The sequence below is a fragment of the Coleofasciculus sp. F4-SAH-05 genome (assembly GCF_040222985.1).
Taxonomy (GTDB): Bacteria; Cyanobacteriota; Cyanobacteriia; order Cyanobacteriales; family Coleofasciculaceae; genus Coleofasciculus; species Coleofasciculus chthonoplastes.
This window is the reverse complement of the sequence record NZ_JAVKBY010000279.1, coordinates 1-47,463: the sequence shown is the minus strand read 5'-3', so window position 1 is coordinate 47,463 and position 47,463 is coordinate 1. Positions and strand designations below refer to the sequence as shown.

Annotated in this window: 49 protein-coding genes, 1 tRNA gene and 5 pseudogenes; 23 read left to right on the top strand and 32 right to left on the bottom strand. The window is 44.9% G+C overall.

Annotation, left to right across the window (positions count from 1 at the left end; all coding sequences use genetic code 11):
- Positions 1 to 240: 240 nt before the first annotated feature.
- From RIG27_RS34070 to RIG27_RS34055, 4 genes are all read right to left on the bottom strand, one after another.
- Positions 241 to 1,104: an Npun_R2479 family HD domain-containing metalloprotein gene (locus tag RIG27_RS34070; protein ID WP_446344811.1), complete on the bottom strand. Its 864-nt coding sequence runs from the start codon at positions 1,102 to 1,104 to the stop codon at positions 241 to 243.
- Positions 1,105 to 1,463: 359 nt separating this feature from the next.
- Positions 1,464 to 1,673: a hypothetical protein gene (locus tag RIG27_RS34065; RefSeq protein WP_006106475.1), complete on the bottom strand. Its 210-nt coding sequence runs from the start codon at positions 1,671 to 1,673 to the stop codon at positions 1,464 to 1,466.
- 116 nt (positions 1,674 to 1,789) lie between these two features.
- The gene (locus RIG27_RS34060) at positions 1,790 to 2,389 is read right to left on the bottom strand and encodes a superoxide dismutase (RefSeq protein ID WP_446351437.1); all 600 of its coding nucleotides are present in this window, start codon (positions 2,387 to 2,389) and stop codon (positions 1,790 to 1,792) included.
- Positions 2,390 to 2,640: 251 nt separating this feature from the next.
- Positions 2,641 to 3,138: a TIGR00725 family protein gene (locus tag RIG27_RS34055; RefSeq protein ID WP_446351436.1), complete on the bottom strand. Its 498-nt coding sequence runs from the start codon at positions 3,136 to 3,138 to the stop codon at positions 2,641 to 2,643.
- 75 nt (positions 3,139 to 3,213) lie between these two features.
- Between RIG27_RS34055 and RIG27_RS34050 the strand changes: the two genes are divergently transcribed.
- The gene (locus tag RIG27_RS34050; RefSeq protein WP_446351440.1) at positions 3,214 to 3,834 is read left to right on the top strand and encodes a DNA-3-methyladenine glycosylase family protein; all 621 of its coding nucleotides are present in this window, start codon (positions 3,214 to 3,216) and stop codon (positions 3,832 to 3,834) included.
- A gap of 163 nt (positions 3,835 to 3,997) precedes the next feature.
- Positions 3,998 to 4,621 carry a hypothetical protein gene (locus tag RIG27_RS34045; RefSeq protein WP_446351439.1) on the top strand — a complete coding sequence of 208 codons (624 nt, stop codon included), beginning with the start codon at positions 3,998 to 4,000 and terminating at the stop codon, positions 4,619 to 4,621.
- Positions 4,622 to 4,761: 140 nt separating this feature from the next.
- Here the strand turns inward: RIG27_RS34045 and RIG27_RS34040 are convergent, their stop codons facing one another.
- From RIG27_RS34040 to RIG27_RS34015, 6 genes are all read right to left on the bottom strand, one after another.
- Complete coding sequence (locus tag RIG27_RS34040; protein ID WP_446351435.1) at positions 4,762 to 5,535, bottom strand: methyltransferase domain-containing protein; 774 nt, start codon at positions 5,533 to 5,535, stop codon at positions 4,762 to 4,764.
- Positions 5,536 to 5,730: 195 nt separating this feature from the next.
- Positions 5,731 to 6,054 carry a XisI protein gene (locus RIG27_RS34035; RefSeq protein WP_446351434.1) on the bottom strand — a complete coding sequence of 108 codons (324 nt, stop codon included), beginning with the start codon at positions 6,052 to 6,054 and terminating at the stop codon, positions 5,731 to 5,733.
- Entirely contained in the window at positions 6,021 to 6,485 is a 465-nt protein-coding gene (locus RIG27_RS34030) for a XisH family protein (protein WP_446351433.1), read from the bottom strand. The genes RIG27_RS34035 and RIG27_RS34030 overlap by 34 nt, the downstream gene beginning before the upstream one ends.
- Before the next feature lie 80 nt (positions 6,486 to 6,565).
- Positions 6,566 to 7,192, bottom strand: a complete 627-nt coding sequence (locus tag RIG27_RS34025; protein ID WP_446351432.1) for a heme-binding protein — start codon at positions 7,190 to 7,192, stop codon at positions 6,566 to 6,568.
- 123 nt (positions 7,193 to 7,315) lie between these two features.
- Entirely contained in the window at positions 7,316 to 7,744 is a 429-nt protein-coding gene (locus tag RIG27_RS34020) for an HNH endonuclease (RefSeq protein ID WP_446344795.1), read from the bottom strand.
- Entirely contained in the window at positions 7,741 to 8,085 is a 345-nt protein-coding gene (locus tag RIG27_RS34015; RefSeq protein WP_446344793.1) for a hypothetical protein, read from the bottom strand. The genes RIG27_RS34020 and RIG27_RS34015 overlap by 4 nt, the downstream gene beginning before the upstream one ends.
- Here RIG27_RS34015 and RIG27_RS34010 point away from each other — a divergent pair.
- The 3 genes from RIG27_RS34010 (at position 8,084) to RIG27_RS34000 (ending at position 9,006) form a co-directional block, all read left to right on the top strand.
- The gene (locus tag RIG27_RS34010) at positions 8,084 to 8,245 is read left to right on the top strand and encodes a hypothetical protein (RefSeq protein ID WP_446351431.1); all 162 of its coding nucleotides are present in this window, start codon (positions 8,084 to 8,086) and stop codon (positions 8,243 to 8,245) included. The genes RIG27_RS34015 and RIG27_RS34010 overlap by 2 nt on opposite strands.
- A gap of 40 nt (positions 8,246 to 8,285) precedes the next feature.
- Positions 8,286 to 8,606 carry a type II toxin-antitoxin system HicB family antitoxin gene (locus RIG27_RS34005; RefSeq protein WP_446351430.1) on the top strand — a complete coding sequence of 107 codons (321 nt, stop codon included), beginning with the start codon at positions 8,286 to 8,288 and terminating at the stop codon, positions 8,604 to 8,606.
- Between the two features lie 73 nt (positions 8,607 to 8,679).
- Positions 8,680 to 9,006, top strand: coding sequence for a type II toxin-antitoxin system Phd/YefM family antitoxin (locus tag RIG27_RS34000; protein WP_446351429.1), 327 nt, complete (start codon positions 8,680 to 8,682; stop codon positions 9,004 to 9,006).
- A 7-nt stretch (positions 9,007 to 9,013) separates the two neighbouring features.
- On the opposite strand, the pseudogene RIG27_RS33995 reads toward RIG27_RS34000, so the two are convergent.
- From RIG27_RS33995 to RIG27_RS33985, 3 genes and pseudogenes are all read right to left on the bottom strand, one after another.
- Positions 9,014 to 9,058, bottom strand: a pseudogene (locus RIG27_RS33995) (hypothetical protein); the annotation flags it as partial.
- A 239-nt stretch (positions 9,059 to 9,297) separates the two neighbouring features.
- Entirely contained in the window at positions 9,298 to 9,624 is a 327-nt protein-coding gene (locus RIG27_RS33990; RefSeq protein ID WP_446351428.1) for a hypothetical protein, read from the bottom strand.
- A gap of 167 nt (positions 9,625 to 9,791) precedes the next feature.
- On the bottom strand, positions 9,792 to 10,676 hold the full coding sequence (locus tag RIG27_RS33985) for a 4-hydroxybenzoate solanesyltransferase (RefSeq protein ID WP_446351427.1): 885 nt from the start codon (positions 10,674 to 10,676) through the stop codon (positions 9,792 to 9,794).
- Positions 10,677 to 10,870: 194 nt separating this feature from the next.
- Between RIG27_RS33985 and RIG27_RS33980 the strand changes: the two genes are divergently transcribed.
- Positions 10,871 to 12,514 (top strand): Ppx/GppA phosphatase family protein, encoded by a 1,644-nt coding sequence (locus RIG27_RS33980; RefSeq protein WP_446351426.1) that lies wholly within the window; start codon positions 10,871 to 10,873, stop codon positions 12,512 to 12,514.
- A 268-nt stretch (positions 12,515 to 12,782) separates the two neighbouring features.
- Here the strand turns inward: RIG27_RS33980 and msrA are convergent, their stop codons facing one another.
- The 4 genes from msrA to RIG27_RS33960 form a co-directional block, all read right to left on the bottom strand.
- Positions 12,783 to 13,241, bottom strand: coding sequence for a peptide-methionine (S)-S-oxide reductase MsrA (gene msrA / locus RIG27_RS33975; RefSeq protein WP_446344775.1), 459 nt, complete (start codon positions 13,239 to 13,241; stop codon positions 12,783 to 12,785).
- Between the two features lie 288 nt (positions 13,242 to 13,529).
- Positions 13,530 to 13,790: a hypothetical protein gene (locus RIG27_RS33970; RefSeq protein WP_446344773.1), complete on the bottom strand. Its 261-nt coding sequence runs from the start codon at positions 13,788 to 13,790 to the stop codon at positions 13,530 to 13,532.
- Between the two features lie 167 nt (positions 13,791 to 13,957).
- Complete coding sequence (locus RIG27_RS33965) at positions 13,958 to 14,524, bottom strand: Uma2 family endonuclease (RefSeq protein WP_446344771.1); 567 nt, start codon at positions 14,522 to 14,524, stop codon at positions 13,958 to 13,960.
- Between the two features lie 152 nt (positions 14,525 to 14,676).
- Positions 14,677 to 15,030 (bottom strand): hypothetical protein, encoded by a 354-nt coding sequence (locus RIG27_RS33960; protein WP_446351425.1) that lies wholly within the window; start codon positions 15,028 to 15,030, stop codon positions 14,677 to 14,679.
- A 201-nt stretch (positions 15,031 to 15,231) separates the two neighbouring features.
- Here RIG27_RS33960 and RIG27_RS33955 point away from each other — a divergent pair, with 201 nt between their 5' ends.
- From RIG27_RS33955 to RIG27_RS33945, 3 genes are all read left to right on the top strand, one after another.
- Positions 15,232 to 15,693 carry an SRPBCC family protein gene (locus tag RIG27_RS33955; RefSeq protein ID WP_446344768.1) on the top strand — a complete coding sequence of 154 codons (462 nt, stop codon included), beginning with the start codon at positions 15,232 to 15,234 and terminating at the stop codon, positions 15,691 to 15,693.
- 204 nt (positions 15,694 to 15,897) lie between these two features.
- Complete coding sequence (locus RIG27_RS33950; RefSeq protein WP_446351424.1) at positions 15,898 to 17,829, top strand: ABC-F family ATP-binding cassette domain-containing protein; 1,932 nt, start codon at positions 15,898 to 15,900, stop codon at positions 17,827 to 17,829.
- A gap of 88 nt (positions 17,830 to 17,917) precedes the next feature.
- A complete protein-coding gene (locus RIG27_RS33945) occupies positions 17,918 to 19,753 on the top strand; it encodes a glycoside hydrolase family 15 protein (RefSeq protein WP_446351423.1) in 1,836 nt (611 codons plus the stop codon).
- A gap of 166 nt (positions 19,754 to 19,919) precedes the next feature.
- Here RIG27_RS33945 and RIG27_RS33940 read toward each other — a convergent pair whose 3' ends face one another.
- Positions 19,920 to 20,492 (bottom strand): cold shock domain-containing protein, encoded by a 573-nt coding sequence (locus RIG27_RS33940; protein WP_446351422.1) that lies wholly within the window; start codon positions 20,490 to 20,492, stop codon positions 19,920 to 19,922.
- A 138-nt stretch (positions 20,493 to 20,630) separates the two neighbouring features.
- On the opposite strand from RIG27_RS33940, the pseudogene RIG27_RS33935 reads away from it, so the two are divergent.
- Positions 20,631 to 21,017: pseudogene (locus RIG27_RS33935) on the top strand (hypothetical protein); the annotation flags it as partial.
- A gap of 180 nt (positions 21,018 to 21,197) precedes the next feature.
- Here the strand turns inward: RIG27_RS33935 and RIG27_RS33930 are convergent.
- The 3 genes from RIG27_RS33930 to RIG27_RS33920 form a co-directional block, all read right to left on the bottom strand.
- Positions 21,198 to 21,848, bottom strand: a complete 651-nt coding sequence (locus RIG27_RS33930) for a hypothetical protein (RefSeq protein WP_446351438.1) — start codon at positions 21,846 to 21,848, stop codon at positions 21,198 to 21,200.
- Between the two features lie 4 nt (positions 21,849 to 21,852).
- Positions 21,853 to 23,160, bottom strand: a complete 1,308-nt coding sequence (locus tag RIG27_RS33925; protein WP_446351421.1) for an AAA family ATPase — start codon at positions 23,158 to 23,160, stop codon at positions 21,853 to 21,855.
- 212 nt (positions 23,161 to 23,372) lie between these two features.
- Positions 23,373 to 23,445 (bottom strand) — tRNA-His (locus RIG27_RS33920).
- 118 nt (positions 23,446 to 23,563) lie between these two features.
- Here RIG27_RS33920 and RIG27_RS33915 point away from each other — a divergent pair.
- From RIG27_RS33915 to RIG27_RS33905, 3 genes are all read left to right on the top strand, one after another.
- Complete coding sequence (locus tag RIG27_RS33915; RefSeq protein ID WP_446344756.1) at positions 23,564 to 23,965, top strand: DUF4359 domain-containing protein; 402 nt, start codon at positions 23,564 to 23,566, stop codon at positions 23,963 to 23,965.
- 87 nt (positions 23,966 to 24,052) lie between these two features.
- Positions 24,053 to 25,510, top strand: coding sequence for an Asp-tRNA(Asn)/Glu-tRNA(Gln) amidotransferase subunit GatA (gene gatA, locus RIG27_RS33910; protein WP_446344754.1), 1,458 nt, complete (start codon positions 24,053 to 24,055; stop codon positions 25,508 to 25,510).
- Between the two features lie 202 nt (positions 25,511 to 25,712).
- A complete protein-coding gene (locus tag RIG27_RS33905) occupies positions 25,713 to 26,594 on the top strand; it encodes an alpha/beta hydrolase (protein WP_446351420.1) in 882 nt (293 codons plus the stop codon).
- Between the two features lie 290 nt (positions 26,595 to 26,884).
- Here the strand turns inward: RIG27_RS33905 and RIG27_RS33900 are convergent, their stop codons facing one another.
- Positions 26,885 to 28,969: a cation:proton antiporter domain-containing protein gene (locus tag RIG27_RS33900; protein ID WP_446351419.1), complete on the bottom strand. Its 2,085-nt coding sequence runs from the start codon at positions 28,967 to 28,969 to the stop codon at positions 26,885 to 26,887.
- 224 nt (positions 28,970 to 29,193) lie between these two features.
- On the opposite strand from RIG27_RS33900, the gene RIG27_RS33895 reads away from it, so the two are divergent.
- Complete coding sequence (locus RIG27_RS33895; RefSeq protein ID WP_446351418.1) at positions 29,194 to 30,681, top strand: anthranilate synthase component I; 1,488 nt, start codon at positions 29,194 to 29,196, stop codon at positions 30,679 to 30,681.
- Between the two features lie 251 nt (positions 30,682 to 30,932).
- Here RIG27_RS33895 and RIG27_RS33890 read toward each other — a convergent pair whose 3' ends face one another.
- The 4 genes from RIG27_RS33890 to RIG27_RS33875 form a co-directional block, all read right to left on the bottom strand.
- Positions 30,933 to 31,700: a DUF928 domain-containing protein gene (locus RIG27_RS33890; protein WP_446351417.1), complete on the bottom strand. Its 768-nt coding sequence runs from the start codon at positions 31,698 to 31,700 to the stop codon at positions 30,933 to 30,935.
- A 760-nt stretch (positions 31,701 to 32,460) separates the two neighbouring features.
- A complete protein-coding gene (locus tag RIG27_RS33885) occupies positions 32,461 to 35,271 on the bottom strand; it encodes a CHAT domain-containing protein (protein ID WP_446351416.1) in 2,811 nt (936 codons plus the stop codon).
- Between the two features lie 307 nt (positions 35,272 to 35,578).
- Positions 35,579 to 38,590, bottom strand: coding sequence for a two-partner secretion domain-containing protein (locus RIG27_RS33880; RefSeq protein WP_446351415.1), 3,012 nt, complete (start codon positions 38,588 to 38,590; stop codon positions 35,579 to 35,581).
- A gap of 390 nt (positions 38,591 to 38,980) precedes the next feature.
- A complete protein-coding gene (locus RIG27_RS33875) occupies positions 38,981 to 39,394 on the bottom strand; it encodes an ArsR/SmtB family transcription factor (protein WP_446344742.1) in 414 nt (137 codons plus the stop codon).
- Between the two features lie 267 nt (positions 39,395 to 39,661).
- On the opposite strand from RIG27_RS33875, the pseudogene RIG27_RS33870 reads away from it, so the two are divergent.
- Positions 39,662 to 40,030: pseudogene (locus RIG27_RS33870) on the top strand (heterodisulfide reductase-related iron-sulfur binding cluster); the annotation flags it as partial.
- A gap of 110 nt (positions 40,031 to 40,140) precedes the next feature.
- Here RIG27_RS33870 and RIG27_RS33865 read toward each other — a convergent pair.
- The 3 genes from RIG27_RS33865 to RIG27_RS33855 are packed head-to-tail and all read right to left on the bottom strand — an operon-like array spanning position 40,141 to position 41,485.
- On the bottom strand, positions 40,141 to 40,692 hold the full coding sequence (locus RIG27_RS33865) for a type II toxin-antitoxin system VapC family toxin (protein WP_446351414.1): 552 nt from the start codon (positions 40,690 to 40,692) through the stop codon (positions 40,141 to 40,143).
- Positions 40,689 to 41,213 (bottom strand): type II toxin-antitoxin system VapC family toxin, encoded by a 525-nt coding sequence (locus RIG27_RS33860; RefSeq protein ID WP_446351413.1) that lies wholly within the window; start codon positions 41,211 to 41,213, stop codon positions 40,689 to 40,691. The genes RIG27_RS33865 and RIG27_RS33860 overlap by 4 nt, the downstream gene beginning before the upstream one ends.
- A gap of 26 nt (positions 41,214 to 41,239) precedes the next feature.
- Positions 41,240 to 41,485, bottom strand: coding sequence for a hypothetical protein (locus RIG27_RS33855; RefSeq protein ID WP_446351412.1), 246 nt, complete (start codon positions 41,483 to 41,485; stop codon positions 41,240 to 41,242).
- 85 nt (positions 41,486 to 41,570) lie between these two features.
- Here RIG27_RS33855 and RIG27_RS33850 point away from each other — a divergent pair.
- Positions 41,571 to 41,987, top strand: a pseudogene (locus RIG27_RS33850) (XisH family protein).
- Positions 41,978 to 42,310 (top strand): element excision factor XisI family protein, encoded by a 333-nt coding sequence (locus RIG27_RS33845; RefSeq protein WP_446351411.1) that lies wholly within the window; start codon positions 41,978 to 41,980, stop codon positions 42,308 to 42,310. The pseudogene RIG27_RS33850 and the gene RIG27_RS33845 overlap by 10 nt, the downstream one beginning before the upstream one ends.
- A 130-nt stretch (positions 42,311 to 42,440) precedes the next feature.
- Here RIG27_RS33845 and RIG27_RS33840 read toward each other — a convergent pair whose 3' ends face one another.
- The gene (locus RIG27_RS33840) at positions 42,441 to 43,112 is read right to left on the bottom strand and encodes a hypothetical protein (RefSeq protein WP_446351410.1); all 672 of its coding nucleotides are present in this window, start codon (positions 43,110 to 43,112) and stop codon (positions 42,441 to 42,443) included.
- 201 nt (positions 43,113 to 43,313) lie between these two features.
- Between RIG27_RS33840 and RIG27_RS33835 the strand changes: the two genes are divergently transcribed.
- Positions 43,314 to 44,840 carry a dolichyl-phosphate-mannose--protein mannosyltransferase gene (locus RIG27_RS33835; protein WP_446351409.1) on the top strand — a complete coding sequence of 509 codons (1,527 nt, stop codon included), beginning with the start codon at positions 43,314 to 43,316 and terminating at the stop codon, positions 44,838 to 44,840.
- Between the two features lie 126 nt (positions 44,841 to 44,966).
- On the opposite strand, the gene RIG27_RS33830 is transcribed toward RIG27_RS33835, so the two are convergent.
- Both RIG27_RS33830 and RIG27_RS33825 read right to left on the bottom strand, forming a co-directional pair.
- Positions 44,967 to 45,158 carry a hypothetical protein gene (locus tag RIG27_RS33830; RefSeq protein WP_446351408.1) on the bottom strand — a complete coding sequence of 64 codons (192 nt, stop codon included), beginning with the start codon at positions 45,156 to 45,158 and terminating at the stop codon, positions 44,967 to 44,969.
- 2 nt (positions 45,159 to 45,160) lie between these two features.
- Positions 45,161 to 45,502, bottom strand: a pseudogene (locus RIG27_RS33825) (type II toxin-antitoxin system VapC family toxin); the annotation flags it as partial.
- On the opposite strand from RIG27_RS33825, the gene RIG27_RS33820 reads away from it, so the two are divergent.
- The 5 genes from RIG27_RS33820 (at position 45,445) to RIG27_RS33800 (ending at position 47,459) form a co-directional block, all read left to right on the top strand.
- Positions 45,445 to 45,774, top strand: coding sequence for a NifB/NifX family molybdenum-iron cluster-binding protein (locus tag RIG27_RS33820; RefSeq protein WP_446351407.1), 330 nt, complete (start codon positions 45,445 to 45,447; stop codon positions 45,772 to 45,774). The pseudogene RIG27_RS33825 and the gene RIG27_RS33820 sit on opposite strands and share 58 nt — an antisense overlap.
- 179 nt (positions 45,775 to 45,953) lie before the next feature.
- Positions 45,954 to 46,085, top strand: a complete 132-nt coding sequence (locus RIG27_RS33815) for a hypothetical protein (RefSeq protein WP_446351406.1) — start codon at positions 45,954 to 45,956, stop codon at positions 46,083 to 46,085.
- 120 nt (positions 46,086 to 46,205) lie between these two features.
- A complete protein-coding gene (locus RIG27_RS33810; RefSeq protein WP_446351405.1) occupies positions 46,206 to 46,439 on the top strand; it encodes a hypothetical protein in 234 nt (77 codons plus the stop codon).
- Positions 46,420 to 46,890 (top strand): sensor histidine kinase, encoded by a 471-nt coding sequence (locus tag RIG27_RS33805; protein WP_446351404.1) that lies wholly within the window; start codon positions 46,420 to 46,422, stop codon positions 46,888 to 46,890. Before RIG27_RS33810 ends, RIG27_RS33805 begins: the two co-directional genes overlap by 20 nt.
- A gap of 20 nt (positions 46,891 to 46,910) precedes the next feature.
- A complete protein-coding gene (locus RIG27_RS33800) occupies positions 46,911 to 47,459 on the top strand; it encodes an MBL fold metallo-hydrolase (RefSeq protein WP_446351403.1) in 549 nt (182 codons plus the stop codon).
- The last annotated feature ends 4 nt before the right edge of the window (positions 47,460 to 47,463 follow it).

Here is a 47,463-nt window from a genome sequence, read left to right as displayed (position 1 = left end):
TACAAGAGGGGGGAGGACAGAGGATGCTTCGCTTTTGTTGCATGGGGGAGGACAGAGGATGCTTCGCTTTTGTTGCATGGGGGAGGACAGAGGATGCTTCGCTTTTGTTGCATGGGGGAGGACAGAGGATGCTTCGCTTTTTTTGCACGGGGGAGGACTAAGGATGCTTCGCTTTTTTTGCACGGGTGAGGGGTTGAGCTTAAGTTGACACGGGTGGACATGTCGTACCCCCACCATCTTTTATGCTGCACTAATGGTTGCATGGAGAGAGGGGTGTTCATGTTCGACCACAAACACATTGGCATAAAGGTTTGCCACGATTTGCTTACCCTCTAGCGTCAACTCTAAGTAGCGCAATGAGTCTTTAATGTAGGGATACACCCCACTCCAGTAAAACTTGGAATAGTTTTGGCGCAAGTCTCCTGGATGACTATAGCCTAAGGCTTTATTCACACCCGTTTCTTCAAACTCGTAGTACAAGGCACTAATCTTTTTCAAGTAGCGCGGATCACTGAGTTGACCAATTAAATCGGCGGATCTTACTAAACCGGGACAGTTACTTGTGTCTAGGTGGTCTTGATCACTTGGCACCGGAAAACGAGTGAGTTCAATATTCCGCTTAATTTCTTCAGCGTCAATCAGTAAATTGCCACCAAACCGTTCTTCAATAAACAGCTTACCGCGATCAACGTGATAGGGGGTGAGGCTGGCATCTGTCGCCCCTGGTGGTAAACTCACCTTGTCCCCATCTACGCCTGTGGCATAGCGGTTTTCACTTAATCGGTCTTGTCGGCAGACTCCTTTAACGTAACCAATATCATGGCAGAGTAAGGAGATAATCGCATGCATCCAGTCTTCACAGGAAATGCCTCCTTCACGGATATGTTTACCGCGCAGAATTTCCTGTCCGACTAGGGTGACTAAAATGGTATGTTCAACATTGTGGTAGAGAGCGTCACTATTGGCAATATTTTCTAATGCCATGGCGCCCGCCCAGCCGATAATGTCAGCATAGTCAGATTTCCAGCCACCGTAAGTTCGGCTGTAGCCTTCTCGAATCCGATCCACAAAGTTGTCGATGAGTATTTGGGTTGTGTCAAACATGGAGGGTTACCTCAAGGGGACTCGTTAGGACAATCGAAGTTTATGAGTTAGTAGTTGACTATAATGATAAATCTCTCTGAGAGTTGAGTAATCCTATCCTTTGCCATTAATCCGTCTTGGCTTAAAAGCGGTGATTTTCACGCCTAGGACAGGTATAGCGAAAAATTCTCAAACTGGATACTTCTAATGTAATAAAAATACTGGAAAAGGTTGTGATGACGTTTTTTGGCTCAACGTGATACTTTGAGGCAACCCGTGTGAGGCGGATCACCTGATTGCAATTAGCCACAGATGTGCTTTGGAAGCAGGGGAAGCTGGGGAAGTACAGGCACAGGAAATTAGAGCTTATCTGAATAGGATTAGCCAAACACCTCCGCTTCAATACCATGCCACCACTCACCCAGATTCATCAGATCCTGATGAATCTCAGCTAGCTCACGAGTATAGGCATCTGGTGTCATGGTTGCTTTACGCTCTTGGAGTTTCCGTAAACGCAATTGCACTAACAGCCAAGGCTTGGCAATCCCGTCTGTCGCTTCAATGTATTGGGCTAAGTCTTTACTGTTCATTTTCTGTATAGGCGCGATCGCACATCAAGAACCCAAACTGCCAAAAGCCCCGTCTGATATCCAGATCAGGCGGGGCTAGTCACTGTTACTGACGTGACAACTTCACTGGATTATCTTCAAGCCGCAGCCATTTGCTGATTCACAAAGTCCCAGTTAATCAAATTGCTGAGAAACGCTTCCACAAAATCAGGACGCTTGTTTTGATAATCCAGATAGTAGGCGTGTTCCCACACATCACAGGTTAACAACGGTGTCATTCCCAAAGCAATGGGATTAACCGCATTGGCGGTGTTAACTACTTTGAGCGTGCCATTATCGAGGACTAGCCACGCCCAGCCACTACCAAACTGACTTATCGCGGCTTTCTTGAATTCTTCCTTGAACTTATCGTAGCCGCCTAAATCTGACTTGATTTTGTCAGCGACTGCACCACTGGGCGCACCGCCACCACCCGACTTCATTGAGTTCCAGAAGAAGGTGTGGTTCCAAGCTTGGGCGGCATTATTGAAAAGCCCTGACTTGGATGAATCATTGTAGCTAGCCTTAATGACTTCCTCGATGGACTTGTCAGCCATACCAGCGGCTTGCGACATGTCGTTGAAGTTATTAACGTACTTCGCGTGGTGCTTGTCGTGATGAAACTCTAGCGTTTTAGCTGAGATGTAAGGCTCCAGCGCGTTGTAAGCGTAAGGTAAATCAGGAAGTGCGTAGGCCATATTGTGTTCTATCCTCTCAAATACTGTGTTCTAGCTTAAAACGAACCGAGACTTTAGATGTATTCCTTAGGTTAAGTATTACTATATTAAGGGATTAACGGCTGTTGTAATAACTATTAACAATAGAATTGTTTCTGTGAGGGGTAGCCATTGCCTTAAGTCTATGGTTGAGTTTGGGCTATCAACCCCTAGCGAACCCAACTTGCTTGACGCGATCGCGCCTCTAGCCGAGTTGAGTCAAAGGGAGACAGTTAGCGGTTTTCCGGGATAATAGCTTGCACAAATTCAATAGCATCGGCTGGGGTTGTTGCCAAAAAAACCGTCTCCGGCGACAGGCTGGTAAAAAACTGTTGACTTTCTGGATGGTCGGATAATAGTACCACAGGTTTGCCACCCTTAAGGGCGAGAGCGATTTCAGAGGCTGTTCCTGCACCAATACCACAGGCAATCACCACATCACTGGAGAGAACGTTAATATTATTGCGCCCACTCCCCATATCCGTCGCGATCGCAATATCCACAGCATCGGACATATTCTGAGTATCCCTGCTGGGTAAAATACCTACGGTTAAGCCATCGGCGGCTTTTGCGCCAAGACTTGCTGCATTCATTACTCCAGCATTTCTACCACCTGTCAGCAGTACCCATCCCTGCTGGGCGATACGTTGTCCCAATTCATAAGCCCGTTCTAAGTCTGTGGCGGTAGCCCCTTTACCGGGTCCCATCACGCCGACAACGATTTTTCTCATGGGTAGTAAGTATAATTGGGTGACGTACTCCCACAGTCAATCAAAGATTAGACTGTGGGCTTCTCCTCAGAGTTCATGAATTACGCGATCGCTATTGACTTTCTCCAGAATTGTGATCCCATTCTGGGACAACTCATTAACCGAATTGGTGCATGTCAACTGAATCAGCATCAGTTGGAGGGAGATTTGTTCTTTTGCCTATCCCGATCAATTCTTCACCAACAACTTTCTACCAAAGTAGCCCATGTCATCCACAGTCGGTTTCTCCAGCTTTACCCTGACACGCCGTTTCCTACCGCACAGGATGTGTTAAACACGCCTGATGAAGTTCTCCGAGGCGTGGGGATTTCACGCCCTAAAATTTCTTATCTTAAAGATTTGGCGCGTCATTCAATTGATGGATTGCCCACCCTTGAAGCGTTGGACGTTATGGATGATGAGTCGATTATCAAGATTTTAACGCAGGTTAAAGGGATTGGAGCTTGGACTGTGCAGATGCTGTTGATTTTCCGTCTCAAGCGGTGGGATGTTTTGCCCGTCGATGACTTGGGTATACGTGCAGGTATTCGGAACTTGTATAATCTTGAGGCACTTCCTGACCGCAAAACGACAAAACGCTTCGGACAAAGGTGGAAGCCGTATTGCAGTATTGCCTCGTGGTACTTGTGGCGCAGCTTGGATCTAAAGCCAGTCTGAGGATTACTCGAAATTGGGGAACATCACGATAAAAAGAGCAGCAACGCAAGCGCGATCGCCTTTGGCGCTGAGCTTCGCTCAATCGCACTCTTTTTATCACTGACCGAATAGAATGTGGCAAAATGATTATAGTAGCATTGTCAGTTCTGCTGGCTTTGGAAATATGTCATACAGTGATTTCAAAACCATTGACCAAGCCGTTTCTATCCTCGAATTAACAGTCGAGGATATTTCTAATTTATTTAGTCACATTGCACCCATTGAACCTTCACAACGGCTTAAGGAAACGCTGGATGAAACGTTGGATTTAGCGGCAAGTATCAGTACAGAAAAGGCTCGGTCTGAATTAATTATTACTCCAATATTATTGGAAGTGAGACGTAGATTTAATAATAAAATTGGTTATTTTTCGGGCAATACGTTTAATGTGGACGAATCAAAAGGGTTAACGGGCGCTTGTGACTTTATCTTAAGTGCATCAAAAAATCAATCTCTAGTTACTGCTCCTGTTTTAACATTGGTTGAAGCGAAAGATAATGATATCCGCATTGGCTTAGGACAATGTGTCGCTCAAATGGTTGCTGCTCAAATATTTAATGCCCGTAAGGGGCTGGAACAACCAGTGATATATGGTGCAGTTTCAACTGGTACGAACTGGAAGTTTATTATGTTAGAAAACCAGATGGTAAAAATTGATTTTACTGAATATTTCATTACCCAGTTAAATCAAATATTAGGCATTCTTGCTGAACCATTTAGAATTTATTTTGAGGGTGCGATCGCGTAGGTTTGGTCTGGCTGTATGTAGGGATGATGGATAAATCTTAGCACCATTGTAGAGACGCGCCATGGCGCGTCTCTACATAAATGATGTGTCCTATTCAAAACGAATCCCATGTCGATAGAACCAACATTCAATCGTTCAATTTAAATCTTTTTGCCGATATAGAAAGCATAGCCGTAAAATTCTTTGTGCTTGTAATATAATTCAGCTTCATGTCTTTCGTTCTCTATGAACTCTTCGGCAGTTTTATTGCCTGCATATTTTTGCAAGAAGTTTTTCTGTGCAGAAACTTGCGGCAGATAAAAATGTTCAGTCCAACAAATTTCGGGCAGGACAAAAGTGGCAATTGGAATATATCCGGCTTTTTGCATTTGTGCCACCTTGTTGGAAATAGTATCTATTTCCGGATAAGCATCTTGCCAAAATTTGTCGATTTCATCAGGTCGCTCTTCGGTAAACCACGATGCCTCGGAAACGCCAATAAAGCCTCCTGGCTTCAAAAACTTATGCCATTCGTTTATGCCTCGTTCAAACCCGATATTGTAGATTGCTCCTTCTGACCAGATTAAGTCTAATTCTTCATTCTGAAAAGGAAGATTCTCCATTGAACCAACAATACCCTTGACTCTATCCTGAAGATTCAGTTTATGGGCGTTAACATTGAATATATCTATAAAGGTGGGAAATAAGTCGATGCCTGTAATATACCCTGAGGTACAACTAGCCATTACCATTGTCTGACCACCGGTGCCACAACCAATATCAGCAATTTTTGATTCATCCGTCAGATTATCAATAAAGCTCAAAGCTTTAATCGTTACGTCTGGACTCCCAGGTCCTTGTCGTTCTAGGCTTGAAAAATATTCGCAGATTAATTTAAAATCGAATTCGTGAATCGATTTATTTTCATCGCTCATAATGTTGTCCTTATTTTCTTCAAAAAATTAGCCCTTATCATAAGCTAAAACGCATTTAAATTGTGTATTCCCTGTTCCCTGTTAAGAGTTCACTAATCTCCACCGCTAACTTTAATTGTGTCCACCTACTTAATTGCTTGCCTCAGTTTCCTCTAACACAGCCCGAACAGCAACTTAGGTGCAGCAAGTTTAAATTCAAGCAGTTGCAGTAGTTTGCTCTTCCGGGATAAATGCTAGAACAATTCGCTCTGGAGGAATACCTGCGGCGATTAAGTCTTTGCTGATTCCCTGTTCCATCCCGTCATATTCCACCCAAACCTTGCCTTCACTCAAAGTCACATAAATCAAATTTCCCCTCACCCGTCGTCCTCTATCCCAACCTACCTGCATCAATGCATAGCGATTTTGCGTGTCGTCAAATACCGTGTCGAGTCGAATATCGCCGTGAGAAGGTTTAAACTGAGCGTATCGTTGAATCACCTGTTTTACAATGTCCTGCTCTCTCGTGGTGGTATCCATCGCTTTACCTCTACCGCTTCTACATCTACAATAAGCAATTTCATCGGTAACTCCCGCATCACCAACTCACCAATCGGTTCGCTGAAAATCCCGTCAAAGGTTGTGTCTGCCACAGCAAGATACAACTCACGCTCTGGATCAACCTGTTTCAGGAGTAGTCGATAAAGAACATATTGACCAATCGCTTGCTCCAAATCAGCAATTGCCGAGTTGCCTCCAAACTCCTTGATTTCAACGGCAATTCGACTACTGCCACGTCTAGCACCGATAAAGCGTCCTGCAATACCGTTGAGGACATCTAATCTTGCTGCCAAGTCGATAAAGAGGAATCGCTCACCATACGATATGACATAGGGATCGTCCGTGATTTCCCATCCCTCCTTGATCAGAGCTTGCCTAATGATATTATGAATCGCATCTCGCTGAGGCATGACTTAATGGATCATAAGCCGAATGACTAGCCTATAGTACGCTACGCGATCGCCTTTAGCATCAGTTACGTTCGACTTGATCAACTCTCTCTTTCTACGCGGCGAATCGGAATTTGGATTTCACTGCGCTTGGCAGGTTCGGGGACATAAGGAGCATCGTAGAAGAAGCGGCGAGGTACGCCAACGACAGTCCATTCTGGATGCTGTGCTAACCACTCTCGTAACCGTTGGATATTTTGTTGATAGCTGGAGTAATCGTAACTGCCTTTTAACCCAAGACTGACAACTGTCATGGGTGGGATATCTTCGACTTGAATGTTTTGGCTAATTTCTTCGGGGTAAATATCCGTGTTGCGGTAGAGGAATGAAACCAGCGCTTCCCCTTGTTCATCAGGTGTACCCATTTGATTGGCTTCCAGGGTGCTAACTGGATAACGGGTTTCTACTGGAGCCGTCATCGAGATATTGTTAGAACTGATATGGCGATAGAGAGGGTCAAATGCTCTATTAGCTGCCATTGAGAGTTCTCCTGAGTAGCGCACTGTGGCAGAGCGGTAGGCTGGATAGTGTTTAACTTCAATTTTTCCATCTGGTGTTGGCGGCGGGAATCCTTCGGGTAAGGGAGCCGTAGCCGCATCGTAGGCAAAGAAGGCGATCGCAACGACGGCTAGAATTCCTAGGGGTAACAGTAAGTGCTTTAGCTTCACACAGAACCTCAGAAACTCTTTCTATTCTAGATCCGGCAGTTCTTCCGGGAGGCAGATCTATAGTCTTGGCAAAGTAAAATCGCGCGATCGCAATCCCCTCTCCAAGCAAGACTGACTCAACGCTTACTCAAATTTTGGTGGATGTTCCCCTAGCTTGACCCACATCCGACGCACGCGAATCAACTGGGGACGATTTATCTTGAGGATAGTGATCGTTGCTCGACCAACAGGTGTCAACCCGATTAACTCTGTCGCATCCTTACTCCAGGTAAAATGCTTCTCCCACACTTGGCGATGGGGATGAAACAGAGGAACCGTCTGCTGGGTAGTGGGGTCTAATCCGGTTTGAAGAGTGGCTTTGTAGCGATTACAGGTAGGACAAGAAAGGCACAGATTCTCAAAAATTGTCTCTCCACCAACTGAGCGAGGGATAATGTGTTCAAATTCAAAAATTACAACCGTCAGTGCTTCAGCCGTGCGGCAATAGGCACAGCAATGTCTAAAATGGGTGCGAACTTGTCGCTGTAACTCAACAGGAATATATGCGCTCACGCCACTGTCGCCAAGGTTTCTAGGCGGTGCAGGGTATACCTGGCGCGGGTTTTGAGGATTGTCAGTTGATCGACTTGTGCGAGCAGATGGTCTAGATTGGCAATTTCGTCAGCAGAGAGTTGGGATTCTGCATTCCGAACTAGCAAATCGTCCAATTGATTTTGTGAAGCGGGAGCTAGCCTACTATCGGCTAAAGCTTGTAGTTCATCTCGGCTCAAGCCGATTACACATTCCTCATCCAGAGCTAGTGGGTTTGCCAGTCGATTATACGCTTCCAAATCTAATAAGACACCAACTCGCTCCCCCTGTTCATTGGTAACATAGCGCACTTGCTCAGACATGGTTTTTGGTAAGGTCTTTGGATTCATCGTAGCTTATGGGAGTTTGGCGATCGCATCTCCTACTGCTTCGGCTGTGAAAGAGTGTACTTTAAGCACAACAGTGCGTTTAGATGCTTGCTATGATACTACCTGTGATACTATTGCTGGATGGGCAAATTAGAGAAATTAGTAGAGCAATTCCTGAATAAACCGCCAGAAATTTGAATCTTCAGTATCCAGTAACACTTTACCCCGATCCAGAGGGGGGATATGTAGCTCAAATTAAAGACTTACCTGGATGTCTGACTCAAGGTGAAACGTTGAATGAGACGATCGCAAATATAAATGAGGCGCGAGAGTTGTGGATTGAGACAGCTTATGAAGCTGGAGATGAGATTCCTTTACCCAGTACTGATGATACTTACAGTGGAAAGCTACTCCTGCGGATGCCGAAATCGTTGCATCGCCGTTTAGCTGAGAAAGCGGACAGGGAAAATGTGAGCCTCAATCAGTACATTGTGTCTGTGTTGAGTCAAGGATGATCGGGTAGAGCGTGCGATCGCTGTGTCATTCCGACACGTTAACCTTGAAAACAGAGCAATTAGGACATCAGTAATGTCACGAGCAATTAACGCAACAGAAGTCGGTAATCACATTGGTGAATTGATCCATCAGGTTGTTGAACATCAGCAGCCTTTGATTATCGAATCTGAGGGGAAGCCTCAGGTTGTCATGCTTTCCATCGCTGAATACGAGCGTTTGCTCTCAGCTAACCGAGTAGAAGTAGGGCAAACACCCTTAGGAAGAAAACTTTGGCAAATTCGTCAGCAGATTGTTGCCACAGGTGAACCCCTTTTAGGGTGGGATGAAGTTAATCAAGAAGTGGCTGAACGTCAAGACAAAGTTCTTTTGGCGGGACAAACTGACCGAACTGTTCATTAACCCAAGCCCGGGCTAATTCACCGGAAACCCAGGCGTGGTTCGGTTTGGTGATGCAGATAAGTCCCTCTTTTGATCAGCGATTTAGCATGATTTGAATTCAAAATTGAACAATTCTAATTTTGAATTAATTCTCCTGAATATAGGTTTAACTTGCACTATGGTAGCTGTGCCACACCGTCACTGACACAGTAGAGTACTTTAGTTTAAGTCATAAAAACTGTTCCCTGTTCCCTGTTCCCTGTTCCCTGTTCCCTGTTCCCTCCCCTCACTCCACTAATTATTCAGCAAGCTCTAATTATTGGGTACACAAGAGGTGATGATTTGCCTAAACTCCTCCGGTTCTGGCTGACCGGCTTGCAAGTCTTGACCAATTTGCATGAATTCATTTAGGGTGTAAGTCTCTTGAATCTTCTCAATCGTACAGGTACAAAATGCCCTGACTTCTTCTGGGCGATCGCCAACACAGTTTTCGATATATATTTGAACCATCTCAGGAGGATAGGCATTCGTCGGTTCTTGGGGAGTCACATCAGGCGTTTGCGAATTTCCTCTAGGTGCGCTCACAAGTACCAGGATTAACGTACTCATTACCGCCGATAGGGTCTGGATTTTTTTCATAATTTTTTAATGAGCGCTACTGAGGTGAATGATACCGACATTAAGTTTGGTTTGTAGTCTGTACGCTTTGTGCCGGAAGCCCTGCCGTGCTTACTACAAACTCTTAAGTCAGCGGCATTCTTATGGAAATAGTGTAACGGAAATTGACGATGGGTGCATAACTAGCCCTAAAAAAGCAAACCTCCAATCATCCCTGCCAGTAACACAAAACCAATCCAGACATTTTGGCGGAAAATGTCCCCGTAAACGGGTTTGGGAATATCAGCTTGGCGCAGTCGCGTATAGTGCCAAATCCACCCTATCGTGGCTACACCTAAAGCAATCCAAAAGCCCCAGTGTAGTTGCATGACAAACCCCAATCTCGTCAAAAACCCCACTGTAGCGGCAAAAAATAGACCAACGGCTTCTGGGGCGTAGTCTCCAAAAAACAAGGCGCTAGAATTAACCCCAAGCTTCTGATCATCCTCTCGATCGGACATCGCATAAACGGTGTCAAATCCTAATGTCCACGTTACCGTTGCTGCCCACAAAAACCAAGTGGCAGGTTGTAAATTCTCAGTAACCGCACTCCAACTGATTAAGACAGCAAACCCCCAGGCTATGGATAATACCAACTGGGGAATCGGAAAAACTCGCTTGGCAGATGGATAAAATACAATCACGGGAACGGCGGCGACGCACAGCCAAAAGGTGAAGGGATTGAGATACAGGGCGAGGATACCTGCACAACTCATTGCCACTAACACCACAACCACGCCCACTTGTACAGATAGGGCGCGAGAGGCTAAGGGACGTTCTTTAGTGCGTTCGACTTGCGGATCAATATCTCGATCCCACAAATCGTTGATTACACAACCCGCCGCACTGGTGGCTAAGGTTCCTAGGATAATCACACCGACGAGGGGAATCGGGGGTGTACCCTGGGCAGCTAAGAAAACTGCCCACAGCGCGGGAACCATTAAAATTAAGCGTCCGGCTGGTTTATCCCAGCGCAACAGCCGCGCGATCGCGAGCCAGGTGGGTACTGAGGGGGGGTGTTGTTCGGTCAACATAGAGAATCGGGTCTTTTATCGAGTCTTCACCAAATTGGGCAGAACTATACAATTTCCATAGTAAACATGAAAACCTGATCCAGGCGTATACATAGTTCAAAATAAGGTAACACTTTGGTACTGTCGATTTGAGCCGATTTAACGGTATCGTTATCAGTAGCATCACGGCTAGAGTTGTAATCCCAGATACAAGAATGATCGATTTAGCTGCCACAGGGAATTCGGCAGGAGTTTCGACTCCAAACACCAACACCGAGAGAATTCTGGCTGCCATTGATATCGGCACGAATTCGATTCACATGGTCATTGTCCGGATTGACCCTAGACTTCCTTCGTTTACGATTATCGCCAAGGAAAAAGATACGGTGCGATTAGGGGAACGTGATCCCCACACCGGGAATTTAACCCCCCAAGCCATCAAACGTGCGATCGCGGCGTTGCAACGTTGTCAGGAGTTAGCGAAAAGTTTTCAGGCGGATCACTTGGTTGCTGTGGCGACGAGTGCGGTACGGGAAGCCCCCAATGGACGCGACTTCTTACAACAAGTTGATTCACAATTGGGGTTATTTGTCAACCTCATTTCCGGTCAAGAAGAAGCGCGGCGGATTTATCTGGGCGTCTTGTCGGGAATGGAGTTTAACAACCAACCTCACATCATCATCGATATTGGCGGCGGTTCAACGGAATTAATCTTAGGCGATAGTCACGCCCCCCGTTCTCTCACCAGCACCAAAGTCGGTGCAGTACGCTTGACCCGTGAATTCATTACCACTGATCCGATTAGCGATCGCGAGTTTCAATATTTACAAGCCTATATTCGGGGACGAATCGAACGCGCCGTTGAAGATGTCTTAGCCAATATCGAACCCGGAGAAAAACCCCGTTTAGTCGGCACATCGGGGACAATTGAAACCCTAGCCGCCCTTCACGCCAAAGAAAATTTAGGAGTAATACCCAGTCCCCTGAATGGTTATGAATTCAACCGCCATGACCTAAAAGATATCGTCAAACACCTTGCCTCACTCACCTGTGCTGAACGGGAAAAACTCTCTGGACTGGCGGATAAACGAGCCGAAATTATCGTTGCGGGTGCAATTATTTTACTAGAAACCATGACGATGTTAGACATTCAGTCTCTCACCGTCGGGGAACGCGCCTTGCGAGAGGGAGTCATTGTAGACTGGATGCTTTCCCAAGGCTTAATAGAAGACAGACTGCGGTATCAAGGCGAAGTTCGCAAACGCAATATCATTAAAGTCGCGCAAAAATATCATGTTAACTTAGCCTCTAGTGAACGGGTGGCTAACTTTGCCGTCAGCTTATTTAACCAAACTAAAGGACAGCTACACAATTGGGGAAATGAAGAACGAGAATTGTTGTGGGCGGCGGCAATTTTGCATAATTGTGGTTTGTATGTGAGTCATTCAGCCCACAATAAGCATTCCTATTACCTGATTCGCAACGGGGAATTACTCGGCTTTACTGATATTGAGATTGAAGTGATCGCTAACTTGGCTCGTTACCATCGCAAGAGTTCACCCAAGAAAAAGCACGACAATTACAGTAATTTACCCAACAAATACTATCGGCATCTAGTCAAAGAAATCAGTCCTTTATTACGTTTAGCGGTTGCCCTAGATCGCCGACAGATTGGGGCAATTTCCAAAATCCGCTGCCACTATATACCAGAGGACAAAGAATTATGTTTGCGTCTGACACCTGTAGATCCCAATGATACCTGTGCCTTAGAAGTTTGGAGTTTAGAAGATAAAAAAGTCGTGTTTGAAGAGGAGTATGACGTTAAAGTCGTCATCCAGCTAGAAAACCAACCCAGTTAACTCTAGCAACCGTAGTGGGCTGTGTCAGTCCAGTAGCGCAACGCACGCACCAACCAGAAGGTATAAGTAGTCGGACTGGCATAAAACGGCACGCTCCGGAGCCAGTGCAAGTAAACCGCCCTCAAACCCTTACTGTTCCCTGTTCCCTGTTCCCTGTTCCCTGTTCCCTGTTCCCTGTTCCCTAATCTCAACAGTTAACTTTAATTGTGTCCACCTACTTAAATCCTTTATTTTTAACAAATGACGAATGACAAATGACAAATGACAATCAAGGTCGTCCTTTCTTCTCGTAATACTGCTGATGGTAATCTTCGGCGAAATAATAATCAGAAGCGGGGTTGATTTCAGTCATAATATCTTGGTCATACTTACCAGACATCTGACGCTTGCGCTTTGATTCTCTGGCGGCTTTCTCCTGGTTCCGATTGTGGAAAAATATAACCGAGCGGTATTGCTCGCCGCGATCAGGGCCCTGACGATTATATTGGGTAGGATCATGAATTGACCAAAAAACATTCAGCAAGTCATTGTAGGAAATCTGAGACGGGTCATACTGGACTTGCACCACTTCTGCATGTCCAGTAATTCTGGCACAAACATCTAGATAGGAGGGGTTAGGAAAATGTCCTCCCATATAGCCAACGGATGTAGACGTAACGCCGTTTAATCGACGGAATGCCGCCTCGACTCCCCAGAAGCATCCTGCTCCAAATGTAGTTTTTTCCATTAGAGATTCACCTATTTTTTTGACAACTGAATATAAGTATATTGGTGGAAATTAATCCAAATCCATCCCGTTCTGTCAATAGCCCTTAAACCCTTACCAATAACCTAGCTTGCTTCTTCAAGGGAAGCGAGTATGACAAATGATAATTCCCACCGTTAAGTTTAAGTTGAATAGCACCCTCAATCAGCAATTTGGGAGTACCAAAACCATGGATATACCGTAGGGTGGGCATTGCCCACCATCATGCCAGTCAGTACCATTCACTTTAAAGTTCTTCACCGATTTAGCCTAATTGAAGATGAACCAAGCATAAGTCAAAATTGCCAGAAACGCGAAGCCAATGAGAGTTTCGCGTTGGTCTTGCCAAAGCCGAAGTACACTTTGCCTTATGGAGCGTAAGGTGACTCTACGTTCATGACCAAGTTTATCCATGAGTTGAGCCACTCTAACATCGACTTCCTCAACGGAGACATCGCCTCGCTTGTAGGCAGCTTCTAACTCGTCGAGCTTTCTCCAGTAGTCTTTGGTGGATTCGATGAGATTAATCATGGTTACGCTAGGATTGTTAACTTCTGTAAAGATCCTAGCGCGACTTCTGGAGTCGGGGGGTGAGGTTTACCCAACCCCTTGTAGAGACGTAGCATGAGGAGTCTCTACACTGCCCAAGCTGGCATACATATCAATATGTCACGCCTAGCCAATGATAAATAAGTAGATTAATCCTTCTCAGGTAATCTGGCTTCCCCAAATACCTGCTGCGGCGTCAATTCTAATCCCTCAAACAACGAATCGGTGATCACCATATCTTTCGTATAGGTTCGCGGTGGCGCATCGGGATAGAAAACGGTGATACTTCTGGCGTGGGGATCTACAACCCAAACTCGTAAGACTCCCGCTTCTAGATAATCGGTGGCTTTCTCCATCAATGTGCCAAATGTTTGTCCCTGTGAAATAATTTCAATGGCTAATTCTGGGGGAACTGGACAAGGTTCATCTTCCATCACGTCTGTCGGTAGTCGCTGATAAGAAATATAGGTCAAATCTGGCACAGGAACCCAGTCTTCACCCCGACGTTTTAACGCGATCGCCCATTCTGGGTAAACTTCACCTTTTCCCTGACACCACTTATCGATGATAAATAACAATGTTTTCTGCAAAGCTGAATGAAATCGTTTCGGTGACATCTTTGGTACTACCTCGCCCTTGACTAATTCGTGAGTTACATCTGACTCTGGCATTGCCAGAAATTCTTTCAGTGTTAGTTTCTTCTCTAACTGTTGCATGGCTATAATGAGTGATTAGCGATTTGATAAGTAGTCGGACAAAAGAAAACGGTACGCTCACGCTTGTTTTGTAAACAAGCATCAAACCCTTACGAAAGACGAATGACATAAGACGAATGACGATCTCCACCGTTAACTTTAGTTGTTACCACTTAAATCATTACACAAATCTGTTTCTGATCAAGAGTCTGGAGTTCTAAACTAGGAGGAATGGGTTCAGGCAGGGGTTCAATACTGTGATAAAATGCATAGTTTAAATGGGCTGATTTAACCATTTGCTGGATACCATTGACTAATACTCTCGCTGTATTTGGTCCTCTGACTAAAGACGTATAAAAAAAGACATCGTATTTGGCTAAAGCAATCCCCTGACCCGCCTGACCGGTTTCATAAACATCCCAGTTATAACAAATATCAATATCATTCAGATTACGAACTCGCCAAATAGCAAAACCATCTGTCCAGCCAATGTTCGTCAGTTGCAGCTTGGTCAAATTCCGTGTCATAAATCCCCCAATTCCCTGTTTTCAACGCGGTTTGCTGTGCTGTTTTCAGTATGAAAACGAGATGTTAGCGATCGCGTTGACGTATTGTGTAACTTGATACTGAACTTAGACAAAACTTATGTGCCTCACATCACGATACCCTAGATCGTGTCAAGTTCAGCTTGCTCTTAATCAAGCCGACAAATCAGTGATAATGGTTGTATGCTGCACTATAGCAAGTCCACGGTCATTAACGCACCCGTGGAGGTTGTCTGGAGCTTTCACGAGCGTCCAGATATTCTAGAACGACTTACTCCGCCTTGGCAACCTGTTCAAGTTGTACGTCGCGAAGGTGGGTTAGGTGTGGGGGCGATTTCGGAATTTCGCCTGTTTTTTGGTCCAATTCCGCTGCGATGGGTAGCGATTCACACCGAATGTGAACCCTATTCCATCTTTACCGATAAACAGCAGGAAGGACCGATGGCGTATTGGGTTCATCGCCACCAATTTAGTTCAGAAGTAGGCAAAACCCGCTTAACCGATAGGATTGAATATGGATTACCTGGAGGATGGCTAGTCGAGATGCTACTGGGTTGGTGGGTAGACGCGCAACTCGAACAACTATTTAGCTATCGCCATCAGGTGACACAAACCGAGTGCAGCAGAATCGGGGAGGAGACATAGCCATCCGTGTCAACTTACTACAGCCTTAAGCAAGCTCCCCGACTTCGTAGGAGTTGTCGGGGAGCTATCTGTGTTGCGATCGCGAATTTAATTTGAACGTGTTAGCGTGAAAATAAGGATGAGGGATAATATCAAGAAACTGTTTTCCCATCAATTAATCAATAAACAGGGCAAATTTATAAATAGGATCAAGTTAGAAATTTAATGAGTATCTTCACGCTGCAATCCGTTAAAAAAGATTTTGGCATTAAAGAAATCCTCAAAGATGCCAGCTTTAGCCTCGATACTACCGATAAAGTCGGCTTAATCGGTACGAATGGATCAGGCAAATCCACTCTATTAAAAATGATTGCTGGACTCGAACCCATTGATGGTGGTCAATTTCTGGTCAATCCCGGCGCGAGAATTGCCTACTTACCCCAACAACCTAACTTAGATGAAAATTGTACCGTATTAGAACAGATCTTTGCCGATAGTGGTGAACAGATGAGACTCATCCGGGATTATGAGGAATTATCCCACAAATTGGCACGAAATTCAGACGATAAACAAGTCATGGCACGTTTATCTCAGGTGACACAGCGCATCGAAACTCTAGGTGCTTGGGATTTAGAAACCAGTGCCAAAGTCATCCTCACTAAACTAGGAATTCAAGACTTTGATACACCAATTGGCAATTTATCTGGAGGTTATCGGAAGCGCATCGCCTTGGCGACAGCGTTACTATCAGAACCCGATGTGTTACTGATGGATGAACCCACCAACCATTTAGATGCCATGTCGGTAGAATGGTTACAAGGATATTTAAAATCCTATCCGGGAGCCATTCTATTAATTACCCACGATCGCTATTTTTTGGATCAAGTCACCAATCGGATTATTGAAATTGACCGAGGTGATATTTATACCTACAATGGCAACTATGCCTACTACTTAGAGAAAAAAGCCCTCGCCGAAGAAACTGCCGTCAGTCAAGAACGGAAACATCAGAATGTATTGCGGCGAGAGTTGGAATGGCTGAAACGAGGTCCGAAAGCGCGGAGTACGAAGCAGAAAGCGCGAATTGATCGCATCCATCAGATGCAGGATCAAGAGTTTAAACAGGCTCAAGGCAAAGTCGATATTTCCACAGCCAGTCGTCGGATTGGCAAGAAAGTCATTGAGTTAGAGAATGTCTCCAAGGGGTACGGCGATCGCACGTTAATCCAAGAATTTACCTACGAATTTAGTCCCGATGATCGGGTTGGCATTATTGGCGAAAATGGTAGTGGTAAATCCACGTTAATGGATATTATCACTGGGCGGATTGAGCCAGATTCAGGTGAGGTTGACATTGGCGCAACGATTCATATCGGCTATTTTGATCAGCATTCTGATCATTTACTAACGGCAAGCAATCAAAATCAACGAGTGATTGATTACCTCAAAGAAGTGGCAGAATATGTGCAAGCTGGGGATGGAACGCTGATTACGGCATCACAAATGTTAGAGCGTTTTCTGTTTCCACCGAATCAACAATATGTTCCTATTCATAAACTGTCTGGGGGAGAAAAGCGCCGCCTATTTTTGTTGCGCGTCTTAATGAGCGCTCCCAATGTGCTAATTTTGGACGAACCGACCAATGATTTAGATGTACAAACGCTTTCGGTATTGGAAGATTATCTAGAAAATTTCAATGGCTGTGTGATTGTGGTATCTCACGATCGCTATTTTTTAGATCGCACCGTCAACAAAATTTTTGCCTTAGAATTAGAAGGGATTCTGCGTCAGTATCCGGGTAACTATTCTGTGTATCGGGATTACAAGGAAGCGGAAGCAGCAGCAGCGGCTGAAGCCAGTGCTAAGATGCAACAGAAATCAGAAAAGTCGGCAAATGGGGAAACCCTAAAAACGCAATCGCCTGGTAATGGAAAACCGCGTCGGCTTTCTAATTGGGAACGGCGCGAGTTTGAAGAATTAGAGGATAAAATTCCCCAACTGGAAGCGGAGAAGGCAGAGGTGGAGAAAGCCCTGTATAATTCATCTCCTGGTAAAGTGGATCAGGTGCAGGAACTTTATCAGAAATTAGAAACCTTGACTCATACTATTGATACAGCCACAGAACGTTGGTTGGAATTGGCGGAAATTGGGGAATAGTCATTTGTCATTTGTCATTTGTCATTTTTCCTTAATTAAGGGACGGTGGATTAAACTTCAAAATTGAACATTAAACATTCATAATTCAATGGCATATCAATCTATCGAGAATTACGGCATTATCGGCAATATGCACACCACCGCCTTAGTTGGCTTAGGGGGTTCAATTGACTGGTTTTGCTTTCCCAGACACGATTCTCCGAGTGTTTTTGCCGCGTTACTGGATGCTGAGAAAGGGGGTCATTTTAAGATTGCTCCCTGTGTGGATGGCGTCACTCATAAACAGTTATATTGGCCCGAAACGAATGTGTTGGTGACTCGCTTCTTGGCGTCTTGTGGGGTGGGTGAGATTATTGATTTTATGCCTGTGGGTATGCCTGTGAATCAGCAAGGGTATCACTGGTTAGTGCGGCAAGTAAGAGTCGTTCGCTGCAAGATGAAGTTTCGCTTAGAGTGCTATCCTGCTTTTAATTATGCCCGCGATCGCCACGAGACGATTCTCTCATCCACGGGGGCGTGTTTTAAGTCGCCGTCTCTGAGTTTGGGATTGGTGACGGATGTTCCCTTAAAACAAGATGAATGCGGTGTCTTCACCGAATTTACGTTAGAGTCTGGACAAACCGCCGTTTTTGTGATGCAAGAAACTGACACGGATGGGGGGTGTAGTTTGCCACTTCGCCATCAAGAAGCGATGCAACTCTTTGACGATACGGTGGCGTATTGGCGACGCTGGATGGGCAAATGTACTTATGAAGGTCGATGGCGCGAGACGGTGGAACGTTCAGCCCTGGCGTTAAAGTTACTCACCTACGAACCCACGGGAGCAATTATAGCAGCGCCGACTTGCAGCTTACCCGAAATGATTGGTGGTTCCCGAAATTGGGATTATCGCTATACCTGGATTCGAGATGCATCCTTTACCGTGTATGCTTTACTCCGTATCGGGTTTACCGAGGAAGCCGCCCAGTTCATGCGGTTCTTGGAAAATCGCTGTCAGGAGTTGGATTCCGATGATCCGTTGCAGATTATGTATGGTATTGATGGCTATCATAATCTTGATGAAGAGATTCTGGATCATCTTGAGGGGTATAAGGGATCTTACCCGGTTCGGATTGGTAATGGGGCTTATAAGCAGTTACAGCTTGATATCTATGGCGAGTTGATGGATTCGGTGTATTTGTTCAACAAATATGGCACCCCGATTTCCTATGACTTGTGGCGATCCCTACGGCGGTTACTGAATTGGGTTTGCGATAATTGGCAACGCCAAGATGAAGGAATCTGGGAAACACGCGGGGGACGCAAGGATTATATTTACTCTAATCTAATGTGTTGGGTTGCGCTGGATCGTGGCTTACGGTTGGCTCAAAAGCGCTCATTTCCAGCGGATCACCAGCGATGGCTTACGGAACGCGATCGCATCTATGAAGAAATTATGGCAAAGGGATGGAGTGAGGAGCGTCAAGCTTTTGTTCAATATTACGGTAGCACGTCCCTAGATGCCAGTAATCTGATTATGCCCTTGGTTTTCTTTATGTCTCCCACTGATCCTCGTATGTTGAAAACCCTAGATGCGATTAATTCCCCGCCAGAAATAGGGGGACTGGTTTCCGATAGTTTAGTGTATCGGTATAACCCCGAAGAAGCGCCGGATGGTCTTTCGGGGACAGAAGGAACGTTTAATCTCTGTACATTCTGGCTCGTTGAGGCGTTGACAAGGGCGGGAAAAGTAGACAGGAAGCGACTTGATCGCGCTCGGCTGATTTTTGAGCAGATGCTTAGTTATGCCAATCATTTAGGATTATATGCCGAGGAAACGGGTTCGAGTGGTGAAGCTTTGGGTAATTTTCCCCAAGCGTTTACCCATGTGTCTTTAATTAGTGCGGCGTGGAATCTGAATCGGGCGATTGAACATAATTTCTAGGGTATCGTATCAGTATCAGTAACCCCCTTTTTGTCACGGCGATTAAAATCGCTGCTACACAAACAAAGTCCGCCTACGCGGACTGGATTATAAAGGAGGTAATCAACCCAGATTTGTATTACCTACCGTTAACTGCTATTACCTCTGCACGCTTTGGTTGCTGAGGCTACCTGGGTGCTTTATGCCAACCACTCGCGATCGCCTCTGATTCTGTACAAAACCATCGTTCACCCTTTGCCGGATCAATGAAGGTTGATTCATAATCTTCCATCCCCGGAAGATGATAAACCTTTTTTCCTTTATTAAAAGAAATGTTGCCTTTGATATTGCACTCAGGTTTCGTAACAGATGAAACTGGAGATGGAGAATCGCTAGCCCTAAATTCCATTGCAAAAATTGCAATAACAGCTATAATCCCAAGGCTCATGAGTATTTCAACTAGCCCACGCTTCTTTCTGTGATGTTTTTTCGGTAATGGACTTTGAGTTTGATTTTTGAACAGGTCTAATGAGCGTAAGGTAGCCCCTTGAATGGATGCATTAGAGGCACGTATTTTTCCCTCTGAATCAGTTGCTAGCTCATACAGGATTATATCTCCGACTTTTGGACGGCGACTTGTTCCTTTTAACGCACTGATATGCAGAAAAACATCTTTGTTACCATCATCCGGTTTTATGAAACCAAAACCTCTATCATCTTTCCAGGTTTTTAATCTACCTTTATATAGAATAGGCTTCATGCCAAAATTTTGCTAATTTTTTATAGACATAGATTACCATAAAAAGCTTTTGTTTTGCCAGTTTCCTGTTGCCTGTTACCTTGTCCTTACATTCCCAATTTAAATACATGACAGCTTAACGCCCAGCGATATCCTTTTATCTCTGCTGATGTGGTACTCGGTGAAGCTGGCTTTCGTCCATATTTACCCATCACCCTGCTTTATCAGCAACAGTCTGTCGCCACATCCGGTTGACTAGACACAGGCGCAACTGTGAATGTACTCCCTGATCCAATCGGTGTTGAACTGGGATATGAGTGGGAACGACAGACAACTACTTGGAACTTAACGGGAAACTTGGCGCAGTATGAAGCTCGTGCTGTGGTTGTTCAAGCCGCGATCGCACCGTTTGAACCTGTACAACTTGTGTTCGCTTGGACTCAAGCGACTAACGTACCGCTAATTTTCGGACAAGTCAACTTCTTTATGGAGTTTGACGTTTGTTTTTACCGCTCACAGCTACAGTTTGAAGTCACTCCAAAAGCAACAGGATTTAACGAAGGGCGCGATCGCTCCCTCTCCCCTACCCCAAAGCGCGATCGCGCATTTCGTGCCAACTACTGTATTTTGATAATAGGATACGGCAATGTTCCCTACCACAGATCAGGTCAGGGATAATTGATTGGGTAGGGGCACGATACTATCGTGCCCTGATTCAGCGTAACTTCAACTTAAACCTCGAAGCTTGTTTCGGAAATAGCAGAAGCTGGGTGACTGATTCTTGTCCACATCCATACAAGGAGATATTCGTTTAGCCCAATTATTTTTTTCTTCGCCAATCGCCTGCCATCCCAGTCCAGACAATTTTTGACAACCACCGACATATAAGGCGTCAGCTAACGTTTCCCACGTACCACAGATACTATCACTATTGTACGACTTTAGGAGCGCATCTTTTGCATTTGGATAAGCTGCTTTCACAGCCTTCACATCACCCAAGTACCACGCTTCTCCTTCTTCAATGGCGATACAGAAGTGCGTTTCTGGACTAGGACTACAGTTATCCACTACATCAAGTAATTCTTTCCGAAACGTCTTCAAACATCGATTGTCAAGGTCACAAATGATCAGCACAACAGCAGGATAACCAGCAGGATAACCAGCAAATGTCTTCCCATAGCCTTGAATAAGCCGTGGGAGTTGGTCAAGCAAAATTCGCTTTTTGGGATCAGATTTAGATTTAAGTCCTTGAGGTATGCGTCCTATTCCTTTGTAGGAGTGGACATTAAACGTGTGTTTATCGCCAATGATTTTTGGAACAATAATTTCCAGGGCAGTTTTGCCAGAACTATCCTCAACCAGAATCTCGAAATGCATGGATTTATCCGTTATCCCTGTTATCCAAGTAGTCACTGTACCAAAGTCCACCCAGAGGCAAACCTTCAGAAACCAGATTTTCGATGAGAGGATCTTCACTCGCTCGTCTAATCATCGCAAAACCGTCCTTACCCTTCTCAAGAACCCAAACCTCTTCCGGTGTAAGGGCATCGACAAAATAGGGTTGATGGGTTGTGATAAAAACTTGCGAACCGCCCCTGCGCCTTGTCCTGGTCGCGTGTTCTCTAAATTCTCGCGCCAGAGTTTCCAAGAGTTTATGGTATAGTCCATTTTCTGGCTCTTCGATGCATAAAAATGGTGGAGGTGATGGATCTTCTAAAAGGAGAAGATAAGCAAAAATTTTCAAGGTGCCATCTGACATCTGTTGAGCGTAAAATGGCTCTTGAAACCCCCTATCATTGAAACGAAGCAGAAGCCTACCGTCTGGGCTTTTCTCGGTACTAATACTATTTATTCCTGGGATTTTTCCAGAAATTTTTTCCAGAATAGTTTGAAATTTTCTGGGATGTTCTCTCTCCATAAACTGAACAACATTGCCCAGATTATCTCCATGAATATTCAGATGCTTTTGGGGACCGGCTAGAGGTAGACTTCTGGCTGCATCTGGTGTGAAGTAGCTGAGATACCATCCTTCAATAAATCGCCGAAAAGCGGAAATTCTTGGGTGTTGCTTAAGCGCTCCTAACGTGGCGATTCCAAGTTTTCGCTTGTCATCAAGTTCGACGACCTCAGTTTCTTTGCTTTCTTCTACTGCATCACCACTTTGAATTCTTTCGATCAAGCTAAATAAATCAAATTCTGCTTTATCTTCCTCAACTTTCTTTCCTTCTTGTTCGCCTTTCCAGACGATGCCTCTCCCTTCATTTAACATCAAAAAAGAAAAGGGCCATCCCCTATCTTGTTCTCTTCTACGTTGTCTAAGTCTTTCCTTTTTTACATAGGGTCTTCCCGACGAGTCAAGATCAATTGCCAACTCATAGGTAATGGGTCGGGCGTTACCATCCTGTTTATAGTAAAGTTGAAACTCAACACTACCATCTTGTCCTTGTGAACGAATTCTCTCAAACCCGCCACGACCACGAGAATCACAGGCTTCCTCAACTCCTCCTTTTAAGCAGTCTGCCAGAAAACCAAAGGTGTCAAATAGCGTACTTTTTCCCACGCCATTCTTACCAATGACGGCTGTCATGGATGTTAATGGCTTGGTCTTCTGAGTGTTCCAGAGCTTTCCCAAGGTAATATCATGAAGCGCTCTGTAGTTTTTTACCCTAAAGCCGTCTATCTTTGCCACTCACTTACCCTTGCTCAATTCCGACTTCATCCTATACATAAATCTAATACATAAATCTAATGATATCTTCTCAGGAATCCTAGTAGAGACGTTGCATACAACGTCTCTACTTAAATGATGTAGCGTCAGCAAGCTTGATTAGTGTAGACCTAGACTGGCAGCTTGAGGGCTATTGACCCAGATAGGATATTCTATGTGTTTACGACATCAAGGGCGAACGATGGGACTCGAACCCACGAATGGTGGAACCACAATCCACTGCCTTAACCTCTTGGCTACGCTCGCCATACGGTTTATTAGTATAGCATCAAGTCGGTGAGTTGCACCAGTGTTTCTTGGCAATTTACCGGAACTCATACGTTAGAGGCGAAAGTCATAACCCATGGAGGCTTAACGGAGTGACATGAAATCGTTAAAAATTATTACAGCCTTGAGTGGAACAGCGCTAGTTGTGCTAGGAGTGGGACTGGCGTGGACGAATCCGGGTAAGGAATCCTATGAGGAGTACGCCGTCGAAAAACTCAGCACCTACCTCAAAGATGAAGTCTGCACTCAAACCCCCAAGCAATTAGAGTTTCTCAATCCTGATCCAGAATTCCTCAAAGGTCAATGCCAATCCCTAGTGGATACGGGACGCCCACAAATTCAGCAAATTATTGACCAGCAGACTGAACAACAAAACTGGGTAATTTTCAGCATTTACCGCACCGATATTAATATCAGCCCCCTATTGCCCGCTTACCATTTTGAAACGGTAGGAGTTTTGCAACAATTTTTGACCTATCAGGCGCAAAAAAATAAGTAGGGGTTTGGTGACTCAACCCCTTTTTCTGTGAATTTTTGCCAAAATACGAAAGGCAAACATGGTAAATCAGTATAAATAGGTACAAGCATGGCATCCATTCGTGAGCTGCACCAACAACTTATCGACAAAGAACGCACCAGTGTTGAAATCACGCAAGACGCCCTCGATCGCATTCAGGCGCTAGAACCCAAAGTCCATAGCTTTTTGCATATTACAGCCGACTATGCCCTTGAACAGGCGCGTCAAGTGGATGCCAAAATCGCAGCGGGGGAAGACATTAGCATGTTAGCGGGGATTCCGATTGGCATCAAAGATAATATGTGTACTCAGGGTATTCCCACCACCTGCGCCTCTCGTATCCTGGAAAACTTCGTCCCACCTTATGAGTCTACCGTGACTCAAAAACTTAAGGATGCGGGGGCTGTCATGGTGGGCAAAACTAATTTGGATGAATTTGCCATGGGGAGTTCCTGCGAAACCTCTGCTTATCAACAGACGGCGAATCCCTGGGACTTATCCCGCGTTCCTGGGGGTTCCTCTGGGGGTTCGGCGGCGGCTGTTGCGGCTAGCGAATGTGTAGTAGCGTTGGGTTCGGATACAGGGGGATCGATTCGTCTCCCTGCATCATTCTGCGGGATTGTTGGGATGAAACCCACTTATGGATTAGTGTCTCGTTATGGGTTAGTCGCTTATGCGTCGTCATTGGATCAAATTGGTCCGTTTGGACGAAGCGTAGAAGATGCGGCGATTTTACTTAACGCGATCGCAGGCTATGATCCGAATGACTCAACCAGTCTCAAGCTGGAGATTCCCGACTACACCAAGTCCCTGCAACCTGATTTAAAATCCAAAGGTCTTAAAATTGGCATTATTAAAGAAACCTTTGGTGAAGGCTTAGATCCCGTCATTGCCAAAACCGTTCAAAAAGCCATTGATCAACTCAAAAGCCTAGGTGCTGAAGTACAAGAAATTTCTTGTCCCCGATTTCGCTATGGGTTGCCCGCCTACTATATTATTGCTCCCAGTGAAGCCTCAGCCAACCTAGCTCGCTACGATGGCGTCAAATATGGGTTTCGCACGCCGGAAGCCGAAAATCTTTTGGAAATGTACAAGAAAACTCGTGCCGCCGGGTTCGGGGCGGAAGTCAAGCGCCGGATTATGTTGGGAACCTATGCTCTATCTGCTGGCTATTATGACGCCTATTACCTCAAAGCGCAAAAAGTTCGTACCCTAATTAAGCAAGACTTCGAGCAAGCCTTTGAAAAGGTGGATGTTTTAGTTTGTCCCACCGCCCCAACTCCTGCATTTAAAGCCGGAGAAAAAATTTCAGATCCGTTAACCATGTACTTATCGGACTTAATGACAATTCCCGTCAACTTGTCAGGATTACCAGGAATGAGTATTCCTTGTGGATTTGATGACCAAGGATTACCCATTGGGATGCAACTAATTGGAAAAGTATTGGGCGAAGAACAGGTATTTCAAGTCGCTTACGCTTACGAACAGTCTACGGATTGGCATCTCAAGCAACCACCGCTTAAATAGAGCAGAGGTGCCGGGGGGCTGGGGACAGGGGCTACAGGTGCAAGGAGATATAATTTGTAGGGGCGGGTTTGACCGATAACATTATTGAGAAAACCGATAACTTGACTCAACCCGCCCTGATTGGAAAACACGGTGATTCAAAAATAGCATCAAGTTTGTAGTCGTTTAACGCTTTGATTTGCCCAGGGAGACTATTACGGGAATGAATAATTATAGTTTATTTCTGGGAAAGAGGTTCCTAATTCTAGCGGGAATTGTCGCCATCGTTTATCTGTTAGCCTGTATCTCTATCTGGTTAGGGCAAAATCGGCTAGTTTTTGTTCCCACTAAGATCATTAAAACTACACCAGAAGACTTGGGCTTAAGTTATCAGGAGGTGTGGATACCTGTGTCTCCTAATCAGTCAGAACGTCTCCATGGGTGGTGGATTCCCGCCACCTCGCCCAAAACCGGGGTGCTGCTGTATTTACATGGGAATGGGGAGAATATCGGCGCGAATGTCGAACGGGCAATGGAATTTCACCAATTAGGTTTGGATGTCTTGTTATTTGACTACCGAGGCTATGGTCAAAGTGAGGGCAAGTTTCCCACTGAAACCCAAGTGTACCAAGATGCTCAAGCGGCGTGGGATTATCTGGTGCAGCAACAGGGTATTCCGCCCCAGGATATTGTCGTATATGGTCAATCTCTAGGGGGCGCGATCGCGATCGATTTAGCGGTACGAAATCCCAGCATCCGCCGTTTAATTGTGGAAAGTACATTTACCTCAATGCGGGATATGGTCGATCATCAGAGAATATATGCTATATTTCCGGCTGATTTGCTGCTGACGCAAAAGTTTAACTCGAAAAGCAAAGTTCCTTCTCTTAAAATGCCGATTCTTTTAATTCATGGCACAAATGACCCCGTTGTACCTGCTTACATGAGCCAAGTTTTATTTGATACTATAACAGGTTCAAAAGAACTCTTCCTGGTTCCTGATGCGGATCATGATAATGTGGCTACTGTAGCCGGCAAAGACTATCAGCAAATGATTCAATATTTTATTCAACTCAAACCCAATAATGAACCACATCTTGAGTAGTTATAGCAACCGCCATGGCTGTTAGGACACATCATTTATGTAGAGACGCGCCATGGCGCGTCTCTACAATGGTGCCGAACGTCCTAATCGATGTGTCTATTGCTATATCCTGTTAAAATGAGCAATGATATCGCCTATCTATAACAGTGTGGGGATTCACCTTAAGTTGACACCAATGCACAGACTTCCTCCCCTACACCTAGTGCATTGGTCAAGAAACTGGGTTTCTGGGGATGAAATGCCGATATGAGAGTTGTCGTTCTCACTCCAAACCCGGTTTCTGGGAATACTCAATACGGTTCTCCAAACAACACTAATGAGCAGGTCAGTTCCTTAATCAATTGTGTGGTAATATCGCTTACCGCTAACCCCGCAATAGTACGGCGACGTAAAGAGCGCAAAATGACCATATCCGCTAACTTAGCTACTTTCAAAATCGCCAGCGCCACATCGTCAGCTTTAATCACTTGCACCTCTGATTTTACCTGCCCTCCTGTGATATTCAACATATTGATATACTCGTCTTCAATCGCCGCTATGTCAGAAGGTGTCGTTTTAGTCGGACAAACGTGCAGTAATTTCACCTCCCCTTGATGGGTATCCGCTAGGAGTTGAGCAAACCTCACTGTGCGTATGGTTTGCGGCGAAAAGTTCTTCGCGGGTACCAAAATTTTACGCAGGTTGACAGGTTCATCTAAGAGTCGCATTACCGCAACTGGACAGTGAGATGCCCAAAATACCCGATTAATAATCGTACCAAACAAACGTGCCCGCAATCCTGTATTTTTGCGCAAACTCATGACAATTAAACTGGCATCTTGTTCACGGGCGGTGTGAACAATTCCAGAGGCGATGTCATTCTCAATTCGCAGTATCGGTTTTGCCTCGGCGTCAAATTCTGAACTAACTGTTAGTGCCTTGTTTAAGAGTCGCCGACTTTGGCGCAGGTTAACCTGCATCTGGGGTTCGTCCATGTAGGTATGGGCTGGAGAGATGGACAGGGGTATAATTTGACCGGATTGGTGACGCGCTAGCAGGGCTGCCATTTCCATTAAATACCCCTTGGTTTGACTTTTGCTCACAGGTACGACTATCGTAAACGGAGCTGACTCTTGTTCCTCTATCGGTTTAGAGCGAGGATTTTCCCACCAAAGTTTGGACTGTCTACTTTTTGGACTGGCTTTGGGTAAAGGAAGTTTCGGCGCAAATTTTCCGGTTAATAACGGACCCAGGATTGAGGTGATTAGCATCAAGACAATGACGCTGTTAAAGACGGTTTCCGTGATTAACCCCACCTGCAAGCCAACCAACGCGGCGGCTAGGGTGGCGGCGACTTGGGGGATAGACAGGGACCACATTACGATCATCTCGTCCAAACTGTAATCATAGAGGAATTTTGCGATCGCGGCGGCGAGGAATTTGCTCCCCAGTAATCCCATGACAATTGCTAGGGTTAGCCAAAAACTGGTGGTGAGGCTTTCGATAAACACGGGAATGTCGAGGAGTAATCCCATATCTACAAAGAAAAAGGGGATAAATAAAACACTACCGACAAACTCCACTTTTTCTTTCACGGGTGAGTTTCCCACCACATCATTTACGGCTAAACCTGCCATAAAAGCACCAACAATCTGATCAACTTGAATAATTTCTGCCCCCACCGAAGCCAGAAATACAGCTAGGAGTACGAACAAAAATTGATTACCTTCATCATCTCCCGTCCGCCGAAAATGTTCCTTCCCTACCCAGTCAAAGCCAAATAAAACGATGGCGGTGTAAATTGCTAATGATACCAGTTGCTGGAATAAACTATAGAGAGAAAACTCTCCCGCATTAATCGAAACACAGATGGCTAGGACAAGTAGCGCACTAATATCAGTAAAGATTGTCGCGCCAATAGTAACAATGACTGGTTCTTTCTCAACTAAACCCAACCGTTGGACGATAGGATATCCTAATAGGGTATGGGAGGCAAATAAAGAACCCATCAACAGGGAAGTATTCCAACCAAAACCAAAGAATCGTCCAATCATCATACTGACGATGAGTGGTACGATAAAGGTCATCAATCCAAATACTAAAGACCGATGTTTCTTCTTGCGGAACTGCACCAAGTCAATTTCTAGCCCCGCTACAAACATCAGGTAAATTTTGCCAATATCGGAGAGCAGCTTCATGGTTTCGCTGTCACCATCCAATAGCTGCAATCCATTGGAACCCAAGAGGACTCCTGCTAACAGTAATCCGACTAACCCAGGCAATCCCAGGCGCTCGAACAACGGCGGAATGGTTAAACTGACTAACAGCAGGATAGTAAACGCAACAATTGGACCTTCGGGTAGCCCTGTTTGTAAAAATGTTATCGATTCATTCATTACCTTTTGGCTGAAAAATCGCCACTATTTTATAGATGCAGGTTTTTCAATTCACCAAGTTTTGATAAACCTATTACGTCCGAACTTTTAGCTTATTGAAGACGGATAGGTAAAATTACTTGCTCAGAAAACTGACTAAATTGTTATTGTCTATAGAGGGTTGATGTTATACAAATATTGTAGCCAAAAGGCGCAGCAAAAGAAAAAATTACTACCGAATAGACGTGAATACCGCGATCGCACCTGAGTTATTTGCCCCCCTACCATCCTCCCTCAACCCCGTACAACCTTGGCATTGGCGTCAGCTTCCTCTGGCTAAGCGTAGTGGTTCGCACGTCTTCGAGGCGCTGTTTCTTCATCCCAGAGGAGATTCGACTCAGGGAAACGATTTGACAGCAAATTATCACATTGCTACTCTTTTAGAAAGCCCAGTGACGCCACATAATACCCATCTGGCTCGATATTCGATTTGTGCAGGTTCTCCTCGCTTTGTTGAGAATCAACCTCAACTATGGACACCGCCTGTGGGAAACATTCTACCTTTCCTGCGTCGCCTGCTTCAAGTACAAAAGCCAGAATCACCTGTACCTGCTGAACTTCCCTTTACAGGGGGTTGGTTAGGATGGCTGGGATATGATTTAGCCTGGGAAATTGAGCAACTCCCCCACCTAAACGATGATCCTATGCCTTTCCCCATCGCCTACTGGTATGAACCTGAATCCTTTGCGGTGCTGGATCATCATCAGCAAATTCTCTGGTTAGCGACGACGGATGCTGCTCAACTTGATTCCCTGCAACATCTGCTAGAGGAAGCGGATAGGAAGATAGGAGTAAAGAATACATCCGAACCGGACAAAAGTAATCCCATCACTCCCATTTTCCACAGCTCTCAGCACGATTATATGGCGGCGGTGCAGCAAGCGAAACGATATATTCAAGCTGGGGATATCTTCCAGGCGAATTTGTCGTTACGGTTTGAAGCACATACCGCTTTGGATAGCTGGTCAATTTATCGAGCGTTGCAACAGATTAATCCTTCCCCCTTTGCCAGTTATTGGCAAACGCCGTGGGGGGCAATGATTAGCTGTTCACCCGAACGATTGATTCAGTTATCAGGGAAAAAAGTTGAGACTCGACCGATTGCTGGAACGCGAAAACGTGGCGCTACTTCGACTCAAGATGAGCAGTTAGCCCAAGAGTTAATTGCTAATAAGAAGGAAAGAGCCGAACATATCATGTTAGTTGACTTAGAGCGCAATGATATCGGCAGAGTTTGTGAATGGGGAACTGTACAAGTGAATGAACTTCTTACCATTGAACGCTACAGTCACGTCATGCACTTAGTTAGCAATATTATGGGTACACTCAGCCCTAAGTGTGACCCAATCGACTTGATTCAAGGTGTATTTCCGGGAGGAACCATTACGGGTTGTCCTAAAGTTCGCTGTATGGAAATTATTGAAGAACTCGAACCTGTCAAGCGCAATTTATTTTACGGGTCTTGCGGTTATTTAGATTGGCGAGGAAACCTGGACTTAAATATTTTGATTCGCACGTTGCTGTATAGTAAATCTAGCCATTCTCAAGCTGGAGCAACGGTTTGGGGGCAAGTGGGTGCTGGGATTGTTGCCGACAGTGATCCACAAAAGGAATGGTATGAGTCTCTACAAAAAGCCCAAGCTCAACTCAATGCGCTGAATCTGCAACTGTAGAGATGCGATGCCAGAAGCGTCTGTTAAGCAGGGGTTGTAGGGGCGAGTCGCTGCATAAATGTGGAGGGTAAGAATTAACCTGTCTCGACTCGCCCCAGTCTCAATCGTTAATCTCAGAAAAAACGTAGGGTGGGTTAGGCGGAATTTAAACGGAAGCGATAGCTATTCAATCAACTATCCGCCGTAACCCACCGAGGTTAACTGGGGACTGTATTATTTAAATCATTAAAGAGCTCCCCCACAAACTGATATCAATTAACCAGGGGCTGAGTCGCGATCGCATCGAGTCCCACCGATTTCAATAAGTCTGCCCAAGCCACTTGAAATGAGGAATCCTCTGGATTAGATTGTCTAAGTTGAGCCAGGGTTGTCAGAGTATCAAACCAAATACCATTTGCCCCATACTGGAGAGCCTGTTCTAACAAAGGTTCTTCGTCTAGCTGATTTAATGTTCCATTCGGCTTAATCCGTTTAATCACGCCTTGGACTCCGGGACTATCGGGCGTAACTTGTGCGCCACAAATCATCAGAAACGACCAATGATACGTTTTACCCATTTCTAGCTTGGATGCTTCATCGGGGAGCTTTACGCTGAGAATCCCTGCTTGTTTAGGTATGGGCAAGGTTGTTTCGTAATAATAATCCTCATTTTCGTCCTTAAGCACAAAAAGTGCCTGCTTCGCCGTGGTTTTAGGGACGTAAACAAAAAATGTTGGGCGCTCCGCCACAGTCAATCCTTGGCGAGTCGTGGGCATTACAGGGGTAATCCTTGGGTCAAGTGCCTTGGCGTCTTGAGGACATCCACCATCACGAGTTCCTCCTCCTTGTCTATTGTTGGGTAAGAGTGGCTCACCCGTTGATGGCGGTGTGAAACTTACCGTCACCATCGAGCGACTGGCTAACGTTCTACCCGGCATAACCTCTTGCGCCTGCACGGGTAGCCCCTCAATCGGCAGGATGTTCCACAACAGACTGAGGACAAAGAAGCTAATATAAGTGTAGTAATGTTGCCAAGTCATGAGCATAATCCTCTTGAACAGTAAATGCCTTGGCTAATGACACTATTAATCTTAAACAATTTTGTTTATAATAGCCACTCTTCACCCCTAGATTTTACTCAACCCATAGGAATAAAAATTGAGAAGATTTATGTTGTAATAAGTCTTTCTATGTAAGGTTGATCACAAAAATACATCTAAGTCTGCCCTGCGATAATCCCCATCCGGGATTTTTGATGAACCTGAGCTGCCATCTGCCACGATTTTGAACAAACTATCTCAAAACGAGCTAATTAACGAAAAGTTCGGGTTTTCCCCGTTGATGACTCGCAATAATACTGATTTACTCCCTAGATCGCAAGATTTCAGTTGCACTTGCACCTTAATGAGAATCCTGATTCAGACGGAATGGCTCGGGTCGTCAACTGATTGTACTTCCACAAAGATAGTAGGCATATCGTAACCGGGATTATCCAGCCAGATATCTATCGGGCGACAGAGTTGTTTATCCCTAGGAACTAAAGGGGTGACAAGTTACTTGAAGAGTAGGCAGGGTGTAGGGTGTAGTGCAGCGGGCATGTAACCCATGGAACCTCTCTGTTAATCCAAAACAAAAAAAGTAACGTTTGTTACAGAAATATTTCTTCGGTTAAATATTTTTTTATCAGAGTAAAAAAATAGCTATAAATCTTGATGGACACAGCATCATTTCAACAGGGCGGTAAAAGGGCTGTTCCCTGTTTCCTCCCCTCACTATAAAACTCCCTGTAGCAGATCCTACTTATAACCAATTGCCTACTAAAACAAACGGTGCCCAGTAATATGGATGCTCATATTTAGGATTTTTCAAGATAGAAAGCTGTGCCTGACGCAGAGATTCCGCTTTGCTGTTTTCAGCTTGAGTCAGGTATTGGTAAAACTCAGCCATAAGTTGAGCCGTTGATTCGTCGCGAACTGACCACAGGGTTGCCAGAGTGCTGCGAGCGCCGGAACGTACAGCAACACCTGCTAATCCCAAGGCGGCTCGTTGATCCCCGGTTGCGGTTTGGCAAGCACTGAGAACCAGTAATTCAATCGGTTGGCTATCCTCTCGTTCTCGAACTTGCAGTAGTTGATCCAAATCATTGACATTAACTTGCCCTTCCCAGGTCAAGATAAACGTATCTTCCACCTCGGAACTAAACTGACCATGAGTAGCTAGGTGAACTACGGGGAAAGGAACATCACTAATTTCCTGCTTAAGTGTGGTTGTGGTAAACTCCTGATTGAACAGCATCTCAGACGGTACTTGATCCGAGATTTTTTTCAGTTCCAACTCAACTCCCGGTAAGGCAGAAAACCCCCCACGTTCCTCGCTGAGTCCACCAATTAATGCCTGAAGCCGTTCTCGGTCTAATGCACGCGGTTCTAACAGTTGCAATCCGGGACTAACCGCGACACTATATTTTTCAATGAGATACTGTTCTCCATCATGAAGGGCTGCCATAGGCAGATTTCGCAACGCCCCATCCAGGATAAAGACGAGGGTTTTAATCTCATTGTCGGTTAACTCGGTTTCTATGGGTCGGATCAGCCAGTCATAAATGTCTTGGGAGTAGCGTAACCGTTGTTTGTTTGACAGAACAGGATTGAGGAATTTGCGGAGTTGGACAAAGGCGTTGTTGACTTCTGCTTCCGGTAATTGAGTTTCATAATGGCGCAGGGGTTGTCCCGGCAATGATAGAATCACAGCTAAACGATCGGGCAGAATAATTGGATAAATGACTGCTGCTGTGGGATCAACCTGATCGATTTGCTGGGATTGCGCCTGGGTACAGGTGTTGCGAAAAAAGTTATCTAATTCAGCAAGCTGGAGGGATTCAATCACCTCACGGGCTTTTTGTAGGTTTTTTTGAGACGGATCAGATTTGAGGAGTAATCCCACCAGTTGACGATAGACGGGTTCAACTCGTTCTCGAAAGTAAAATTGTAAATTGGGAATGGCAATCAAATCACTGCGGAGCGATCGCAAGGTTTCCACGGCGACGGTATAAGCGGCGACGGCATCCTTTATATTGCCCTGCTTTTCCAGAATTCGACCCAGTTGCCATTCCCATAAATAGGCAATATCACCAGCATTAATTCCTTGAACTAGACTCAGCGCCTGTTGTGTCAGCTTTTGCGCCTCGGCTAACTGCTGCTTTTGTTCGTAAAGTTTGCCTAACTGCCCAATGGCGTAGGATTCAGCTTTAGCGTCTTGAATCTGTCTAGCTTGTTGAATCGCTTTGGCTAACAATTGTGCGATCGCACTGTTCGTAGTCAGCGCTTTAGCGCTTCCGGTTTCTGGGGTAACATTATCGGTTAAACCCGCCCCTACCAATTGACATCCAGACGTGCCATGGCACGTCTCTACATCACTTCCCATCCGCATCAGGCTATCTGCAAAATTTACCTGAGCATAAACCGCCGCCCGACTAGGGGATAGGGTAGCGAGGCGAACGTGGATTTGCGGTAATAGTGCGATCGCCGTCTCGTTCTGTTCACTATCAATCAACAGACTCAGTTGGTTCAATTGAGCCTTGATTTGGATCAGCGAATTGCTTGCATTTTTAGCTGCTTTCTGGTAATAATCTAAAGCCTTGTCATCCTCTTGTAAATCTCTCGCCACATTCCCTAAACTCAACAGAATCGCACTGGTATCGGGAGTTGGGTTAAGATTTTGAGCGATCGCTAAACTTTGGGTTAAAAGGGTTTGGGACGTTTTGGGATCACCCAACTCTTGCAGAGCAATTCCTAAACTCTGCAACCCTTGAACTTTTAGCAGGGAGTCAGGTTGAGCTTGGAGGTGTTGATTTGCCTGTTCTAGGCGGGTTTGCGCCCGTCGATAGAGTCCCAAAGTTTGCAAGGCTTGGGCTTGGTTAATTTGACTTCCCAGTTTTCCGGTTTCATCACCTGCACGGCTGTAAGCGTCGCTGGCTTGTTTCCAGGTTTCTAAGGCGGCTTCAGCTTGTCCTTTGGTGAGTTGCAGGCGTCCCTGCGTATTCAAGGCTTGACCCAGAATCGCCAAACCCCCTGATTCCCAATTGTCTTGGTGTTGCAACAGATCAAGACTTTGGCTAATCGCTTGTTCTGCGTCCTGGACTTGTCCCAAATTTTGATAGGCTAACGAGAGATAACTTAAACTTAGGGCTTGATTTAGGCGATCGCGCTTTGCTTCATACTCTTGGGCGGCTTGTTGCCAAAATTGAGCCGCCTCAGCAAAACGTCCCGCTTCAAAGGCGGCAATTCCTTGTTCTAAGGGGGTTGGGGAATTGGCAATTTTGGCGTTTGGGGGTTGGCGTTTTAAGTGGTTGCTAATATCCCCAAGGTATAAGATTTTATCGGTTTGGGCAATAGCCACACGTCCTTCTGCCCTCTGCCCGGTTGGTGAGCCTGTCGAACCACTGCCCTCTACCTTGTCTCCACTAAGGTGTAAAGATTCAACCGGATATGAGATTGCAGGCAATACCGTGGTGACGAGAAACAGGGTTAGCCCAAACAGTATCACAATGGAAGCATACTGTCTCAAACTAGACCGAATCTTTAGCCGAAAAATTTGACTAGCCCACTTCATAGTTTGACCTGATTTTGATAGTTAACGGTATCTAGAGGGAGTGTTGAGCGTTGATCCTTTGCTCAAAGGAACCTGGTTTTGAGACAAGTAGGGGCGGGCGCGAGGAAATTACGTTTCGCTATTGATCATAACGTTTGTACAAAACCCGCCCTGACTTAATTTGCAGTATTGACACTTCGCTCAAGGGTTTTTGAGTTCATGTCATATAAGTTCGCATCGAAATTATGTTTTTTTAACGCAGAGGGACGCCGAGGTTTACGCAGAGGGGCGCAGAGTTTTTTTGCTTGATCTGAGTTCCTCCCAAGAATTAAAAAGAACAAGTTTGTGGTTTATATCGAGGACGTTGGGGAGAAGCTTCCGGTAAATTAGCTACCAATTCAACTTGACCTTTTTCATTGACAATCCAGCCTTGTGCTTCAATAATTTGAGGTTGAGGATTGGGTCGGGAAAAGTGGAAATTGTTTTCTGTTTTAGCGACAGACGATGGGGAAGACGCCACCGATAAATTGCGTACATCTGACCACACTGTCTCACTGGTAAGGGGTTGAGTTGGGTTGGCAGGTAAGCCACCGCGCCCCGTTATGGCAAAGTAATTCCCTTCATTAGCAGCACAGCCAAGAGCAATAAGTGTGCTGGTATCTGTGAAATTTTCGGGGAACTCAACTAATCCTTGAGAGGGGTCAATACCCTGGATCACAATATTCACAGTACCACTAAACTCAGGACCCAATTCAGAGGTGGCTGTAATATCACTTTCTGGTGTCAATTTCTCCCGAAACTCCGTGCCAAAAATACCTTGAGCCGTAACACTAACTCGTCCCCCTCGACCTTGTTGAGCATTCGCCGTAATATCGCTATTTTCGTAAGCAACTAAGGTATCGGTGATGATGGTAATATTACCCCCATCTGTATTTCCAGCATCGGTGGTAATCTGACTCTCTTGAGTCATCAGCAAGCTTTGAGTTTTTAGGGATAAGTTACCCCCTTGACCCGAATCAGTTGCCGCATTAATCCTTCCCTGATTATTCAATTGAATCAAATCAGCAACAATTTCTAATGTCCCCGCATTCCCTGAACCAAGACTATTCACGGCAACTTCTGCGCCATCTCGGATGATGAGTTGACCTGCATTTACCTCTAAAACACCCGCGTCCCCAGTGGCTTGCAAGGCGGGAAAGTCAGCACGTCCGGAGGAAGAGACTAAACTACTGGGAATTTCGACAGTGACTCCTCCCCCTGTAGAAATTCCTGTACCGACGAGTTCCAGCTTATCGGAGACATTAACCGTTAATGTGCCTCCATCTCCCGCACTCAGAGTCGTAGTTGAGATATTACCGCCATTGCGAATGATCAGATTACGGGTAGAAACGGTGACATCCCCGGCTGGCGCTCCACTAAAACTGGTGGTTCCCGGACCACTAATAAACCGAGAATCTGGGGATACACCGTCAATTTCAATAAAATCAGTTGCATTGATGACAACATCTCCAGCTGGACCCCCCACCGGAATTAACCCCAATCCTGTTAATGCACCCGTCTGATTTCCTACTTGCGCCCCTTCGCGCATAGTCATCTGGCGTGTATTCACGGTGATGTCGCCGCCTGTCCCTGTACCAAAAATACTGTTAGCAAAAATTCCCGTGGGAGCTAGGGCGCCAATGGGCGTGCTGTCCATTTGCACAGACTCAGAGGCGTTGACTTGCAAACTTCCCCCATCCCCTTGAGCCAAGGTAATCGTTTGCAGGAGTCCTCCATTTTTTAGGGTTAGGTGTTGCGTATTTAATCTGAGATTCCCTGCATCACCTGTGGTTCCTTGAAACGCCCCGGTGACAAAGGCAGAACCGGATATTTCAACGGACTCAGAAGCGTTGACTAAGACATCTCCCCCTCTCCCAGCACCCCCTGTTGGTGTAGACGCGATCGCGCCATTCCGCATCACTAACCGACGGGTGTCAATGGTTAAACGGCCGGCTGAGGCTGATGCACTATTTCCTTGAGTACCCGCTAAAAGTCCGCCTCCGACAAATCCTTCTATATCGGACACTTGTAAGGGTGGGGGGGGTAAACCTAATGCCTTTAATAGTTCTGATAGTTCGGGTGTCAATGATTCGGGTGTGGCTAACGCCCTTAAGATAACGCTGAGTTGCAAAGCCTCAAATCCCGAACCACTCAGTTCTACAGCCTCTGAAGCTCGAATCGTCAAATCTCCCCCTGTCCCGCTACCAAAGGTTGAGGCGGAGACTAATCCTCGACCCTGCACCCGCAGTTGTCCTGTGTTAATGGTTAAATCTCCCCCTGATCCAGTACCGACTGTATTTGCCTTAATGCTACTGAGAACTAAATCACCATCGGGTGTAGGTGCAGCGCCGATGACTTCGACCAACTCAGCCGCGTTTATCGTTAAATTAGCTCCAGGTTGAGATCCTTGAGTAATGGACTTAATTTCTGACCCATCGCGGACGGAAACTTGTCGTCCTTGCACCAGAATTTCGCCCCCACCTTCACCACTGGTATCGACGGTGGCTTGTTCTATCAGTTGAATCGTGCCTAATGTCGAACTTGTAGCATTGGGGAACGAGGATTGGGGAGAATTGAGGTTCCACTCCCCATTAAAAACAGAACCCAGTTCAATTTTTCCCCCAGGTGCGGTAAGATTACTCCCTGCTAACTCCACATCTCCACCAATTAGGGACAAGGTTTGACCGGATTTCACAGATAGTCCAACGATGGATTGATTGACAATCGTGCCGGGATTGGTTCCAAATTGCAAACCAATGGGAACGTTAATGGTGAGTAGAGGAGATGGGGGTTGAGGATTTGTGGCGCTGAATTCCAGTCCATTCTCAAAAATAACGCTATCTGCTGTTGTGGCTCGAAATGCACCGGACACATCTAATTGAGCATTCTCGCCAAAAAAGATACCATTGGGATTCAGCAGAATCAGGTTCGCTGATCCATCGACGCCTAAGGTTCCTAGAATAGTTGTCAGGTTTTCACCAGTGACGCGAGTGAAAATGGTTTCAATCCCGCTAGGGTTGGCGAAATAAACTCGTTGTCCATCTCCCACATTGAACGTCTCAAAGCTGTGGAACAGGTGAGAATCACGGGAGACGCCGCCTCGAATCAGAATATCTGCCGGGGGACTTCCGGTGTCTAATCTTGACCTGTCAAGACCCAAAGTAGCATCAGGAGTAATTTGCGCGATCGCAGGCTGAGTTAAAACAACGCCAATCCAACATCCCCAGATGCTTGTTGCGGTCAATACCATTCGAGGGACGCTAATGCGATCGCGGCTTTTCTGATTCGGGTTTCGTGCCACCGCACCATTACATTCCAAGTAACACCAAACAAGTTATCGCTGCATTTAGCTTATCCGGCGAGAAGTTCCCCACGCTCTAATCTTCGATTGAGCGTGGGATGAATCGCCAGTTTATTATTGACAACTTGCTTGTTGTAAGCTTATATTAATTCGCTTGCGATAAGCAAGAAGTGGGGCTGGGCGTATTCCCCACTATAAAACGCCGGAAGCGTCGTTCTGAAACGGCGACAAAGGAAGCCTACAACCGTACCCGTAGGGTCGGTGTAGGAGGACGTCACCTACAATAGCATCTTTCTAGAGGCAGATGCTAAAGACTAGAATAGGGGCACGACATCATATCGTGTCTCTACAAATAGTGATACCCCTGCATCCCTGATCGCGGCGGTCAATTTATCTGCGACTTTGGCGTAGCGCGGCTAGCTGCTGTATTTGTCGGCTTTGCTGCTCCATTTGCATCGAGAGAGTATCACAGACCAAATCGCACAATTCAAACAGAAACGGGTTGGCTATTTTATAGTAGACACAAACCCCTTGCTGTTCACGGGACACGATTCCCGCTTGGTTGAGTATTTTGAGGTGCTTCGATACGTTAGCTTGTCCCAATCCGGTTTCTTCAATAATCTCTGTGACGTTCTTTGCACCTGCTTTCAAGCAGCAGACAATCTGTAGCCGACTGACTTCCGAGAGTACCTTGAAAAAATCTGCCATCAAGGTCAACGCTACAGGAGAGAGTTGGGAGATGCCGCAATCGGATACTGAAGTGGCTTTCTTGGTCTTGGATTTGGTCGCTGTGCGATTAGGCATAAGGGGTAATGCTGTGCGGTTCGGTGTTATTTACTGATTAGTCATATTATTACATACCATCATATACATTGTCTTCGCTGTCATGGCGAGAGAACCGACTGTAGGGGCGGGTTTTACCGATAGCTGATGCCACAAACTGATACCTTGACTAAACCCCGAACGCCGACATTGTTGTGGGATGGGCTTCCGCCAATGTGCGTTTCCTGAAAACCGGGATTACACCGCCGGGAGTGTTTATAAGAAATTAGCTAGCTTGAAAGAAGCACACCCATGTCGATGGATAAATTATCTGAGATTTGTGGGGCGGAAGTGGTTGATTTTCGGTCAAAGACCAAATGTTGTGGTAGACCGATTCTGGTTCCTCAGGAAAAGGTGGCGTTTGAACTGACGAAGCGTCTGTTAGATGAGGCAAAATCATTGGGGGCAGATTGTATGGTGTTCGCTTGTCCTTTGTGTGCTAATAATTTAGAACTGAGACAGCCGGATATTGAGAAGGCGTACAATGTTTCCGATAAGCTGCCCATTCTTTATATCACGGAAATTATTGGCTTGGCGTTATGGATTAAGCCGGGAAAACTGGGGATTAATAAGCTCGTTGTTTCACCTAAACTGGTTTTGGCTAAATTGGGATTCTGACCGGATAACTATTGAATGGGGCGCAAAAATGTGTGCCCCTACGGTTGGGAAGATGTAATTGTCATCCATCACATTAGGTTTATCATGCTACTATAGCGATTGTTAGCTCTCTACAGAATTGTTAGTGCTATATCTGTGTCACAGAACTTAATTGGAATGCCGCTTCTGTTGTTAATGACACCATCGAGTTTCAGCACATCCTCGTCTACAGAGATAAGAACTTCAGCATTAAAGTTAATCGCACTTGCAACATGAAGTGCGTCAGCCGCCCGTATACCCCTAATATGCAAATCCACGTTGTTTAACTGTGCTTCAACTGTCGAAGCTGTCAAATCAAGTACACTAATGCCAAAGAATCTGATGGCGGTCACAGTTTGCGGTACAATAGAGCGGGCTGCAAGCACTCGAAGTGTATTTGCGTTAGCCATTCCTTTGGCAACTGATGTAAGCTGCTTGAACAAAGCTTCTTCGACTTCGTAGTACGTCAGGCTTGAGGTAGCGCCTGTGTGTGAAGACGCGATCAACTTGAGAACGTTTTCAGAGTCTTTAGATAAAACCTCTGGTGTACGACCACGGCGGTTTGCCGCTCGTAAGGTTTCACCAGCCATTGCTTGTGGACTGAGGTAATCAATAAAAACACCCGTATCGATATAAACCTTCACGCCTTACTTCCAAGTTGAGAGAGGAGTTGTTCAGGTGTAACGACCTGGGGTTTACAGCTCAAGCGCGAACTTAATGCTTTTAATGCCAAATCGTAAGTCACCAAGTAATCGCATTCAACTGCGCTACTAAGCATCAAAATATCATTTGAATGAGGTATTTTGTTGCGAAGATCTACAGCGTATTTAAGATACTCATCAGCCTTGTCAAGATTTATAGGTAATACCCTGAATTGTTGTTGTACTACATTAAGTATTTCAGGATGTTTGCGAGTCTCGGCGATAAATAATAGCTCTTGAAGGACTATTGGGTTGATGGCAAGATGGACTTTCTTAAGTATTTCGTCAGAAAATAGATGAGAACTAGAGGATTCACCACGCAGGTAAGCCGCCACAACATTTGTGTCTATAAACACCAAAGGTATTCCGTTAGATTTTTGTTCTTGATCATTTTTGGAAAAATCGGTTTTTGGAGAGAGTTTTTTAAGGGGATGGGGAGTCATAATAACTGAATATAGATTCATTGTAATTATTATAGAACAATCCCGCGTTAAACGGAGCAACCTGAATGTCTAAATAGACTGAGGATAAATTCATGAGTATAGATAAATTTCTCATTCAAGGGAGCAATCTGAAGGTTCAGGCTGGATAAAATCTGTTTGATGTCCTCTTCGGTTACTCCCAGATCTGCTTGGCACTCTTTCGCCATTTCGATTATGGCTTGCAGCGGGGGTGAGATGATGGTTTTGAGGGAGGTTGTAGCTGAAACCTTGGAGGAGTGATAGAATCGAGGCATGAATTCAATGGCTTTTTATGTCTAATCCTGAATGATTAGTTCAAGTTATATAAATAAAACCTGAGAAAAATCGTTACCTAAAGCTATGTCTGCAAAAGATATCTTTCATCCCATTGTCCGTTCAGCACTGGAAAAGGAAGGGTGGACAATTAATCACGATCCTCTGTATCTTAAAGTAAATGAAGATAAGCTGTATGTGGATTTAGAGGCTGAGAATAATTTATTAGGAGCCGAGAGGTACGAACAGAAAATAGCAGTAGAAATTAAAAGTTTTTTAGGTCTTTCACTGATTAATGATTTTCACGAAGCGATGGGGCAAGCCTGGAACTATAAAGTAGTATGAGAAGAAAAAGAACCCAATATAATTCTTTACCTAGCTGTTCCAGAAGATATTTATGAAGAGTTTTTTACTCGGCGTTTAGCTCAACTATCAGTAACCCGAATGGAATTAAACTTGCTGATATTTAATCCTGTTAGAGAGGAGATTATAGCATGGAAATAGAGAACTATAGAAAACTTATTCAGTCAATCGTCGAAAAACATGCTGACGACAATACTGATGATCGGGAAGTAGAGACTCAAATTGCTTTCGATCTAAAGCGCGATCGCTATCTTATGTTTCATGTCGGGTGGCGTGGAGAAAGACGAGTTTTTGGATGTGTTATTCACATCGAAATTAAGCAGGGGAAAATTTGGATTCAACGAGATGGAACTGAGGTAGGGATAGCCAATGAGTTAATTGAAGCCGGAGTGCCTAAGTCGGATATCGTGCTAGGATACAGATCGCCTTATATGCGTCAGTTTACCGAGTTGGCGGTGGGGTAGTTATGAAGTTAGAGAGCCGAAAACACCATTCTCAACTGGGCGGCTGAAACCACAGCTACACAAACAAAACCTGCCAGAGTTTACTTTTGAGCGAAGCGAAGGGCAGGTTTCTACATCCCTTTGCTATGAGTTAGCGACATTCATCTGAAGCTGATTTAAACCGACTCCACAATAACCCAGCGAAAAGTAAACCTAAAGCCGTCCAGGTAGCAGGTTCAGGTACAGATTCTGTATCCTTCAGTTTGGCTGAAAAGCTAAGATTATCAATTGTAATTTCGGGTGTTGCAATTAAAGAATCTGGGACATTGATAACTGCCAAAGTAGTCGTTTGGAAAGGTTCATCTTCAATTATTCCAAAGAAGCCGTTATTCCCTGGGATTGTCATGTAATCAGAACCTGTCGAAACAGCAAAACTGGCGAACGACTGAGAGAAATCAAAACCGAAACCGAAAATTGGAGAGCGAAAATCAATTTCGCTAGGAGGTGCTACAAAAGGAGCAAAATTTTGAGTAACAAAAAGCGTAAACTTTCCTGAAAAAACCTCTAACTCATCAGAGTTTTGACTCACAGCAATATCTATTAAGCCAAGGTCTACAGGATTGGAGGGCAAGATATACCGACCACTTGGGGATGATTCAAAGTTTTCCGTGATAATCGTACCAGGGACAAAATTGGCTTCCCACTCGCTACGGTTCGTAAAAACTATCGCCTGAGCATCCCTCATGGGCATCGCCAAGGCGGTCAAGCCAACCAAACCACTGGCGGTACTTATCAATAATTGTTTCATGAGGCTAGACATCATTGTTCCCTCTCTTTAAAATCTATAAAAATAAAATCTATCCTTACTACTAACATGATTTCCACTGTTATGACGCTGTCAGCTCAAACCTTTCATCAAGTCTTCATCAAATCTTGATTAAGCTTTTATTGAATCTTCATTAAAATTTGTGATTGATTAGCTTTACAAAGAATGCTGAACTTACATTAATCTTTGTCAACTAAAATGAATTTATATCAAGGACGTTCGATTTGGTCTGTTTCATGGTTTTGGCTTGGGATAGCCAGCGTACTCTTCTTATCACTATCTCTACGTTTTTGGAAAATTAGTCAATTTAACACCTTAGTATTTGATGAAGTTTATATTGCTAAATTTGCCAACAACTATCTAACCCATACTCCTTTTTGGCATAGTCATCCGCCGCTAGGGAAATACTTGATTGCGATTGGCATCTGGATTGCTAGCCTCAATCCCTTTGGCTACGATTCGCTTAATAGTCTAACGGGTTCTATACTTTCTCCTTTTAGTTACCGTTGGCTAAATGCTCTCATCGGTTCTCTTATACCGTTAGTAATAGCAGGCATTGCCTATCAATTAAGTCATCGTCGCAGCTATGCTTTAATTGCAGGTCTCTTGGCTGCTGCTGATGGGCTGTTGCTAGTAGAATCTCGCTATGCCTTACTTAACATCTATCTACTGTTCTTCGGACTCTTGGGTCAATGGTTATTTTTATTAGCACTGGATAATCAACCCGGACGGCGTGGATTTTTCCTGACCCTATCAGGTGCATGTTTTGGCGCATCAACTGCTGTCAAGTGGAGTGGTTTAGGATTCCTTGTGGGTATCTATCTCGTTTGGATTTCTGCTTGGGTAATACGCTGGCTGCAATCGTTTCGTTCTATAGCTACCTACTCATCTTCAGCTAGCAATCCGTCTGCTACCATTATGCGTCATGGAGCAAGCACTTACACACCCCTGCAAAACTTGACACAGCTTAAGCTTTCTCATTTGCTATTTGATTTGGGTGCTATCCCAGCGCTGGTTTATCGCTTAGCGTGGATTCCCCACTTACAGCTCAACCCAGAGTTGAATTTTTGGACATTGCAGAAGTTAATCTTAGTTGGTCACCAACAGGTTGGTAGTGGTTCTGAAGTTCATCCCTACTGCTCTTTGTGGTACACCTGGCCTTGGATGATTCGCCCGGTAGCGTACTTTTACTATATCGCAAGTGATATAGCTGAACCAGTCCCTTCTTTGGGTCCACCCCTACCTGGCAATGCTGGGACAGTAATTTATGCTGTCAATGGAATGGGAAATCCAGTTTTATGGTGGCTATCAACAGCTACTATTTTATTTTTGCTAGGGATTTTGGCTAAACGCATTTGCTTGGAGGTAACAGTAGTGATCTCCAAAAGCTTGGCAGTTCAGCAATCAATTTCTTTTACAGGAATTGATTGTTGGATTGGGCTTTACTTAGTTTTGAATTATACTGCAAATTACCTTCCTTGGATGAAAGTGACACGCTGCACTTTTCTATACCACTACATAGGGGCTTCTATCTTTGCGTTTTTGGCGATCGCTTGGATGGTGGATCTATGGCTGAGAAGCAACCAACCTAGGCTGCAAGCCCTAGGGGTTACTGTGATCTTTTTGATTCTGCTAGCTTTTATATTTTGGTTACCTGTATATTTAGGTCTTCCCTTATCTTCAGAAAATTTTCTGAGTCGAATGTGGTTCCGTTCCTGGATTTAGATCAGTCAGTTGTAGGTTGGGTTGACGCAGGAAACCCAACAGAATATCAGCGTCAAGCCCTTACTACGAACCCAATTATTACCATCAATTTAGGCGTGTCACACCATTAGGAACTACAACTTGATATTAAGCAGTCGGGCGCAGCGATTGACTCGGCTGCAGTCTGGGTTGTTTGAGTGGCGTTGATATTAATTTCCTGCTACTAGCCGCCTGCCGCTGCCGCAAATCATCGCAAATTGCTTTTAAATCATAGTTAAAGGACTTAGCGTGTTCTTCTCGCATTTTATAAATCTCTTCCAAAACTTCATCCTTCCACATATTTACTCTCCCATGAGTTCATAAGGTGTACAAATAGTCGGCAATTCGTATCCCATATCAATGCTAATCTGGGCTAACTTTTTTTGAATTTGATCATTGGCAATATGTCTACAATTCCAAGTTAACAAATAATCCAAACTGTAAACTGTAGCTGCTGCAATATGAAGCGCATCATCAGCCGCTTTAGATGGAAGATTGCTTTTGGCGAGAAATTGCATGGCTAGATTTTGGACAGCTTCATTAACTTCAAGCAAAGGGAAGTCCCGCAACATCTCAAGGCGCTTGCTTGCTATCTCTGAATCACCCCGCGCCACCTCATCCAAAACCACTTGGGAAATATAGAGGGTCACCTGAACAGTCTTTTCACAATAGTAAACCCAATGACTCCCATCCGTTAGATGATGTGCAAGTTGTGATTTCTGGGGGAATGGGAAAGAAATTGGTGAGCCGTCTAAAACAGAAGGGAATTGAACCGATTATTACTAAAGAAACGGATCTAGATAAAGCGGTTGACGCCTATCTTAATGGGTCTTTGGTCAGAGAAGATAGCGAATGTCATGATCATAAACATGATCATCAACACCGCCATCAACACCGTCACGGAAGTGAAACGTAAGTGAGACTTAGAACGGAAACCGTAGGGGCGCATGGCGTGCGCCCGATTCAATGGTAAAAATTCCACCATTTTAGCTGTGCCACGCCAGTAGCAACGGGAGATGAATTTTAAACAGTGGTAAAATAGACGAGGAGCCAATCCAATTAATTACTGTAGCCGCTTCTCTTGATTTTAATACAGTGGTAGAAACCGCCGTAGATAAACTTTATTACTTGTTAGAATTAGAACGATGCGTTTTTCGATTATATGTACCAGAAGCCATTCCTCCAGTAGCAGAAGTTATCGCTGAAGCCAAGCAAGCTGAGTTATAGCGCTTCGCGCTGGTATATTTACAAATTCAGAAATGGATGCTTGATCAGGTGAGCTTTAGAACATTTGTACTGTAACTACGCGAGAGCGAACTGCTATATCTTCCTTAAATTGACGATGTTTTGGAACTGGTACAGCTTTATCAGCAATCCTATCCCAATTCCACACCCATGATTCAAGAAAAATTACAGCAACTGGATTGGGAGTTTATTCAGCGAGACTTTCCTAAATTACTGGACTCGATCAAAAGCGGAGCCGAGCGCATTCGTAAAATTGTACAATCATTACGGAATTTTTCGCGACTCGACGAAGCGGAGATGAAAGCCGTTGATTTGCATGAAGGAAGAAGGAATTGATAATACTCTATTAATTCTTGAAAACCGCTTACAAGCTAATCCCAACCGTACCGCTATCCAGGTAGTTAAAGACTATGATGATTTGCCATTAGTTGAGTGCTATGCTGGAGAAATCAATCAAGTGTTTATGAATCTGCTAATTAATGCGATTGATGCTTTAGAATCAGCTTTTGTGAAGCAGTCAAGGATTGAGATTTTGACTCAACGATTAGACGATGAAACTGTGGCGATTCGCGTTCGGGATAATGGTTTAGGTATACCAGGGGAACTAAAATCACGAGTGTTTGAACCGTTTTTTACTACCAAACCTGTGGGCAAGGGAACGGGATTAGGATTATCGATTAGTTATAAAATTGTCGAGAAACATCGCGGCACTCTCGACTATCGTTCCCAACTGGGGAAAGGCACTGAGTTTGTGGTGAAACTGCCGCGATCGCAGAAAAAGTCCTAAATTCAATGATAGAGTACCAGATGCAGACTCAAAAAAACGCCTGTCAGCTTACCGTTTTAGTCGAAAATACAGCTTATGGTCGGGGATTGTTAGGAGAACATGGGCTGTCTTATCTCATTGAAACCGACTCCCAGCGGGTTTTATTTGATACAGGGCAGGGGTTAACATTGCGTCACAATGCTCAACAGTTGGGAATTTCACTACAAAATTTAGATGCGGTTGCCCTTAGTCATGGTCATTATGATCATACGGGCGGTTTAATCACCGTATTAGAAGACTGTAAAATTGCGAAACTCTTCCTGCATCCGGCGGCGCTACAACCCAAGTTTAGTCCCAGAGGGAATATTGGCTCTCCGATTCAAGATGCAGATAGGCTCAAACAGGCGATTGATCAGTTAGTTTGGACAGATAAACCTACAGAAGTTATCCCTGGTATACAGCGCTTTGCGCTATATCATAGTACAATTGATGAACAGAGATTAAGGCGTTGGATAGCCAATGAAAGCATATTCAGTAGATTTCAGAGAAAAAATAGTCAAAGCTCATTTAGTAGAAAAAAGCTCAATTAGACAT

What these genes read in the sequence shown, in the direction of transcription:
- RIG27_RS34070 (WP_446344811.1), bottom strand. Translation starts at nt 1,104, where the DNA reads ATGTTTGACACAACCCAAATACTCATCGACAACTTTGTGGATCGGATT.
- RIG27_RS34065 (WP_006106475.1), bottom strand. Translation starts at nt 1,673, where the DNA reads ATGAACAGTAAAGACTTAGCCCAATACATTGAAGCGACAGACGGGATT.
- RIG27_RS34060 (WP_446351437.1), bottom strand. Translation starts at nt 2,389, where the DNA reads ATGGCCTACGCACTTCCTGATTTACCTTACGCTTACAACGCGCTGGAG.
- RIG27_RS34055 (WP_446351436.1), bottom strand. Translation starts at nt 3,138, where the DNA reads ATGAGAAAAATCGTTGTCGGCGTGATGGGACCCGGTAAAGGGGCTACC.
- RIG27_RS34050 (WP_446351440.1), top strand. Translation starts at nt 3,214, where the DNA reads ATGAATTACGCGATCGCTATTGACTTTCTCCAGAATTGTGATCCCATT.
- RIG27_RS34045 (WP_446351439.1), top strand. Translation starts at nt 3,998, where the DNA reads ATGTCATACAGTGATTTCAAAACCATTGACCAAGCCGTTTCTATCCTC.
- RIG27_RS34040 (WP_446351435.1), bottom strand. Translation starts at nt 5,535, where the DNA reads ATGAGCGATGAAAATAAATCGATTCACGAATTCGATTTTAAATTAATC.
- RIG27_RS34035 (WP_446351434.1), bottom strand. Translation starts at nt 6,054, where the DNA reads ATGGATACCACCACGAGAGAGCAGGACATTGTAAAACAGGTGATTCAA.
- RIG27_RS34030 (WP_446351433.1), bottom strand. Translation starts at nt 6,485, where the DNA reads ATGCCTCAGCGAGATGCGATTCATAATATCATTAGGCAAGCTCTGATC.
- RIG27_RS34010 (WP_446351431.1), top strand. Translation starts at nt 8,084, where the DNA reads ATGGTTTTTGGTAAGGTCTTTGGATTCATCGTAGCTTATGGGAGTTTG.
- RIG27_RS34015 (WP_446344793.1), bottom strand. Translation starts at nt 8,085, where the DNA reads ATGTCTGAGCAAGTGCGCTATGTTACCAATGAACAGGGGGAGCGAGTT.
- RIG27_RS34000 (WP_446351429.1), top strand. Translation starts at nt 8,680, where the DNA reads ATGTCACGAGCAATTAACGCAACAGAAGTCGGTAATCACATTGGTGAA.
- RIG27_RS33990 (WP_446351428.1), bottom strand. Translation starts at nt 9,624, where the DNA reads ATGAAAAAAATCCAGACCCTATCGGCGGTAATGAGTACGTTAATCCTG.
- RIG27_RS33985 (WP_446351427.1), bottom strand. Translation starts at nt 10,676, where the DNA reads ATGTTGACCGAACAACACCCCCCCTCAGTACCCACCTGGCTCGCGATC.
- RIG27_RS33980 (WP_446351426.1), top strand. Translation starts at nt 10,871, where the DNA reads ATGATCGATTTAGCTGCCACAGGGAATTCGGCAGGAGTTTCGACTCCA.
- msrA (WP_446344775.1), bottom strand. Translation starts at nt 13,241, where the DNA reads ATGGAAAAAACTACATTTGGAGCAGGATGCTTCTGGGGAGTCGAGGCG.
- RIG27_RS33970 (WP_446344773.1), bottom strand. Translation starts at nt 13,790, where the DNA reads ATGATTAATCTCATCGAATCCACCAAAGACTACTGGAGAAAGCTCGAC.
- RIG27_RS33965 (WP_446344771.1), bottom strand. Translation starts at nt 14,524, where the DNA reads ATGCAACAGTTAGAGAAGAAACTAACACTGAAAGAATTTCTGGCAATG.
- RIG27_RS33960 (WP_446351425.1), bottom strand. Translation starts at nt 15,030, where the DNA reads ATGACACGGAATTTGACCAAGCTGCAACTGACGAACATTGGCTGGACA.
- RIG27_RS33955 (WP_446344768.1), top strand. Translation starts at nt 15,232, where the DNA reads ATGCTGCACTATAGCAAGTCCACGGTCATTAACGCACCCGTGGAGGTT.
- RIG27_RS33950 (WP_446351424.1), top strand. Translation starts at nt 15,898, where the DNA reads ATGAGTATCTTCACGCTGCAATCCGTTAAAAAAGATTTTGGCATTAAA.
- RIG27_RS33945 (WP_446351423.1), top strand. Translation starts at nt 17,918, where the DNA reads ATGGCATATCAATCTATCGAGAATTACGGCATTATCGGCAATATGCAC.
- RIG27_RS33940 (WP_446351422.1), bottom strand. Translation starts at nt 20,492, where the DNA reads ATGAAGCCTATTCTATATAAAGGTAGATTAAAAACCTGGAAAGATGAT.
- RIG27_RS33930 (WP_446351438.1), bottom strand. Translation starts at nt 21,848, where the DNA reads ATGCATTTCGAGATTCTGGTTGAGGATAGTTCTGGCAAAACTGCCCTG.
- RIG27_RS33915 (WP_446344756.1), top strand. Translation starts at nt 23,564, where the DNA reads ATGAAATCGTTAAAAATTATTACAGCCTTGAGTGGAACAGCGCTAGTT.
- gatA (WP_446344754.1), top strand. Translation starts at nt 24,053, where the DNA reads ATGGCATCCATTCGTGAGCTGCACCAACAACTTATCGACAAAGAACGC.
- RIG27_RS33905 (WP_446351420.1), top strand. Translation starts at nt 25,713, where the DNA reads ATGAATAATTATAGTTTATTTCTGGGAAAGAGGTTCCTAATTCTAGCG.
- RIG27_RS33900 (WP_446351419.1), bottom strand. Translation starts at nt 28,969, where the DNA reads ATGAATGAATCGATAACATTTTTACAAACAGGGCTACCCGAAGGTCCA.
- RIG27_RS33890 (WP_446351417.1), bottom strand. Translation starts at nt 31,700, where the DNA reads ATGACTTGGCAACATTACTACACTTATATTAGCTTCTTTGTCCTCAGT.
- RIG27_RS33885 (WP_446351416.1), bottom strand. Translation starts at nt 35,271, where the DNA reads ATGAAGTGGGCTAGTCAAATTTTTCGGCTAAAGATTCGGTCTAGTTTG.
- RIG27_RS33875 (WP_446344742.1), bottom strand. Translation starts at nt 39,394, where the DNA reads ATGCCTAATCGCACAGCGACCAAATCCAAGACCAAGAAAGCCACTTCA.
- RIG27_RS33860 (WP_446351413.1), bottom strand. Translation starts at nt 41,213, where the DNA reads ATGAATCTATATTCAGTTATTATGACTCCCCATCCCCTTAAAAAACTC.
- RIG27_RS33855 (WP_446351412.1), bottom strand. Translation starts at nt 41,485, where the DNA reads ATGCCTCGATTCTATCACTCCTCCAAGGTTTCAGCTACAACCTCCCTC.
- RIG27_RS33845 (WP_446351411.1), top strand. Translation starts at nt 41,978, where the DNA reads ATGGAAATAGAGAACTATAGAAAACTTATTCAGTCAATCGTCGAAAAA.
- RIG27_RS33840 (WP_446351410.1), bottom strand. Translation starts at nt 43,112, where the DNA reads ATGATGTCTAGCCTCATGAAACAATTATTGATAAGTACCGCCAGTGGT.
- RIG27_RS33835 (WP_446351409.1), top strand. Translation starts at nt 43,314, where the DNA reads ATGAATTTATATCAAGGACGTTCGATTTGGTCTGTTTCATGGTTTTGG.
- RIG27_RS33830 (WP_446351408.1), bottom strand. Translation starts at nt 45,158, where the DNA reads ATGTGGAAGGATGAAGTTTTGGAAGAGATTTATAAAATGCGAGAAGAA.
- RIG27_RS33805 (WP_446351404.1), top strand. Translation starts at nt 46,420, where the DNA reads ATGAAGGAAGAAGGAATTGATAATACTCTATTAATTCTTGAAAACCGC.
- RIG27_RS33800 (WP_446351403.1), top strand. Translation starts at nt 46,911, where the DNA reads ATGCAGACTCAAAAAAACGCCTGTCAGCTTACCGTTTTAGTCGAAAAT.